The organism is Geomonas ferrireducens, from assembly GCF_004917065.1.
Lineage (GTDB): Bacteria > Desulfobacterota > Desulfuromonadia > Geobacterales > Geobacteraceae > Geomonas > Geomonas ferrireducens.
In genome coordinates this window covers 299,169-356,589 of sequence record NZ_SSYA01000001.1, presented here as the reverse complement: position 1 = coordinate 356,589, position 57,421 = coordinate 299,169, and the positions used below count along the sequence as shown (strand labels likewise).

Annotated in this window: 51 protein-coding genes (2 of these 51 only partly in view); 32 read left to right on the top strand and 19 right to left on the bottom strand. The window is 60.5% G+C overall.

The genetic code is table 11. The features are described from left to right. Positions 1-57: the 5' portion of a metallophosphoesterase gene (locus E8L22_RS01635; RefSeq protein WP_162604759.1), read on the bottom strand. Its footprint begins 702 nt before the window's first position; the window shows 57 of its 759 coding nt (coding positions 1-57); the start codon lies at positions 55-57; the stop codon falls past the left edge of the window. Positions 58-297: 240 nt separating this feature from the next. Between E8L22_RS01635 and E8L22_RS01630 the strand changes: the two genes are divergently transcribed. Further along, entirely contained in the window at positions 298-615 is a 318-nt protein-coding gene (locus E8L22_RS01630; protein ID WP_162604758.1) for a helix-turn-helix domain-containing protein, read from the top strand. A 96-nt stretch (positions 616-711) separates the two neighbouring features. Here E8L22_RS01630 and E8L22_RS01625 read toward each other — a convergent pair whose 3' ends face one another. After that, positions 712-1,353, bottom strand: coding sequence for a hypothetical protein (locus tag E8L22_RS01625; protein WP_136523546.1), 642 nt, complete (start codon positions 1,351-1,353; stop codon positions 712-714). Between the two features lie 671 nt (positions 1,354-2,024). Between E8L22_RS01625 and E8L22_RS01620 the strand changes: the two genes are divergently transcribed. From E8L22_RS01620 to E8L22_RS01605, 4 genes are all read left to right on the top strand, one after another. Beyond that, positions 2,025-3,257 (top strand): site-specific integrase, encoded by a 1,233-nt coding sequence (locus tag E8L22_RS01620; RefSeq protein WP_136523545.1) that lies wholly within the window; start codon positions 2,025-2,027, stop codon positions 3,255-3,257. Positions 3,258-3,426: 169 nt separating this feature from the next. Beyond that, positions 3,427-4,995, top strand: coding sequence for a hypothetical protein (locus E8L22_RS01615; protein ID WP_136523544.1), 1,569 nt, complete (start codon positions 3,427-3,429; stop codon positions 4,993-4,995). Further along, complete coding sequence (locus tag E8L22_RS01610) at positions 4,979-5,866, top strand: hypothetical protein (protein ID WP_136523543.1); 888 nt, start codon at positions 4,979-4,981, stop codon at positions 5,864-5,866. The genes E8L22_RS01615 and E8L22_RS01610 overlap by 17 nt, the downstream gene beginning before the upstream one ends. Further along, positions 5,866-6,273 (top strand): hypothetical protein, encoded by a 408-nt coding sequence (locus tag E8L22_RS01605; protein WP_136523542.1) that lies wholly within the window; start codon positions 5,866-5,868, stop codon positions 6,271-6,273. Before E8L22_RS01610 ends, E8L22_RS01605 begins: the two co-directional genes overlap by 1 nt. A 258-nt stretch (positions 6,274-6,531) precedes the next feature. Here the strand turns inward: E8L22_RS01605 and E8L22_RS01600 are convergent, their stop codons facing one another. The 4 genes from E8L22_RS01600 to E8L22_RS01585 all read right to left on the bottom strand — a co-directional run bounded on the left by E8L22_RS01600 (position 6,532) and on the right by E8L22_RS01585 (position 9,010). Beyond that, the gene (locus E8L22_RS01600; protein WP_246044509.1) at positions 6,532-6,825 is read right to left on the bottom strand and encodes an HNH endonuclease family protein; all 294 of its coding nucleotides are present in this window, start codon (positions 6,823-6,825) and stop codon (positions 6,532-6,534) included. Between the two features lie 35 nt (positions 6,826-6,860). Next, positions 6,861-7,436 carry an HDIG domain-containing metalloprotein gene (locus tag E8L22_RS01595; protein ID WP_136523541.1) on the bottom strand — a complete coding sequence of 192 codons (576 nt, stop codon included), beginning with the start codon at positions 7,434-7,436 and terminating at the stop codon, positions 6,861-6,863. Between the two features lie 69 nt (positions 7,437-7,505). Further along, positions 7,506-8,006, bottom strand: a complete 501-nt coding sequence (locus E8L22_RS01590) for a MaoC family dehydratase (protein WP_136523540.1) — start codon at positions 8,004-8,006, stop codon at positions 7,506-7,508. A 62-nt stretch (positions 8,007-8,068) separates the two neighbouring features. Next, positions 8,069-9,010: a DMT family transporter gene (locus E8L22_RS01585; RefSeq protein WP_136523539.1), complete on the bottom strand. Its 942-nt coding sequence runs from the start codon at positions 9,008-9,010 to the stop codon at positions 8,069-8,071. 229 nt (positions 9,011-9,239) lie between these two features. Here E8L22_RS01585 and bamD point away from each other — a divergent pair, with 229 nt between their 5' ends. The 3 genes from bamD (at position 9,240) to E8L22_RS01570 (ending at position 12,801) form a co-directional block, all read left to right on the top strand. After that, positions 9,240-11,582: an outer membrane protein assembly factor BamD gene (gene bamD, locus E8L22_RS01580; protein WP_407925347.1), complete on the top strand. Its 2,343-nt coding sequence runs from the start codon at positions 9,240-9,242 to the stop codon at positions 11,580-11,582. A gap of 1 nt (position 11,583) precedes the next feature. Further along, on the top strand, positions 11,584-12,153 hold the full coding sequence (locus tag E8L22_RS01575; RefSeq protein ID WP_136523537.1) for a LysM peptidoglycan-binding domain-containing protein: 570 nt from the start codon (positions 11,584-11,586) through the stop codon (positions 12,151-12,153). Between the two features lie 180 nt (positions 12,154-12,333). After that, positions 12,334-12,801, top strand: coding sequence for a rubrerythrin (locus tag E8L22_RS01570; RefSeq protein WP_136523536.1), 468 nt, complete (start codon positions 12,334-12,336; stop codon positions 12,799-12,801). Between the two features lie 24 nt (positions 12,802-12,825). Here E8L22_RS01570 and E8L22_RS01565 read toward each other — a convergent pair whose 3' ends face one another. The 5 genes from E8L22_RS01565 to E8L22_RS01545 all read right to left on the bottom strand — a co-directional run bounded on the left by E8L22_RS01565 (position 12,826) and on the right by E8L22_RS01545 (position 17,729). Then, a complete protein-coding gene (locus tag E8L22_RS01565) occupies positions 12,826-14,358 on the bottom strand; it encodes a LysM peptidoglycan-binding domain-containing protein (RefSeq protein WP_136523535.1) in 1,533 nt (510 codons plus the stop codon). 80 nt (positions 14,359-14,438) lie between these two features. Beyond that, on the bottom strand, positions 14,439-15,635 hold the full coding sequence (locus E8L22_RS01560; RefSeq protein WP_136523534.1) for a chromosomal replication initiator protein DnaA: 1,197 nt from the start codon (positions 15,633-15,635) through the stop codon (positions 14,439-14,441). Positions 15,636-15,947: 312 nt separating this feature from the next. Further along, positions 15,948-16,724 (bottom strand): amidohydrolase family protein, encoded by a 777-nt coding sequence (locus tag E8L22_RS01555; protein WP_136523533.1) that lies wholly within the window; start codon positions 16,722-16,724, stop codon positions 15,948-15,950. Between the two features lie 36 nt (positions 16,725-16,760). Further along, positions 16,761-17,216, bottom strand: a complete 456-nt coding sequence (locus tag E8L22_RS01550) for a DUF2721 domain-containing protein (protein WP_136523532.1) — start codon at positions 17,214-17,216, stop codon at positions 16,761-16,763. 24 nt (positions 17,217-17,240) lie between these two features. After that, positions 17,241-17,729, bottom strand: coding sequence for a hypothetical protein (locus tag E8L22_RS01545; RefSeq protein ID WP_136523531.1), 489 nt, complete (start codon positions 17,727-17,729; stop codon positions 17,241-17,243). A gap of 437 nt (positions 17,730-18,166) precedes the next feature. Between E8L22_RS01545 and E8L22_RS01540 the strand changes: the two genes are divergently transcribed. From E8L22_RS01540 to E8L22_RS01490, 11 genes are all read left to right on the top strand, one after another. Further along, entirely contained in the window at positions 18,167-20,950 is a 2,784-nt protein-coding gene (locus E8L22_RS01540) for an Rne/Rng family ribonuclease (RefSeq protein WP_136523530.1), read from the top strand. Positions 20,951-20,966: 16 nt separating this feature from the next. Continuing rightward, on the top strand, positions 20,967-21,752 hold the full coding sequence (locus tag E8L22_RS01535; RefSeq protein ID WP_246044507.1) for a hypothetical protein: 786 nt from the start codon (positions 20,967-20,969) through the stop codon (positions 21,750-21,752). Positions 21,753-21,768: 16 nt separating this feature from the next. Beyond that, a complete protein-coding gene (gene crcB, locus E8L22_RS01530) occupies positions 21,769-22,143 on the top strand; it encodes a fluoride efflux transporter CrcB (protein ID WP_136523529.1) in 375 nt (124 codons plus the stop codon). 71 nt (positions 22,144-22,214) lie between these two features. Further along, entirely contained in the window at positions 22,215-22,592 is a 378-nt protein-coding gene (locus E8L22_RS01525; RefSeq protein ID WP_136524793.1) for a DUF190 domain-containing protein, read from the top strand. Between the two features lie 52 nt (positions 22,593-22,644). Then, entirely contained in the window at positions 22,645-25,338 is a 2,694-nt protein-coding gene (locus E8L22_RS01520) for a 2-oxoglutarate dehydrogenase E1 component (protein WP_136523528.1), read from the top strand. Between the two features lie 179 nt (positions 25,339-25,517). Further along, on the top strand, positions 25,518-26,786 hold the full coding sequence (odhB, locus tag E8L22_RS01515) for a 2-oxoglutarate dehydrogenase complex dihydrolipoyllysine-residue succinyltransferase (RefSeq protein WP_136523527.1): 1,269 nt from the start codon (positions 25,518-25,520) through the stop codon (positions 26,784-26,786). Between the two features lie 51 nt (positions 26,787-26,837). Beyond that, positions 26,838-28,244 (top strand): dihydrolipoyl dehydrogenase, encoded by a 1,407-nt coding sequence (gene lpdA, locus E8L22_RS01510; RefSeq protein WP_136523526.1) that lies wholly within the window; start codon positions 26,838-26,840, stop codon positions 28,242-28,244. Then, positions 28,244-28,861, top strand: a complete 618-nt coding sequence (gene lipB / locus E8L22_RS01505; protein ID WP_136523525.1) for a lipoyl(octanoyl) transferase LipB — start codon at positions 28,244-28,246, stop codon at positions 28,859-28,861. The genes lpdA and lipB overlap by 1 nt, the downstream gene beginning before the upstream one ends. Before the next feature lie 30 nt (positions 28,862-28,891). Next, the gene (locus E8L22_RS01500) at positions 28,892-31,348 is read left to right on the top strand and encodes a Lon protease family protein (protein WP_136523524.1); all 2,457 of its coding nucleotides are present in this window, start codon (positions 28,892-28,894) and stop codon (positions 31,346-31,348) included. Positions 31,349-31,440: 92 nt separating this feature from the next. Further along, positions 31,441-32,310, top strand: coding sequence for a diacylglycerol/lipid kinase family protein (locus E8L22_RS01495; RefSeq protein WP_136523523.1), 870 nt, complete (start codon positions 31,441-31,443; stop codon positions 32,308-32,310). A gap of 101 nt (positions 32,311-32,411) precedes the next feature. Beyond that, the gene (locus tag E8L22_RS01490; protein WP_246044505.1) at positions 32,412-33,116 is read left to right on the top strand and encodes a response regulator; all 705 of its coding nucleotides are present in this window, start codon (positions 32,412-32,414) and stop codon (positions 33,114-33,116) included. On the opposite strand, the gene E8L22_RS01485 is transcribed toward E8L22_RS01490, so the two are convergent. The 4 genes from E8L22_RS01485 to E8L22_RS01470 form a co-directional block, all read right to left on the bottom strand. After that, a complete protein-coding gene (locus E8L22_RS01485) occupies positions 33,113-34,153 on the bottom strand; it encodes a TIGR04283 family arsenosugar biosynthesis glycosyltransferase (protein ID WP_136523522.1) in 1,041 nt (346 codons plus the stop codon). The two genes, E8L22_RS01490 and E8L22_RS01485, sit on opposite strands and share 4 nt — an antisense overlap. After that, positions 34,143-35,084, bottom strand: coding sequence for a chemotaxis protein CheV (locus E8L22_RS01480; protein ID WP_136523521.1), 942 nt, complete (start codon positions 35,082-35,084; stop codon positions 34,143-34,145). Before E8L22_RS01480 ends, E8L22_RS01485 begins: the two co-directional genes overlap by 11 nt. Before the next feature lie 141 nt (positions 35,085-35,225). Beyond that, positions 35,226-37,232, bottom strand: a complete 2,007-nt coding sequence (locus tag E8L22_RS01475) for a molybdopterin oxidoreductase family protein (RefSeq protein ID WP_136523520.1) — start codon at positions 37,230-37,232, stop codon at positions 35,226-35,228. A 327-nt stretch (positions 37,233-37,559) separates the two neighbouring features. After that, complete coding sequence (locus E8L22_RS01470) at positions 37,560-37,868, bottom strand: cytochrome c3 family protein (protein WP_136523519.1); 309 nt, start codon at positions 37,866-37,868, stop codon at positions 37,560-37,562. 185 nt (positions 37,869-38,053) lie between these two features. Here E8L22_RS01470 and E8L22_RS01465 point away from each other — a divergent pair, with 185 nt between their 5' ends. The 5 genes from E8L22_RS01465 to E8L22_RS01445 all read left to right on the top strand — a co-directional run bounded on the left by E8L22_RS01465 (position 38,054) and on the right by E8L22_RS01445 (position 41,867). Next, a complete protein-coding gene (locus E8L22_RS01465; protein ID WP_136523518.1) occupies positions 38,054-39,064 on the top strand; it encodes a PilZ-like domain-containing protein in 1,011 nt (336 codons plus the stop codon). Between the two features lie 84 nt (positions 39,065-39,148). Then, complete coding sequence (locus tag E8L22_RS01460; RefSeq protein WP_136523517.1) at positions 39,149-39,622, top strand: GreA/GreB family elongation factor; 474 nt, start codon at positions 39,149-39,151, stop codon at positions 39,620-39,622. Positions 39,623-40,001: 379 nt separating this feature from the next. Beyond that, a complete protein-coding gene (locus E8L22_RS01455) occupies positions 40,002-40,664 on the top strand; it encodes a hypothetical protein (RefSeq protein ID WP_136523516.1) in 663 nt (220 codons plus the stop codon). Further along, a complete protein-coding gene (locus E8L22_RS01450; protein ID WP_136523515.1) occupies positions 40,661-41,197 on the top strand; it encodes a FlgO family outer membrane protein in 537 nt (178 codons plus the stop codon). The genes E8L22_RS01455 and E8L22_RS01450 overlap by 4 nt, the downstream gene beginning before the upstream one ends. Positions 41,198-41,228: 31 nt before the next feature. Next, positions 41,229-41,867: an outer membrane beta-barrel protein gene (locus E8L22_RS01445; RefSeq protein ID WP_136523514.1), complete on the top strand. Its 639-nt coding sequence runs from the start codon at positions 41,229-41,231 to the stop codon at positions 41,865-41,867. A 90-nt stretch (positions 41,868-41,957) separates the two neighbouring features. Here the strand turns inward: E8L22_RS01445 and E8L22_RS01440 are convergent, their stop codons facing one another. Together E8L22_RS01440 and E8L22_RS01435 are read right to left on the bottom strand one after the other, a co-directional pair. Next, entirely contained in the window at positions 41,958-43,133 is a 1,176-nt protein-coding gene (locus tag E8L22_RS01440; RefSeq protein WP_136523513.1) for a hypothetical protein, read from the bottom strand. A gap of 27 nt (positions 43,134-43,160) precedes the next feature. Next, a complete protein-coding gene (locus tag E8L22_RS01435) occupies positions 43,161-47,996 on the bottom strand; it encodes an Ig-like domain-containing protein (protein ID WP_136523512.1) in 4,836 nt (1,611 codons plus the stop codon). Positions 47,997-48,206: 210 nt separating this feature from the next. On the opposite strand from E8L22_RS01435, the gene E8L22_RS01430 reads away from it, so the two are divergent. After that, on the top strand, positions 48,207-48,890 hold the full coding sequence (locus E8L22_RS01430; protein ID WP_136523511.1) for a PilZ domain-containing protein: 684 nt from the start codon (positions 48,207-48,209) through the stop codon (positions 48,888-48,890). Positions 48,891-48,902: 12 nt separating this feature from the next. Next, on the top strand, positions 48,903-49,655 hold the full coding sequence (locus tag E8L22_RS01425) for an NRDE family protein (RefSeq protein ID WP_136523510.1): 753 nt from the start codon (positions 48,903-48,905) through the stop codon (positions 49,653-49,655). Between the two features lie 156 nt (positions 49,656-49,811). On the opposite strand, the gene E8L22_RS01420 is transcribed toward E8L22_RS01425, so the two are convergent. Next, positions 49,812-50,957, bottom strand: a complete 1,146-nt coding sequence (locus E8L22_RS01420; RefSeq protein ID WP_136524791.1) for a hypothetical protein — start codon at positions 50,955-50,957, stop codon at positions 49,812-49,814. A 476-nt stretch (positions 50,958-51,433) separates the two neighbouring features. On the opposite strand from E8L22_RS01420, the gene E8L22_RS01415 reads away from it, so the two are divergent. The 3 genes from E8L22_RS01415 (at position 51,434) to E8L22_RS01405 (ending at position 54,197) form a co-directional block, all read left to right on the top strand. Next, positions 51,434-52,429 (top strand): ABC transporter substrate-binding protein, encoded by a 996-nt coding sequence (locus E8L22_RS01415; protein ID WP_162604757.1) that lies wholly within the window; start codon positions 51,434-51,436, stop codon positions 52,427-52,429. A 74-nt stretch (positions 52,430-52,503) separates the two neighbouring features. Further along, positions 52,504-53,403, top strand: a complete 900-nt coding sequence (locus E8L22_RS01410) for an ABC transporter permease (RefSeq protein ID WP_136523509.1) — start codon at positions 52,504-52,506, stop codon at positions 53,401-53,403. Further along, positions 53,400-54,197: an ABC transporter ATP-binding protein gene (locus tag E8L22_RS01405; protein ID WP_136523508.1), complete on the top strand. Its 798-nt coding sequence runs from the start codon at positions 53,400-53,402 to the stop codon at positions 54,195-54,197. The genes E8L22_RS01410 and E8L22_RS01405 overlap by 4 nt, the downstream gene beginning before the upstream one ends. A gap of 102 nt (positions 54,198-54,299) precedes the next feature. Here E8L22_RS01405 and E8L22_RS01400 read toward each other — a convergent pair whose 3' ends face one another. Beyond that, on the bottom strand, positions 54,300-54,749 hold the full coding sequence (locus E8L22_RS01400) for a DUF2846 domain-containing protein (RefSeq protein ID WP_136523507.1): 450 nt from the start codon (positions 54,747-54,749) through the stop codon (positions 54,300-54,302). Positions 54,750-54,978: 229 nt separating this feature from the next. On the opposite strand from E8L22_RS01400, the gene hisI reads away from it, so the two are divergent. The 3 genes from hisI to E8L22_RS01385 all read left to right on the top strand — a co-directional run. Next, a complete protein-coding gene (gene hisI, locus E8L22_RS01395; RefSeq protein ID WP_135868296.1) occupies positions 54,979-55,356 on the top strand; it encodes a phosphoribosyl-AMP cyclohydrolase in 378 nt (125 codons plus the stop codon). 177 nt (positions 55,357-55,533) lie between these two features. Beyond that, entirely contained in the window at positions 55,534-56,409 is an 876-nt protein-coding gene (gene hisG, locus E8L22_RS01390; protein ID WP_129127146.1) for an ATP phosphoribosyltransferase, read from the top strand. A gap of 702 nt (positions 56,410-57,111) precedes the next feature. Continuing rightward, positions 57,112-57,421, top strand: partial view of a hypothetical protein gene (locus E8L22_RS01385; protein WP_136523506.1) — the beginning only. The gene runs 1,316 nt beyond the window's last position; only the first 310 of its 1,626 coding nucleotides appear in the window; the start codon lies at positions 57,112-57,114; the stop codon falls past the right edge of the window.

Here is a 57,421-nt window from a genome sequence, read left to right as displayed (position 1 = left end):
CAGGAAAGCCTGAACCTTTTCAAGATTACCATGAATGTCGCCTACGATGATTGCCATCTCCACCCTCGGCTCTAAGGATCGAAAATTATCCCGTAACCATCCCCCAAACCCCAGAAGGGGCGGCATCAGGATGTCATGAATGCAGGGGAAGCTTTAAGTTGCACGCCTCTTACGGAGGTTTTCAAAGACAAATCATACCTCACGGACATTATTTTGACAAGCATTAGGCCTGTGGGGTCGTTCTCTTGTGAGTAGAAAAGGATTACATTCCCCGAATATTTGTAATGGAGGGGGATGGTGAGTTCCGCTAAAGTGTTACTTGGGGCACGTATTAAGCAGATCCGAAGGGCTAAGGGATTATCCCAAGGAGAGCTTTCGGAACGTATTGAAATCACAGAGAACTACCTTAGTCGTATAGAGGTTGGCACTAGTTGCCCATCCTTGCCTACACTTGAAAAAGTGGCTGCCGCTCTAGATGTGTCACTGAAAGATCTCTTTGATTTTGAACCGTTTAGGGAAGAGACACGCGAGGTAGAGACCCTGCTCAAATCTGCGGGCACAGAAAAAAAGCGGCTCGTATTGAGCATTGCAAAGCTGATTCTGAGAGGGGAGTAGGTTTATGAGTATTTGACCTTCTGGCCAAGTCAGAATCTGCCACCCTTGCACACATCGCTCTCTTGCGTTTAGGGGGTGCCCAAAGTGAGATAGCTTTTAATGCCCTTCAATAATTTCAATCAATTTTTTAATCCGTTGCGGGGCGGTAGCAATGAATAATGCGTTCGTTGCCATCTCATTTCGAGGCTCATCCAGGTAAACGGTAGCGATTGTAACTTCATCATATTTGGGTTTCAATTTTTCCTTGAGCAAGGAAGTTGAAGTAGGAAAGGTGGGTGTCCCAACTATGTCATAATAGTTCCCTTTTGGGTCCAGCCTGATTTTCCAGTCGCTTGAGATAAGACCTAGCTCATTTTTTATTTGTGTAATAGTATCTTCTATCGTTTCCTCACGCCTTCTAGCTGCAGGTTCCATTAAGTGCGTCAGTAGGTTTATTATTTCTTGGTCTGCAATGTTGGCTGCAACGAGCCTGCCCAGGTGATTTAGAATCACTGGTGTTATAGCCTCAATGACAGTCTCCCCTAAGCCAGGCAAAATTCTCGTAAAAGCATTCAACAAATCATCCTTCGTCAAGCCAGCGAGCTGATTTAGTATATCATCTGTTTGCCCCTCATATTCCTCTTTGCCAGATGCTTGCAAGAGGAGAATTCTCCCCATTTCCGCAGCTGTCACACCAAGTTTTCTTTTCTGAGCATCAACCTCGGTTTTTTTCCCTGCAATATGTCGCAATACTGTCACGAGTCCCCCCTTGTACCAAATTTGGTATTACCCCGTATCGGCAAATGACTTAGATGTTTAAAAGTTATTTTACGGTTCTGTCAAATACGCAAGTTGGATGAAGTACTACAACGGCGGGCAAGGTAAAGGGGGGGAGCGCGGAATGCCAGATCTTCGGCACCTCGGTACGGACTGGGGCATTCTACATTGAATGCCGTACCGCTTACTGTTGAGCATGGGGGGGGGCTAGTGACGGCTGATCCAGCCTCAGGTCGTCTCCGTCGCAAATGTTATGTGGGAGGAAAACAAGGGGCGCGTGGCGAGGCGAGCGGTACCAAATTTGGTATATATTTCGACACGTTAGCCTTGTATAGCGCTTGATTTTCCATCTGCTGTTCGGTATAAGAATGGTAGATAGTACCCCCCCCCTTTCCCGAAGCGGGACTGGGCGCTTATTAAATATGTGGCCCCAGAAACTATCATGACATTAGGCTTCGGTGGTACCCCCGTACAGGACAAACGAGGTGCACTTAGGGGGTAGCGCCGAACGGTTCACAAGGTGTGGAGGTTGCGGAGGCGGGCCGTCATTTTTGAGGCTGGGAGCCATAGGTGAGTGGTTGCGTGTGCCATCGAGCGTTGGCTACGATGGGTGTTGCGCAGTAAATGTACCCCGAGATAGCAGGAAGTGCGATGTGGCGAAACTAATCTGGGCAGAAAAAGTTAGGTACGAATGTAAACCACAGATTGTAGACGGCAATGTCAAGTTCACGGGTGGGAGGTTGCTAAAAAATATCCCAGCTCTGTACGACAAAGATGACAACTATGTAGAGCCGGTAAATTTAAGGTTTATGGAGCTTGCCCCGGACCATAAAGATTTATCCAGTGATGCTAAAGCACTTTTAAGTTATTGGTCATATCTTGAAGAAAACGAACTGTCCTGGGATTATTTTAACATGCCCAAGAACTATAAACCCACATACAGGTGGAAAAACGAGCTATTACGTCGAGCGGATAAGGGTGAAATGACATATGGTACAGCTAATACTTACGTCGGCCGAGTAGTAGCGTTCTATAAGTCGGCAATGGTAAGTGGTAGACTTTTAATAGAAGACGAAAGGTTTGCTCCATTTAAAACAGTACAGATAGTGATACTAAGTGATTCTACGGGTGAAGGGAATGTGAGGCAAATAATTGTGGAAACAACTGATCTAAGGATTAGAGTTCCTAAAACCGCGAGATCGCTAAATCCATTAGAAAGAGAGGAAGTACGGGCGCTGGTGACCGTTATGAAAAGGCATGCGTCGAAAGAGTTCAGGTTGATGGTATCACTTGCCAGCCTCTCAGGTTTGAGGATAGATGAAGTTCTTACCTTTAATACAAACCTAGTGAGGCCACCAACTGAAAATGAAAAAAGAATTGAAGTAGAAGTTGGTCCACACGTCCAAGTTAATACCAAATATGGCAAAAAAAGAACAATTGAGATTCCAGCGAATTTGATGCGTGCATTATATAAATACTCTATCAGTGGCAGAAGGCTAACAAGATTGGAAAATGCGATTCAAACTGATAACACAACAGAAAATTTGTTGTTCATAACTCAAAGAGGAAACAGATACAACGTAAAAAGTGTGGAAAAGTTATGGAGTGACATCAGAAATATTATACGAGATACATTTGATATGAATTTCAAGCACCATTTCCATGATTTGCGGGTAAGTTACATAACGTATCGTTTGCAGTCGCTGCTTGATGCTGGGATAGCCCCATCAGAAGCACTTTCATTGCTGATGGCGTTGGCTGGGCACAAAGACGAAAAAACTACTTGGAAATACATAACATATTTGAAAGTTCACGAAGTAAAGAAAAATGCCATCACAATGCTAGATGCTATCATGGAAGATGTTTTGAATTCTGGCTATGAGTAAAACACATGACAATATGGCTCCTGTTTGGAGAGGGCCAGGCGGATCGCCTATTCGATGCGACTTCAACCGCTTTGATTATTATGGGGTTCCAAAAAAATATTCCCCAGGATCGACTACGTCCGCGGATTATAGATTGGGCTCACTATCAAAGTTGGTCTACGAAGTTTTTATGAACTCTGACTGGGCAGAGGCTACTAAAACTTACAGATTTTCTCACTTTGTGCGATATGTAAGCTTTTGTGACAACAACCGGATTGAACCAATTTCTGGAAATGGAGTCAATCGATGGATTGACCATAATGATCATATGCACCTTGAAGGGAAATGGAATGATGGCACGTGCCTGTCCCAGGTGAATACAGTTTTAAGCATTTTGAAAAATATGGATCTAAATGCCAACTTTTTGTGGGACGTAATAAACCCATTTGGCAGAACTGAAACGGAGTCGACTCAAGGTTATAGCGACTCTGATCTGAAAAAATTACTGCACTTATTGGTGAACCTTTTTTGCTCACTTTATGACCAATTTATTGTGAACCCGAAAAATTTTATGGTGTGCCCGAGATGGGCGGAATCATCTAGGTATTATGCTATGACCTTTAACTATAAAGGAGTTGATCACAAAATTTCATCCCCAATAAATAAGCTTAGTGCAGCTTCGTGTTATCTGCTTTCATATTACACTTGGGGGAATACGACTCAGTTACTGGAAATCAAACGTCCCATTATCGATGGAACTACGTTGTCAGAAAAATGGGCAGTAATGCCTGCCTTTAAAAGAAGGGCCAATAGATTCGTAAATATTGAACTTGGTGAAAATGACAGTCTGAATGTACCAAAACATGCTATGTGGATTTTATGTAAAATAATTAATATTTCAAAAAATTTAAGCCCAGAGCCAGGGAGTTTGATGCTGAATGGCGTTTACGGTGGGAGCTTAACGCCCATCACTGGCAATCATCTGGGAAGGTTTAATCGGTGGCTTAAAAGGACTTTTGACCTGCGAGATGATTTCGATGTTCCGCTGGTTCCATTAGTACGAAGAATGCGAGCGAGTGGTATATGTAGATTCCAGGTTTTTACTAATGATTCTATTAAGCCTGCAATAGTTGCCGGAAATGAGCCTAGGGTTGTTAAGCGACATTACAGTGAAGGAAATAAGTTTGAAAATGATATGCAGTTACAGGCTACATCATTGACGTTGGAAAATTTGGCACGAAGAAAATTGGGGGTAAAGGATGCTAAAGGGGTTACTGCTGCGCAGTTGAACGTTGAAGTACTACCTTATGAGGCAATGCTGAACCAACTAATTTTGCCCACTCGAAACGCTAATGGTAGTTATTGTAAAGATCCTTATGGAGATAGGTCGCAAAAACAAAATTTAAGAGCACAAGTCAGAAAAGTTATTAATAATAAAAGTCACCTCGCCTGTGCAGATCTTCTGTGGTGCTTTGAGTGTCCTTACCAGGTAATAGTGGAAACTGTTGATGATATTTGGTGCATTCTTTCCTTTAAAGAGTGTTTAGAGGAATCAGCATATATGCATTTAGATCGAAATCACTACGAAGGAAATTTTAGCAGAATATTGAGGCAAATAGATTGTCGTATTGTAGGTGTAAGCAAAAATGTTAGAGCTGATGCGGAACGAAAATTATTTAAAATAGGGCGCCACCCTGCATGGTTGGATTTGGATAACCTTTCTATTAGCGCGGTAAAAATCGATGAATCTTCAAGCTAAATTTGCCATTGATATCCCCGCAGATATAAAAAAGGCAATTGATCTACAGGGCAGTCGTAACATAATCGAAATTCCAACAGCGGAACTAGGTAAAATGAGGTCATCGTTAAACGATTTTATTAAGATCTTGGGGTGTCGGATTACTGATGAAGATATTGCAGAATTTCAAAGGTTAAATAGATCGGTTGGCGTGGCCGATTTGCCGAAAGTGGGAAGTATATGGCCATTTCATCCACAGCAGATGCGAAGAACATTCGCAATGTTCGGCGCTAGGCATAGTCTGGCTGGTTTTTCAGCGATTAAACAACAGTTTAAGCACCTTATTGTCAGAATCTCTGAGTATTACGGTCACGGGGCTGCATCGGCCAGGGCCGAAGATGTCCGTTTGGACCACGAATTAATCTACCTGTTAAAGGAATCAAGAATCGATTTCGAGGCCACTATGTTGTACGAATTTTACAATTCAGATCAACCTTTAGCTGGTAAAAAAGGATTGCAAATAGTTGAAGAAAGACAGGATGCCCCAATCATATATAAATCCTGGGAGATGGTGCGCAAGTTAGTAAAAGAAAATAAAATTTCCTATCACACTACTCTAGTAAATGGATGCGTAAACGGCCACAAATGTGATATGTACGGAATTATTAACCCCGCATATTGTATTGAGTGCGATGGGGCTATTATTACAGTAGAACATGGTAACAATTGGTATAAAAAACACTTTTCTTTGGTTACCTACGTTAGCAGTTTGAAAAATATGTCTGAAGGTGAATTTAGCCATTATATACCGCAAATACGATGTGCAGAGAAAGTGATGGATGGCCTAGGTATTAAATACGTTGGTTACACCTGTGATAGGGAGGATCCGTAATGAAAAAAAGTGAGGAAACCCGTGCTGCCTTGGAAAGTGCCTTAGATCGAATATTGGCTGGAAGTGCTAAACGGAATGTAAGTGTAAGTGCCGTTGAAAAAGAAGCAGGTCTTGGCAATGGTAGCGCTTATTACTATAAGGACTTTGTAGATAAAGTAAAAATGCATAAAAAACAGATTTTCAGGGTGGATGCGTTAACGCGTGGAAAACCCGGTAAAAATTCTGATCGTAGGATTAAGGAAAAGTACAGGGATGAACTTGTCAAGTTGCGAAAAATGATGTCTAAAATGGCTCAGACGCACCATGAAATGCACACGGCTTTGGTTATTGCCCTCAACGATGTTGCTGATCTCAAGGACAAGCTTGCGAAAGCAAGGCGAAGCGAGATTGCGGTCATAAAAGATTGAGCATCACGAACTTGGCTCACCGTCTTGTTTGAAAGCTCCAGGCCATTGGGGTGCGGCTTAAGTTCAAATTTGCGGAGTTAGTTACCATGTGAGCAGGGAGCTGTGAAGCTAAACAACCGCGGTATACCCGTAAGTGCCCCCCTCTGAACCCGTCCCCTCAAAATAGAAAAAAACACCTCAGTTTTCGGAAAAAAGTTAGATGTTTAGCTATAAAAAATCCTTCCAATTTATTTTTTCTGGAAATAATGTGCCGTCCTATTAAGCCCAAGCCAGTATTGGTTTCCCAAAATACGGAAAAGCTAAGAGTTGGAGGTAAAATTTGTTGTAGTTGTGGTTGCCGTCCTTGTGGTGCACGGTGAGCAAGTGCAGGTTGGAGAGTTCGAATTCGCGGCCACACTTGGCGCAGATCCAGCCGTGCAGCTTCAGCGATTTCTCCCGGTAGTTTTCCGGGCGTTGCTGCTCGCCTCTCAGCTTGCGCACCAGTTCGTCGATTTCCTCGGCACTCTTGGGAGCTACGTTCTTCGGGCCGCGCGGGCGAAACGATGGGGACATGGATGATCCTCCTGTTTGGGAAGGGGGCGATGCGGTTAGAGGTTCCCTTTGAGCCCGATTGCCTCGGCGGCGGGCTTCATCCCCTCGATGGTGTCCGCGATCAGTTCGTTCAGCTCGACTCCCATCATGGCGGCGCCCTTCTCGATGACGGAACGGTCCGCACCGGCGGCAAACGCCTTGTCCTTCCACTTCTTGGTGACGCTCTTAACCGGCAGGTCGAGGATGCTCTTCGAGGGACGCACGAGCGCGCTCGCAGAGACGAGGCCGGTCAGTTCGTCGATGGTGAACAGGGTCTTTTCCAGCTGCGTGACCGGTTCCACATCGCTGCAGATCCCCCAGCCGTGCGATACCACGGCTCGGATGTAATCATCGGGCCAGCCGGCGCTGCGCAGGATCTCGGGCGCCTTGTGGCAGTGCTCTTCGGGGTGGCGCTCATAGTCGATGTCGTGGGCAAGGCCTATGATGCCCCACATCTCCTCGTCTTCGCCGTACTTGCGCGCCATGTGGCGCATCACCGCTTCCACAGCGAGGGAGTGCCTTCTCATCTGGTCGCTCGGCAGGTATTCCTCGATCAGTTTCCAGGTCGCTTCCCTGGTCGGTGCGCTGCTCATAAAAAAATGCCTCCCTCTTGTTTTTGTCAGGCATGGATCGTAGCCAAAAACGCTAACGATGTCAATTGGCTAAGCCTTCGGCTCCAGGCGGGCGATCTTCGGTTCGTGCCCCTTTTTGTACACCATCAGGGTCCTCTTGAAGTTGATCACGATGTCGCCGTTTTGGGTGAAGCCGGTGGTCTTTACCGTCACGATGCCGAGGTTCGGGCGCGACTTCGATTCACGCTTTGCGAGCACCTCGGACTGTGAGTAGAGCGTGTCCCCCTCGAAGAGCGGGTTCGGGAGAGTGACCTCGTCCCATCCCAGATTGGCGAAGACGTTCTGCGAGATGTCGGTGACGCTCTGCCCGGTGACGATGGCGAGGGTGAGGGTCGAGTCGACCAGCGGTTTGCCGAACTCGGTCTGGGCGGAGTAGTGCGCGTCGAAGTGGACCGGCGCCGTGTTCTGGGTGAGGAGGGTGAACCAGATGTTGTCGGTCTTCGTTATGGTGCGTCCCAGCGGGTGGGGGTAGACGTCGCCTACCTCGAAATCCTCGAAGAACCTGCCGCGCCAGCCTTCCTTGATTGCCATGTCGACCTCCGGTTTCTTTGGTGGGGCGGCGCCGGGCCGCACATATATATCTATTCACTGATTCACTGCGCGAGGGTCTGTGACCTCACGTAGAGTACGAGCCCTAGCAGCGAGAGCACGATGCCGATACCTCCCGCCGCACCGGGCCAGGCACCCCCAAGGAAGGCGATTTCGCCGAGCAGGGAGAAGACTACCTCCATGGACTGCGTGGCGTCAACGGCCGAGAGCTCAAACGGCGTCTTCGCCAGGTGGCGCGCCTTGTAAAAGAGGGTGGTGGCGAGAACTCCCGAGAAAACCGCCACCATCGCGGTGTTGACGAGCTGTCCCGCGGACGGGGCGGGCGGGTGCACGAAGAGGATCAGCACGGCCCAAAGCGGGAGCGAGCCGAGCACCATGATGAGTACGCGTGCCGCGCTGTCGTCGAGCACCGCGGTGCTTGCCTCGGGAAGCCTGACGATCTTGCCGTGACGCGCCTCCCAGATCAACTGGTTGCCGAGTGGGTACGCGAAAGCCGCAACGAGAACGGGGAGTATGCCCAGCACCGTTTCCCGCAGCGAGGCCGCCGCGGCTTGTTCCAGGGTGACCAGGACGATGCCGATGAAGATGAGGAGGGTGTAGAAGACGCCGCGCATCGGCACGCGTTTGCCGAAGAGAAGGAGCACAAGCGGCGTGGCGAGGATGGTCGACTGCCACGTGGTCGCCACGACCCAGCCGGGTGCGAAGGAAGAACTGAAGGTGAGCAGAGCGTAGAAGACGCCGAAGCCGGTGCTTCCGGCCACGGTCCAGAAACACCAGTTGCTGCGAAAGGCCGTGAAGACGTCCTTCAGGAGGCGCGACTTGCCGGTCAGGGCGAGCCAAAGCCCCAGCATGAAGAACATATAGAAGTAGCGCAGGCTCGCGGTCCAGATCCAGTGCCCCCCCTGCAGGCTCATGGCGCGGTTGAGGACGAAGGTGCTGCTGAAGAAAAGGGCGGAGCATGTGCCGAGGAGAATCAGACGTGTCATTGCTACCTTCTGCGTGATGGATGTGCCTGTCGCGACGGCTAAACCTCTGTAACTGAAAAGTCATTTGAGGTAAAGCGAAAACGGAGCTTTCGTCACTGGAGACGTCACATTAAGGCACTCGGTTGACTGCCGGCTTGGGAGGGGGCAGGACAGGGTGGAAAGGCGCGCAAACACAGGGCTCGCGACTCATCCATATAACCCCATTCTGCGTTGACAATAGTTGTCTATAGTGATACTTTCCGACAGGTTCAACGCCTTATACCCTAAGCCCGGAAAGGTTCATCACGTGCATCTTTATAAGATTTTCCGTGCCTCATTCTTGAAAATCCTGACAGTCTTGCTCCTTGTTGCGCTTCTAGTTCCCGCGCCTGCCTTCTCTCTCGATTCCGAAGATTCGCAGATCTTTATTTCCGGGTTCAATTCCTACCAGAAAAAAGATTATCCTGCCGCGGTTGAGAGCATGTCCACACTTCTCAAAAAGTACCCGGACACTCCTTTGAAAGACATGGCCATTTTCTGGCTGGCGCGGGCCAACTACAAGGTCGGCAACAACCAGGAGGCGGGCAAATACATGGCGCAGTTCCTCCGGGACTACCCGGAGAGCCCGCTCAAGGCGACGGTAGAGGACGAACTCATCCAGCTCGCCGAGCGCTACGAGAAGGGTGAGACCATTCCGGCCGCGCCGAAGACCGCAGCACAGCCCGCTCCAGGCGTGGCCGCCGCTGAAAAGGCAGCCGCAGAGCGCGCAGCCGCCGAAAGGGCCGCCGCAGTCAAGGCTTCCGCCGAAAAGGCCGCAGCTGAGAAAGCTGCCGCTGACAAGGCTGCCCTCGATGCCGCTGCGGAAAGGGCTGTTGCCGCACAGAAAGCCGCTGCGGAGAAGGCCGCTGCCGAGAAGGCCGCTGCACCCCGGGAAGTGAAAGAGAAAAAGGTCAGCGTCGCCAAGCATGTCAAGGAAAAGGGGAAATCCTCCGCGCTGCGTAAAAAGGCGATCGCCGGTTACAAGGACGTGATCGACCGCTACCCCGGCACTCCCGCCGCCGCCAACGCCTCTGCTAAGCTCCTGCAGTTGGGGATCGAATATCCGGTCGTCAAGAAGGGTGGGGCGGCCGCGCCGCAGGGGGAAGTGACCCAGGTCTTCAACATCGAGGTGGCCCAGTACGCCGACCTCGATGTCAGGCTCGGGGCCGCCGGCGAGAACCAGGAAGCAGGGAAACGTTTCGTGATCCCGATGGACATCGTCAACTCCGGCAACGGCAGCGACAGCTTCCTGCTCGAATCGGGCTTCCCGCCTGAGTACGACTTCCATTTCGCCGCGGCCGACACCCCGGACGTCGCCATCAAGAGCACCCCGACCCTCCAGGTTGGGGAGAAATTCAGGGGCTTGGCCGTCGGGACCATTCCGCGCGGCAACATAGACGGTCAAAAGAGCAGCTATCCCGTCAAGGTGGTCTCCGCTTTTGCCAGGGAGGCTTCCCAGACCAAAGAGATCGCACTGCGCACCTCGGCGCCGCTTTTGAGGGCGGTGGTGAAGAGCGACAAGACGAAGCTTCTCCCGGGCGAGAAGGTCTCCTACCGCGTTTCCCTGCTCAACATCGGCAGCGCGTCGGCCCGGGACGTCACCCTCAGGGTCAGCTACCCGCCCCAGTACGAGCCGTCCGGCACGCCTGCCGGCTTCAAGAAGGAGAACGGTGCCCTCGTGCTCGACGGTATGCGGCTTAAGTCCGGCGAGAGCCAGGACCACAACCTCACCTTCCGCCTGAAGGACGAAGCGCTTGCCGACCAGGAGCTCATCGTCAGGGCCGACATCGTCAACGGCGCGCTGGGCAAGAAGGAGTCCTTCGTCTCCGCCACGAGTTTCGTGCAGCGGGTGAGTGGCGTCACGGCGCGCTCCGGCGCGGGGAAACTCGTCGCGATCCCGGGGCAGACCGTTTCCGTGCCGCTCGTCATCACCAACACCGGCAACGTGCGCGAGGTGTTCGCTATCAAGGCCAGCGTCCCGGCCCATGCAACATACACCTTCTACGACGACGTGAACCGTGACGGCAAACGCCAGAACAGCGAGCCGATCATCAACCACGTCGGTCCTCTCTCCCCCAAGGAAGAGGCGTACGTGATCATGGAAATGGAAACGCCCGCCAGCGCCCTCGACGGTGCCGTTGCCGCCGCATCGGTGCGCTTCGAGCCCGAGGCCGCGGACCGCGCCGCCGCAGTCAATCTACAGCTCACCTACTCCCGCCCCATTGTGGAACTCACCCTGGCGGCAAGGGGGGGCAAGCTGAAGCCCGGCGAGGTCTCCTCGCTTGATCTCAACTGCGTGAACCGCGGCTCCAGTCTGGCGAAGCAGGTGATCCTGCAGAGCGCCCTGCCGGCCCAGCTCGAACTGGTAGCGGCGGAACCCGCCTTCAGCAGGTACGATAACGGCGTCTACCTCTGGCGTCTCGACGAACTCGGCGCCGGCGAGAAACGCAGCATCAAGGTAACCTATCGAGTGAAGCCGGGCGTGGCCGTCGGCACCAGCATGCAGATGAAGAACTCGCTCAACTACCAGGATCTCCTCGGCAACAGGTACTGAGATGGCAAAACGGACCCTAGTCACCATCGGCAGTCTCATCCTGCTCGGCGCCGGCATCACCGCAGGCCATGCCGAGGAGATGCTTCTGTACACCCCAAAGCCGGAGACCTCGGGCGTGGCGCCTGCCTCACCAAGAGACGGGGTCCTCGTACGCACCGTCACCGTCAAGCGGGGGGACACGCTCTCCAAACTGTCGAAGAAACACATCGGGGTGGCCGACTACTTCCCGCAGATGCTTGTCTTCAACAGCATAAGAAACCCTGACCTGATCCATCCCGGCGACAAGCTGCTGGTTCCGGTGCGTCCTGGAAAGAGCGTCAAGAGCAGCGCCTCCCGGCGTCCGGCTCCCGCCGCCGCGAAGACGAAGACGTCTGCACCCGCATCCGTGGGACAGGTCAAACCCGGCGAGCGCGAGCTCTTCCAGCGCGCCGAGCGCTCCTATCTGGCGCACGATTACCGCGAGGCGCTGGCCGGATTCACGAAGTTTTTACGCACCTTCCCCCGTTCCTCGTTCGCCGCGGATGCCTCCCTATACCGCGCGGACTGCTACCTGCACCTGTCCGGGGAGTAACCAGCCGCATTTTCCACCCGCCACAGCCGCAATGAGACAGTCGCCGGATCGCACCTGCTACAGGGACGAAGCCTGCCGTCACCGTTGCGGCTTGGACGGATGAGAAGTTTTCAAATGTTAAATAGGGGAAGAGGCACCTGCGGAGCCCGTCCCCTGAGAAGTCTGCTGATGGAGGAGAAAATGGCGTACAAGATGGATATCGCGGTGGCTCAGGTCCTGACCGTCTGTGAGAAAACGGAGTTTGCGTGCGCCGATATCTACCACTACTTTGCGAACCTGTTCAAGGAGGAGCGCGAGATCTTCTACATCTGGCTGAAGAGCGCCCTCGAGCGGGAAAACCGCGCCAGGCTTTTCGCCCTGGTGGGAAAACTAAGGCTGGACGATGTGATCGAGGCGGCGCTCCTCGACTTGGGCCAGGCCGAGGCGATCCTTAAGCAGGTGCGGGAGTTGGAGGCGAAGGTAAAAGAAGAGCCCCCCACGGTGCGGGAGGCTCTCGAATTGGCGATGGAGCTTGAGCGCATGCTCGATGTCATCCTGATGGAGAAGGTGGTCCAGTTCACCGAGTCTTACCAGAAGTGGTTCCTCGCCATCATGAACCGGGACCAGATGGAACTGCTCCAGAACGCCTACCAGCAGCTCGGCAAATAAACCTTTCAAAACGTTCCTGAACGGTTACCGGACCTCTTGCCGGTAGCCGTTCAGCTTCGCCAGTTCCTGCACCAGCGGATCGACCTTGCGATCCGTGATGAAGATCCTTCCCCCACGCGGGTCGTTGATCATGACGCCCGGCATCCTCACCCCGTACCCCTGCTCCCATACCGACCACAGGTCCTGTTCGCCGTAGCGGCCGGAGATGTCAAGCCGGTTCAAAAGCTTGTCGGAGAGGCTTTCCAGATCATCCTGATCCTGCACCTGGATCACCCGGTATCCCTTTGCCTCCAGCAGGTTGGTCAGCGAGTCCCCCAGCGGGTCCCCCTGGAAACGCGCCAGCACGTAACGGTTGCCGTTCATCTCGAAGTAGCGGTACGCCGGGACCTCCAGGCGGACGCCGTTGTTGTCGCCGGCGTATAGGTCGATGTTCTTGTCGGCCTGGTACCTGATGCCGAGGGCGCCAAGAAGCGCATCGGCGATGGTTCTCGGGTCCTTCTCCGGGATCTGGTAGAGCACGTTGCCGTCGGGCCTTCCCGTGATGATCGGGGCGCTGGAGGGGGTCTCCACCAGCTTGAAGCCGTTGGCTGCCAGGAGGCGAACCAGCGCCTGCGGCGTGGCGGGGCGTTTCCCCGGGATCTTCAAAAGGGTGATGTCCTGGTGCAGCAGGCTGTCCTGGCTCTTCTCGATCTTGAAGTCCGCCTGCACCGTCACCTTGCATTCGGCGCCGAAGTCGACCAGGAAGTCCTCTTCGAAGGAGTAGAAGCGCGCCGCCCCCAAAAGGGCACGATAGAAGGCGCGCGGGTTGTCGGCGCGCTCGGAGACGATGGAGAGTTGCGGGTTCTTCTCGTGCAGCAGGTTTTTTACCAGCGGGGGGAGCGTTCCGTCGGCGTCGACGAGGATGGCGCCGCCGTCTTGGGTCGCCAGTATCGGGTACTTCTCCGGATCGAGCGAGAGGGAGAAGGCGCCGGATAGGTAGTCGAGTTGTGCCTTCACCGAAGGTGCATTGGGAATCAACTGCGGCCAGACGTGCGACGCTTGCTGGACCGCCTCGGCGCCCGCCAGCGACGCGCGTGACGGTGCCTGTTGCCCTGCCGGAGCCTGCAGGACCATCATCGTGTTCGCGCCGCCGCGCGACGTTTTGGTCGCCGCCACCTTGGCGGCGCGGCGGGACCTGACCTTCGCCGTGCCTTGGGCTGTGGGGTCAATAGGGATCACGAGGGTAGAGCCTACCTTCAGCCTCTTGATGTCGGAGAGGTGGTTGGCGCTTTTCACCCTGCGCGCGACCGCAACGGCGCGGTCACCGGTGAGCCCGTACTCCCGGGCCAGCACCTTGTAGATGAAGTCGCCGCGCTTGACCTTGTAGGTCTGCGTTCCCGTCGCCTTCTGCGGCGCGGGCTGTTTTGCCTTGGGGGCCGGGGCGGGCATCGGGTATTTCCGGGCAAGGGTGGCAGGTTCCAACTCGAACTTCTTTTCGATGCTGTAAGAGGTCAACGGGAAGGCGGCTAGGAACATAAGGGCTAGGCCCAGGTGCTTCGTTTCGAGTTGAACCGGCATGCAAACTCCCTGAAAATGATTGGCTGCTGCGCTACGCGAAGGCTGACTGCTGTTGCGGGGCGCCACCCCTTGATTGCCGTCTATTTTTGCCGCGGGGCGGCGAGCTGAAGCACCACACCCAGGATGCGGCTTTGCGGGCTGCGGTAGATGGCGACCTCGGCGCCGCCGGGGGCGCGCCTTGTTTCGACCTTGACGCCGTTAGCCTCTTTGACCTTCCCCTTTGCGGGCATCTCGGCACCCACCGCTTCCCGGAACCAGGCCGGCACCTGGCGTTCGCCGATCTCGGCGTAACCCATGGGAAGTGCCTGGATCGCCATGATCCGCCCCCCTTCGCGGAAGACCCGGAACTCAACCTTCTCATTCTCGTAACGCTCCCAACCGGGATGGGCCGCGGCATAGGCCGCGTCGGCGGGTACCCTCTGGATGAACAGCGGCAACGCCTGCTGCTCACCGGGCGCTGCCGGCGTTTGTAGAGGTTGAGCGACAGTCTTGCCGGACGGAGCCGCCGGAACCGCTTCAGGTTTCTGCGTCACCTGCGGCTCCGGCTGGTGTGCAAAAAAGCGCCAGAAGAGCAAGCCTGCGAGGAGCAGGGCTGCGGCGGCGATGGAAAGCGGGCGTGTCAGACGCCTCGGTTCCGGTCCCTCGGACGCCGCCGGTTCGTCCCCTTCCTCCGGCACGCCGCACAGCTCCGGGGGCTTGCGGTAGATCTGGTCCGGGCTTGGGTACAAGGACTTCGGCTGGGTGCCATGTCCCTTTTCCTTGCGCTGGGGCGTGGTTTTCTGCACCGCGGCCTGCAACGCAGGTTCGGCCGGCTCTTCCGTTGGCTCCTGCTGCGGGGGCGGGGCGGCGACGAAAAAGACGATCTCGTCGGAGCCCGCGATCTCCGGTGCTTTTTCTACCGGTGGCTCTTGCAACGCTTCCGCGTCGAAAACCAGCGGTTCGGGAGGTTCGGACGGCCACTGGGGTGCCGGGTGCGGCTCTACGATGCTGTCAAAGCTGGGGATTTCAAAATCCGGGAGATCGTCGAGGATCAATGCGGACGGCGCTGCGGTGGTCTGGGCAATATCTTCGGAAAGGAGCTGCAGCACGTCGGACGTCAATTGCGCAGTAGGTAGGGTGAGGTTGAGTGAAGCGGCGAAGCCTGGCGGCGGGAAGCCGGGGGGCGCGTCGTCATTACCAAGCAGGATGATCTGCAGGGCCGCGTTGTCCACGAGCATCCTGGCCTGTGTGGCTATCTCGTCGCACGGAATACCATCCAGGCTGGACTGGATGAACACGAACCGCGGATTCTCTTTGTGAAGTCTCTTCACTGCGCTAGCCAAGTCAGTCTCGAAAGTAAGACTTTTGGGCGACTGAATGCGCAGGCTCTCCACAAGATCGAGTGCTCGTTCGTCACTGGCTATGAAGAAGATCTCTGCCATCTTACCCGCTTTCGTAAGAATAGTCTCAGGGACTATTGTAAGTAAAAATCCTGAGAAAAAACTATACCTGTTCGCAGAAGTGACCTATGTTTTTAATATAAAATGGAATAAAGTCAAATTATTTTAAAATAATTAACCTTGGTTTCTTGCATTGAGCAAACTCTTTGACTATGCAGCCATTGGACGATAGAAGTTGAGCGCGTTTTGATAGAGAACCTTCTGAGATAACTCGGGGGGGAGTGTGTCTACGACGAGCCGCAGGTCGTCGTCGCGGTAGGGGCGCGGGGCGCGTGTGGAAGGGAGGTCGGTGCCGAACATGAGGGCGTCGGGGTTGGCGCTGCATAAGTCGCGCAGGGCGGCCGGCACGTCGAAATCGACGCGTCCGAAGCCGGTTGCTTTTACCCGTACCCCGCGCTCGGCGAGCGCAAGGAGTGTCGGCAGACCCTCGCGGGAAAGCCCCAGGTGGTCAATGCTGACCGCGGGGAGCCGGAGGAGGGTGCTCTTGAGGGGGCTAAGCTCGCGGGAGTCGACGTAGAGCTCCACGTGCCACCCGGCCAGGCCATGAACCCGGCGGGCCATCGCTTCCAGGTGTTCCACGTTTTCGGAGCCGCCGCGCTTTATGTTGAAGCGTACGGCGCGCACGCCGAGCCGGTCGAGGCGCAAGACCTCCTCGTCGCTGACCGAGGCGGGGAGCTGCGTCACCCCCACGAAGCGCGGCCCCAGGGTGGCGAGTGCATCCTCCAGGTAGGACTGGTCCAGGGCCTGGAACGATCCGGAGACGATGGCGCCACCGGCCAGGTTCATGGCGGCGCACCGCTCGAGGTAATCGCGGCAGGTGAAATCGTCAGGGAGAAAACCCTGGTTTTCAACGAGGGGGAAGCGGCGATCGATGATGTGGAAATGGCTGTCGAAGACGGGGACGAGGGCAAGATCGCGGACATTCATGGCGTGCCTCCTGCGGGCCCCGTTCGGGGCGCCGGATCATTTGACTACCGTGTTCGGGCCGATTTGCAGGCTTTCCTTGGCGATGAAGATCTCGCGCAGGAAGTTGATGAGTCCCGCCACCATGAGCAGCATGGCGACGATGAAGAGCACCGCGACCGGGACCGAGACGTCGTAGCGCAGGTAATCGCCGATGAAGAGGAGCGCGATTACGGTGCAGACCAGAACCGCGGTAGCCGTGCACAGGAAGATGGCGTGACCGATAAGGTCGGCGCGGCGTTTGAGTGTGGCGAGCGCGCCGTGCAGTTTCGGCAGCCCGTCGGGGGAGACGGTCTCGAGCCTCCCCTCGTGGTAGCGGGCGCGGTCGATGATGCGTCCGAGCCGGTTGATCATGACGCTCAGCATGGTTCCGATGGCGGTCAAAAGGAAGACGGGGGCGACCGAGAGCTGTATGACGTGGGCCATGGTGCCTATGGTTTGGGAATCTCGCAGCATGCAGCTTTTCTCCTTGGGTCCTCTTCAGGACTCGAATCTTTCTTCCAGCTCCGTCTTGAACTGTTCCAGGTCGATCCCTTTCAGGCGCACCAGATCCTTCATGACCGAATCGAGCACCGCGTTTGCGGTGTTCAGCGTCGCCCTCTTGGAGCGAACCTCACGCAGTGCCTTCTCGCGCCCCTCGCCGGTCAACAGCAGGTCTGAACGCTCGTTGTAGAAGCGGTGGATCAGGAAGTTCCTCGCCTTAAGTGCCAGGCGCAGCGCGTGCACCGCCTGGTCGTTGAAGCCGACCTTCTCCTTGATCTCCTCCATCAGCCGTCCCATGGTCTGGGAACCGAGGATCTCCATCGACCCGCTGAACTCCTCTTCGGTGAGCGCTCCGTCGGAGAGTTCGATAAGGAGCGTCACGATGAACGAGATGTAAAGCTCGATCCTTTGGCAGTCCTGGACCGCCGCCCCCATTTCCAGATAGATCGGGTTAAGCGGCGTGGTGTCTTTTTTGATACCGGGCATGGCGCACCTTCGGGCGTGGTTTGACGAAATCCAATAGCATACTTCCGGGGCGTCATAAATAGCTAATTTAATGGCAGGGGGCGCCGGGGGCAGGCTTGCATGGGTGCTCCTGGTAAACTGCTGAATTTGCAGCCATATTCATGTGGATCTCATCCTGCCGTCCCTCATGTGGAGCATCCCCGGCGATGCAAGCGCTGCTTTGAAGGCCTTAATGCCGCGTGGTCACTCCGTTTTTTTATAGTGCGTGAGAAAGAAACTCTGCTATAATCACTCGGTTTTCATTAATCTTGTCCGCCCCGAATCTTCATTCGGGGCTGCATATACGAGAAGAAATCGGCCGGTACTACCGGCGAGACAACAAACCTGGGCGCGAGAGGCACCGGCCGGCACTGCCGCCGGGAGCCCGCGGCCCCAAAAGGAAAGGGAACAAGCAATCTATGGCAAAAAAAATGCTGATCAATGCGCTGCACTCGGAAGAGGCGCGCGTGGCAATCGTGGAGGATGGACGTCTGGTGGATCTCGATGTTGAGATCGCCGGCAACGAGCAGACGCGCGGCAACATCTACAAGGGGGTCGTGGTCCGCGTCGAACAGGGGCTGCAGGCCGCCTTTGTCGACATCGGGCTCAAGAAGCTAGGCTTTCTGCAGATGGGTGAGCTGCACCCCGAGAACTGGAAGTGGCGTGACGATATCCCCGAGGACCAGCGCCACCGTCGTCCCCGCATCCAGGAGGTGCTGAGAAGGGGGCAGGAGCTGATCGTCCAGGTGGAGAAGGGGGAGCGCGACAACAAGGGGGCCGCCCTCACCACGTACGTTTCGCTGCCGGGCCGCTACATGGTGGTGATGCCGGGTAGCGATTCCGCCGGGATCTCCCGCAAGGTGGAGAGCGAGGGGGAGCGCAAGAAGCTCAAGGAGATGATCTCCGAGATGACCATCCCCGAGGGGTACGGCTACATCATCCGTACCGAGGCGATGGGGCGCACCCGCGAGGAGCTGCAGAAGGACTTCGACAGTCTGGTGGCGCTGTACCAGGGGATCCGCGAAAAAGGGATGTCCATGAAAGGGGCGGGGATGATCTACCAGGAGTCCGCCCTGATCATTAGGACCATCCGGGATTACTTCTCCGCCGACATAGACGAGGTGCTCGTCGACAGCAAGGACGTCTACCAGGACGTGCGCGAGGCGCTCAAGGAGATCGATCCCGCCTTCGAGAAGCTCGTCAAGATGCACCAGGAGAAGCGTCCCCTCTTCTCGCGCTACCAGCTCGAGGAGCAGATCGACCTTATCTACGAGAAGAAGGTGCCGCTCAAATCGGGTGGCTCCATCTTCATCGAGCCGACCGAGGCGCTCGTCTCCATCGACGTCAACTCCGGCAAGTCCACCGGCGAGAAGGGGGTCGAGGACACCGCGTTCAAGACCAACATGGAGGCTGCCGAAGAGGCGGCGCGCCAGCTGAGGCTGCGCGACCTGGGCGGGCTGATCGTCATCGACTTCATCGACATGCGTGACAGAAAACACAACGCCGAGGTCGAGAAGACCCTGAAAAGCGCACTCAAGGCGGACAAGGCGCGCGTGAACGTCGCCCGCATCTCCGAGTTCGGCCTTTTGGAGATGTCCCGGCAGCGCATCCGCCAGACCCTGAACCAGGCGAGCACCCTCGAGTGTCCTCACTGTGACGGGCGCGGCAAGGTTAAGTCTGTCGAGGCGATGGCGCTCTCCTTCCTGAGGAAGGTGCATGCGGCGGCCGCCAAGGGGACCATCGGCGAGGTGGTGGGAAGCCTGCCCCTCGAGATCGCCTACTACCTTCTGAACCGCAAGCGTCACGAGCTCTCCCGTATCGAGAACGACTACGACATAGAGGTGACCGTAAAGGGGAAACCCTCTTATCTCTTGAACCAGATGGACCTGGAGCTCGTCAAGCGGGAGAAGGTCGAGGAGCTGCCCCAGGAGAAGGTGCAGCCGGCGCGTCCCGTAGCCAAGGAGGAGGCGCCCGCAGAGGCCGCCGCCGATGGGCGCAAGAAGAAGAAAAAAGGGAAGAAGGCCGCCGAGCCCGAGGTGCATGCCGAGGCGGTGCCGATCGCTGTGGTCGAGGAGCCGACTGGTGCGGAGCTCGTGGTGACCGTAGAGGGCGAGCAGGAGGAGCACAAGAAGAAGCGGCGCAGAAAGCGCAAGCGGGGCAAGGGGGGAGGCGCCGATGCGGCCGCCCACCCGGCCGAGGCCGAAGTCGAGTTGCCCGGCGACGCCGGGGAGCTTGCCGCAGGTGGCGCCGTTTCCGAGCCGGCCGAGGAGGCCGGGGCCGAGCAGTCGGCATCGGGCGAGCCTGTTGAAGAGGTCAAGAAGAAACGTCGCCGGAAAAGACGGCGCGGCAAGGGCGGTCACGAGGCCGTCGCAGCAGGTGAAGGGCAGCAGGTAGCCGACGGGGAGTCCGAAACCGCCCTGCCGGTGGCCCTTGCCGCCGAAGCGGCGCCCGTTGTCGAGGCCGCTGCCTCGGGTGAGGCGCCCGCGGAGAAGAAGCCGGCACGCAAGAAGAGAAGCCGCGGCAAGGGCGGAGCAGTCGAGGCCGTCCTTGAGGCCGTGGTAGCCGGTGTGGCTGTCCCCGTGGCCGAGTCCGGTGCACCTGCCCCGGCAGCCGAGCCCGCCGCCGTCCCGGAGAAACCGGCCAAGAAGGCGCGCCCTGCGCGCAAGCCGAAGGCTGCTGCCGTTGCCGTCGAGGCAGCCGCACCTGCAGTACAGAGCCAGGCCTCGGCACCGGCCCCCGCGTCGCAAAGCGGAGCGGCGGAGTCGGCGGCAGCACCCGCTGCCGAAGCCGGCAAGGCCGAGGTTGCCGCAAAGAAAAAGCCGGCCCGCCCCAGGAAGGCAACGGTTGCCGAGCCCGCCGCCGTGGCCCCGGCAGCCACCGCCGTACCTGCTGCGGTCGAGCAAGCAAAACCCGCAAAGCCTGCAAAAGCCGCGAAGGCCAAGAAGGCGGTCGCCCCGTCGGACCAGTCTGAGACGAAGTCCGAAAAGTCCGAGAAGGCTGCAAAGCCCGCCAAGGCAGCCAAGGCCGCCAAGCCTGCGAAGCCTGCCAAGGCCGAGCCTGCCCCCGAAAAGGCGCCCGCCGCAAAGACCAAAGCCCCCACGAAGCGTGGTGGCGCAAAGGACGCGGAGCCCGCTGCAGCGTCCGAGGAGAAACCGAAGAAGCCTCGCGCGCCGCGTAAGAAAAAAGAAGATACGGCCGTCTGACGGCTCGGGGGATGAGATGATGAAATACCTCGCGGTCGCAGCCTTATTACTTGGCTGCGCCGCTCCCTCGGCTGCGGCAGGCCTGGAAGAGCTCACCCCGTACTTCGGCCCTCAGTACTTCACCTGGAAGGAGCGTAATGGTGGCAAGACCCTGCTCAAGGAGCACGGCCCGCTTTTCTGCGCCGGTGTGCGCCTTGGCTCGGTAACTTCCTCCTCGATTGCCGTCCGCGCCAGGGCCGAACTGTTCGGCGGCGAAGTCTCCTACGAGGGGCAAACCCAGGCGCCCGAATCGGTGCCGGTCGACACCCGCGTAAGCTACTTCGGTGGAAAAGGGGAGTTGGACCTGGGCTACCGGCTTGAGACCGGCCCCGCGCGTCTGGAGCCATTTGCCGGCGTCGGGTATCAGGGATGGTTCCGGGACCTGCAGGACTCGACCGCTTCCGACGGGACCAGCGTCTCCGGCTACACCGAGGGATGGCAGGTCGGTTACGCGCGGCTCGGTGCACGCGCTGACGCTCCGCTGGGGCGCGTGAGGGTCTCAGCCGAGGCGGGTGCCAAGTACCCCTTCTACGTGGGGAACACCATCGACTTCAGCGGCAGCGGCAAGACCACCTTCCACCCCAAGGGACGGATGAGCGGCTTCGCCGAACTGGGCGCCGGATACGGCAACTTCCGGGCGTCGCTCGTCTTCGATGCCCTGCGTTTCGCCCGGTCCGACCTCAAGTCGGTCCAGGGAACCTACTACTTCCAGCCCGACTCCTCTTCCGACAGCTTCGGCCTGAGGCTCGGCTGGAACTTCTAAAACGGCTGGTTTTTACATGGAGCAGATTTTTCTCATAGCCCTTCTCGGGGCGGCCGGTTGTCTGACCCGGTATTTCCTTTCCGGCTTCGTGTACCGGATCTGCGGTACCGGCTTTCCCTACGGCACGCTTGCGGTCAACATCATCGGGGCGTTTCTCATCGGCCTCGTCATGGAGTTCTCCATCAGGAGCGCGCTCATCCCGCCTACCCTGCGCTTTGCCATCACCATCGGCTTTCTGGGGGGACTCACCACCTTTTCCACCTTCAGCCTGGAAACTTTCCGCCTCATCGAGGAGGGAGCGCTGCTCCTTGCCTTTACCAATATCTTGATCAGCGTAATCGCCTGCCTTGCCTGCACCTGGCTCGGGATACAGACGGCCCGCTGGATGTAGCCCCGCGCCTGCCGTCATCGGCGGCCTGCGCCTTTGCATATATTTAAATACACATGGAGGGAAGCGTGCCTATGAAGGTGAGGGACATGAGCCTGGAAACTGACAGGCAGGGGATGCTCGGCGAGCAGGTTCTCCTGAGGATCTACATCGGGGAGCGCGACAAGTACAAGCACATCCCGCTCTACGAGGCGCTCGTCGAACTGTTCCGCAAGGATGGATTCGCCGGTGCCACGGTGCTGCGCGGGGTGGCCGGCTTCGGCGCGCACAGCATGTACCACACCGACAGGCTGCTGCGTCTGTCCACCGACCTCCCCATGGTGATCGAGGTGGTCGACGAGCGGGTACGCGTCGAGGCGATTCTTCCCGCCGTGGAAGAGATGATGGACGGCGGCATGATCACCCTTGAAAAAGTTCAGGTTTGGCGGTACGCGAAGAAACGCTCCGCTTGAAACGAGACCCTCATCTGCTACACTCTCCGTGTTCATGAAAAGGAGCAGATCGATGGGTATATTAGACAACCTGACCCCCCAGTGGATTGAGAACCAGTACGAACTTTGGAAACGTGAGCCCGAGCAGCTTTCCGAGGAATGGCGGGCATTCTTCACCGGATTTGACCTGGGGGCTGCCGCTCCGGCGCCGGGCACCCCCCCGGCGCCGGGATCCGAGGAGGCTCTGAAACAGTCCTCGGTACAGTCCCTCATCTACCGCTACCGCGACATAGGTCACCTGCTGGCATGCACCGACCCCCTTTCACCATGTAAGATAGAGCATCCCCTCCTCTCGCTTTCGACCTTCGGTTTGGACCCGTCCGACCTTAACAAGACCTTCCACACCAGGCGCTTCATGAAAAAGAGCGCCACCCTGAAGGATATCCTGCAGGTGCTGCGCAGCACCTACTGCGGGTCGGTCGGCGTCGAGTTCATGCACCTTCAGGACCCGGACGAGCGGCAGTGGCTCATCGACCGGATGGAACCGGTGGGTAACCGCGGCGAGTTCACCAGGGAGAAACGGCTCCTTTTGCTGAAAAAGCTCAAGGAGGCCGCCCTCTTCGAGCGCGAGCTGCACAAGAGGTTCCCCGGCCAGACACGCTTCTCCCTCGAAGGGGGAGACGTCCTCATCCCTATGCTGGATGCCGCCGTCGCCAAGGCGGCCTCCACGGGCGTAACCGACGTCGTCTTCGGCATGCCGCACCGCGGCCGCTTGAACGTGCTGTGCAACATCTTCGGCATGCCCTACGAGAACATGTTCGCCGAGTTCTCCGACAACTCCGAGTACGGCGTGGTCGGTGAGGGGGACGTGAAATACCACAAAGGGTTCTCGGTGGACGTCCCGGGTGCCGACGGCGGTACCGTCCACCTGACCCTTACCTCCAACCCGAGCCACCTCGAGGCGATCGACCCGGTGGTGCAGGGGAAATGCCGCGCGCGTCAGGATCGCATCGGCAGCGACGGGGAAACCCGCGTGCTCCCGCTTCTGATCCACGGCGACGCCGCCTTCTCCGGCCAGGGGGTGGTGGCCGAGACCCTGAACCTCTCCCAGCTTGCCGGCTACCGGACCGGCGGCACTCTCCACATCGTCCTCAACAACCAGATCGGCTTCACGACGAGCGCCGTAGATGCACGCTCCAGCCATTACGCGACCGACGTCGCGAAGATGGTGCAGGCCCCGGTGTTCCACGTCTACGGCGACGACGCCGAGGCCGTGGTGCACGTGACCGAGCTCGCCGTAGCCTATCGCGACCGCTACCGCAAGGACGTGGTGGTGGAGGTGATCTGCTACAGAAGGCATGGCCACAACGAGGGTGACGAGCCCTACTTCACCCAGCCGCTCATGTACCAGCAGATCAAGCTCCGCCCTCAGTTGCACTCGCTTTACGAGATGGAGCTTTTGGCCGAGGGGTTCGAGGAGGATGTGCTTAAAGAGATCGAGAACGAGGTGGTGCAGCGGCTGGCCCAGGCCGGCGAGCGCCAGGCGGCCTCGGTGGAATCCGCCTTCCTCGCCCACTGGAGCGGGATGAAGCCGGGCGTTGCCAAGGTAGCCGTGCCGACCTCGGTTCCCTCCGCCACGCTCCTCGAGCTTTCCGAGCGGCTCGCGCGCATCCCCGACGGCTTCACCCCCCATCCCAAGGTAGCCGCGGTGCTGCAAAAGCGCAGGGATGCCGTGGTGAAGGGGGGACCGCTCGACTGGGGCAATGTCGAGACCCTCGCCTATGCCTCGCTCCTCTCCTCGGGTGTCTCCGTGCGCCTCTCGGGGCAGGACGTGCGGCGCGGCACCTTCAGCCACCGCCACAGCACCCTCTTCGATCAGGAAAGCGGCGCCACCTACATGCCGCTCTGCGCGGTGGTACCGGAGAGGACCCACTTCTGCGCCTTTGACAGCATGCTGGCCGAATTCTCGGTACTTGGCTTCGAGTACGGTTATTCCCTCGAGGCTCCCGAGGCCCTAACCATCTGGGAGGCCCAGTACGGCGACTTCTCCAACGGCGCCCAGGTGATCATCGACCAGTTCCTGGTGAGCGGTGAGGCAAAATGGGAGCGCTCCAGCGGTCTCGTCCTCATGCTGCCGCACGGTTATGAGGGGCAGGGGGCGGAGCATTCCAGCGCCCGCATCGAGCGCTTCCTGGAGCTTGCCGCCGCCGGCAACATCCAGGCGGTCTATCCCACCACACCGGCCCAGCTTTTCCACGTCCTGCGCCGGCAGATGCTGCAGCCCTTCAGAAAGCCGCTCATCCTCTTCACCCCGAAGAGTCTTCTGCGCCACCCGGACTGCGTTTCGAGGCTCGAGGAGTTGAGCTCCGGCGGTTTCCGCGAGGTGATTGCCGAGCCCGCGGCCGGCGCATCGGTCTGCCAGGTGATCATCTGCAGCGGCAAGATCTACTACGATCTTTTGGGACGCATCAGGAAAGAGCAGTTGCAGGGAAGCGCCCTTCTGCGCATCGAGCAGCTCTATCCGCTCCCCATAGAGCAGTTGCGCGACGAGCTGCAGCGTTTCCCCGCCGGCGTACGTTATACCTGGGTTCAGGAAGAGCCGCGTAACATGGGAGCCTGGCGCTTCATCCACGAGCCGCTGAGCGAGCTTTTGGGAAGCGTTCCCAGGTACGTAGGGCGCCCCGACGCGGCCGCCCCCGCCTCCGGCTCGCACCGGCTGGACCGTGTCGAGCAGGAGCGCATCGTTGACGAAGCTTTAAAAATCTAAAGAACGTTCAAGGTTCAACGTTCAACGTTCGCGCGGCATGGCGGCTCCGACCGGGTTCACCGGTACGGCGACCTATTTGTCGTAACAAGTCAGGAGCACGCTGAGCCGTGAGAAAATGTCATCGAACGTTGAACGCTGAACGCTGAACGTGTTTTAGAAATTGGGTTAAGGAGATGCACATGGATATCAAGGTTCCGGCAGTCGGCGAGTCGGTTTATGAGGCGGTCATCGCCAGGTGGCTCAAGAAGACGGGCGACGTGGTGGCCAAGGACGAGCCGCTGTGCGAGATCGAGACTGACAAGGTGACCCTGGAGGTGACCAGCGAAGCTGACGGCGTACTGACCGTGCTCTCCGGAGAAGGGGAGACGGTGAAAATCGGCGCGGTGATCGCGACGATCGACGCACGCGGCGCGGAGGCTAAGGAGGCTCCTAAACCCGCAGCCCCGCAGGCGCCGAAAAAACCTGCAGCACAAGGCGCCGCCCCCCCGATGTCCCCCTCGGGCCGCAAGCTCGCCCGTGAGCTCGGCGTAGAGCCGGGCGAGGTCCAGGGAAGCGGCCGGGGCGGCCGGGTCACCAACGACGACCTGATGAAGGCACAGGCGGCCAAGGGCGAGGCGGCTCAGCCGGCCGCGGTTAAGCCTGCGCCGGTCGAGCCGGAACCGGCTACCACCAGTCAGCCCGTTACGCCCCCCCCCGCGGCACCCGCACCCCCGCAGCCGAAAACCGCCCCCAAGGAGGCGGCCGAAGAGGGGCGCATCGTGCGCAAGCCGATGACCCAGATCAGGAAGCGCATCGCCGAACGCCTGGTCTCCGTGCGCCAGAACACCGCCATGCTCACCACCTTCAACGAGGCGGACATGACCGAAGTGATCAGGCTGCGCAAGAAACACGGTGAGCACTTCCAGAAGCGCCACGGTGTGAAGCTCGGTTTCATGTCGCTCTTCGTGCGTGCCTGCTGCGCCGCGCTTGCAGAGTTCCCGGACGTGAACGCGAACATCGAGGGTGACGACATCATCTACCATAACTTCTGCGACATCGGCGTCGCGGTCGGTGGCGAACGTGGCCTGGTGGTGCCGGTCTTGAGGGACGCGGAGAAGATGGGACTCGCCGAGATCGAGCTCGCCATCGCCGAGTTCGCCGAAAAGGTGCGCACCAACCGCATCGCCCTTTCCGACCTCGAGGGTGGGACCTTCACCATCTCCAACGGCGGCATCTACGGCTCCATGCTCTCCACGCCGATCCTGAACCCGCCCCAGTCCGGTGTTCTCGGGATGCACAACATCCAGGAGCGCGCCGTGGTGGTGGACGGGCAGATCGTCGTGCGTCCCATGATGTACCTGGCACTCTCCTACGACCACAGGATCGTGGACGGCAAGGGGGCGGTCGGCTTCCTGAAGCTGGTCAAGGAGTACATCGAGGACCCGGAGGAGATGCTGCTCGAGTGCTAGGAGAAAGCGAGTCAACCTGGAACTGAAATCGATGCAAGCAGGAGGGAAACCATGTCCGAAGAAACCTTCGATCTCATAGTAATCGGCGCCGGCCCTGGCGGGTACGTCGCCGCCATCAGGGGCGCCCAGCTCGGCATGAAGGTCGCCGTCGTAGAAAAGCGCGGCTCCCTGGGGGGCGTCTGCCTGAACGAGGGGTGCATCCCGAGCAAGGCGCTCCTCGACTCGAGCGAACTCTACCATCTGGCGCTGCACCGCTTCGCCGGCCACGGCATCGAGGTGCAGCCTCCCACCCTCAACCTTTCCCGCATGATGGCGCGCAAGGAAGATGTCGTGAAGAAACTCACCGACGGCATCGCCTATCTCTTCAAGAAAAACGGCATCACGAGCTTTCTCGGCACGGCGACCATGCTCGCGCCGGAAAACGGCACGCACCGGGTCGAGGTTAAGGGGGAGCAGAACACCATCATCTCCGGCAAGAAGGTGATCATCGCCACAGGCAGCGACGCGGTGCAACTCCCGTCGCTCCCCTTTGACGGCGAAGGTGTCGTCTCCGCCCGGGAGGCGCTCAGCTTCACCTCGGTCCCCGAGCACCTGCTCGTCGTGGGCGGTGGGTACATCGGCCTCGAGCTCGGCTCGGTGTGGCTTAGGCTCGGTGCCAAGGTAACCGTCGTTGAGCTGTTGCCGCGCCTCGTCGCGGGGAGCGACGGCCAGGTGGCCGAGGCGCTCCTGCGCTCGCTCAAGAAGCAGGGGATGCAGTTCATGCTGGGGGCCAAGGTGGCCGGCGTCGAGAAGAAGGACGGACGCCTCGCCGCGCGCATAGAGGGGGAGGGAGAGGCGCAGGAGATCCTTTGCGACAAGGTCCTCGTAGCGGTCGGGCGCAGGCCGCTTACCGGCGGGCTGAACCTGGAAGGGCTCGGCGTCGCCATGGACGGCAGCCGTATCAAGGTCGACGCCGACTACGCGACGAACGTCGCCGGGATCTACGCCATCGGCGACCTGATCGCCGGTCCCATGCTCGCCCACAAGGCGATGGAGGAAGGTGCGGTCTGCGTCGAGCGGATGCAAGGCGAGCCGAGCCAAGTCGATTACGGCTGCATCCCCGGTGTCTGCTACACCTGGCCCGAGGCGGCCTCGGTCGGCAAGACCGAGGAGGCCCTCAAGGAAGAGGGAATCGCCTACAAGGTGGGCAAATTCAACTTCATGGCCAACGGCCGCGCCAAGTGCATGGACGAGACCGAAGGGTTCGTGAAGCTCCTCACCGAGGAGAAGGGGGGGAGGCTTCTAGGCGTGCACATCCTGGGTCCCCGCGCCTCGGACATGATCGCAGAGGCGGTCACCGTGATGAGTTTCGGCGGCAGCGGCGAGGACATCGCCCTCACCGTGCACGGCCATCCCACCCTCTCCGAGGCGATGAAGGAGGCGGCGCTCGACCTCGACAAGCGCGCCATCCACGGCTGATGGTCATTCACGACGCGGCGGTGATCGGTTACCCGGAGGCGCTCGCCTTGCAGGAGCGCCTGGTAGGCGAGGTGCAGCAGGGGGGGGAGGAGGCGCTCATCCTTCTCGAACACACCCCCGTCTATACCATCGGTGCAGGAGGCGACAGCGGAAACCTGCTCGATCCCGCGATAACGGCGCACCGGGTCAACCGGGGAGGAGACGTCACCTACCACGGCCCCGGCCAACTGGTAGGTTACCCCATCCTGGATCTCGGGCGACGCGGGCGCGACCTGCACCGCTACCTCCGCTTCCTGGAGCTCTTTCTCATCGAGATGTGCGGCAGCATGGGCGTCGCCGGGTTCACCGTCCCGGGGAAGACCGGGGTCTGGACCCCGGGGGGGAAAATCGCCGCCATCGGCGTCGGCGTACGGCGCTGGGTTTCCATGCACGGCTTCTGCCTGAACGTCGCCCCCGACATCTCGCCCTTTCAAAGCATCAACCCCTGCGGCATGCGCGACTGCCGCATCACCTCCATATCCCTCGAACGCGGGGAAACTGTGGCGGTAGGGGAGCTTAAGAAACTCGCGGCCGCCCGTTTCGAGACGCTTTTGAACACGCACCTGCCGTCCCGGTAAACCTTCACGACCGCTTGCAAGGAGGCTCAAATGTCCGAAACCGCTAACAGAGTCCCCGTTGAGAAGCTGCGGTGGGTATGCGACCCCGCCCTTTTCAATTTCAAGACCACCGAAGAAATCGCGAACATCGAACGCAACATCAGCCAGGACCGCGCCATTGCCGCCATCGAGTTCGGCCTGGGCATGCCCAGCAACGGCTTCAACATCTTCTTAGCCGGCGAGCCCGGCACGGGACGGACCTCCACCATCCGGCAGATGCTGAAGAAGTTCGTCAAGGACACCTGCCCCCCGAGCGACTGGTGCTACGTTAACAACTTCCACACCCCTGACGCGCCCATAGCCATCGCCCTTCCGGCGGGCATGGGACGTGGCTTTGCCGCCGATATGCGCGAACTCCTCGACTACATGCGCGCAAACGTCCCGACCGCGCTCGAGAGCAAGGAGTACGAGACCAACCGGGTCGGTATCATCGAGCAGTTCCAGGAGCGAAACGGCGAGATCTTCTCGGAGCTCGAGGCGGAGGCGGGCGAGCGCGGCTTCGCCCTGCAGCGCACCGTGTCCGGGCTCGTCATCGTGCCGCAAAAAGAGGGGCGCAACTTCACCCAGGAGGAGTACGAGGCGCTCGAGAAGGACGAGCGGGAGAAGCTCGACACGGTGGGGCGCGAGCTGACCGAGAAGCTGAACGACGCCCTGCGCCAGGTGCGCGAGAACGAGAAGGCGCTGCGCGACGCGCTGGCGCTTTTGGACCGCGAGCTCGGGTTAGCCGCGGTCGGGCACCACCTGAACCCGCTCAAGGAGAAATACCAGGGGTTCGCCAAGGTTCAGGAGTACCTGGAGAGCGTGCAGGAGGACCTCCTTTTGAACCTGGAGGATTTCAAGCCCCAGGCGGCGCCGCCGCAGATACCGGGCCTTAAGCTCCCCAAACAGGAGCCGACCTTCGAGCGCTACGAGGTGAACGTCCTCGTCGAGAACAACCCGGACATCGGCGCCCCCGTGGTCTTCGAGTCGAACCCGACCTACAACAACCTCTTCGGGCGCATCGAGAACGTCATGCAGATGGGGGGGGTGGCGACCACCAACTTCACCCTCATAAAGCCGGGCGCCCTGCACTGCGCCAACGGCGGCTACCTCGTCCTCGACGCACGTGAAGTGCTCATCAACCCCTTCGCCTGGGAGTCGCTCAAGCGATGCATCAGGAACATGGAGATAAAGATCGAGGACGTCCTCGAGCAGTACCGCTTCATGACCGTGGTGTCCCTGAAACCCGAGCCGATCCCGTTGGACGCGAAGATCATCATGATCGGGTCGCTCTGGATCTACTACCTCCTCTTCTACCTCGAGCCGGACTACCGGAAGTTCTTCAAGGTGAAGGCCGATTTCGACAGCCGCATCAGCCGCACCCCGGACGTCATGCAGGACTACGCCCTCTTCGTCGCGGCTCACTGCTGCAATGAGGGGCTCCTTCCCTTCGACCCGACCGGCGTCGCCGCCCTCCTGGAGCACGCCTCGCGCATGGTCGAGGACCAGACGCGCCTTTCCTCCCACTTCATGGAGCTCTCCGACCTGATCCGGGAGTCGAGCTACTGGGCCAAGCGCGACGGCGCGCAGGTGGTGGACCGCAGTTGGGTGAAGCGGGCGATCCAGGAGAGCACCTACCGCTCGAACCGTATCGAGGAGCGCATCCAGGAGCTCCTAGCCCAAGGGGTGATCCTGTGCGACACGAAGGGTAGCGTGGTCGGGCAGGTGAACGGCCTCTCCGTGATCACCATGGGGGACTACACCTTCGGGCGTCCCTCGCGCCTCACCATACGCGTCTCCCAGGGGCGTGCCGGGATGGTGAACATCGAGCGCGAGGTGAAACTTTCCGGCCCGATCCACGACAAGGGGGTGCTGATCCTCACCGGCTACCTGGCCGGGAAGTTCGGGCAGGAACAGCCGCTCTCCTTCTCGGCGCACATCTGCTTCGAGCAGTCCTACGAGGGGATCGAGGGGGACAGTGCCTCCTCGGCCGAGCTCTACGGCCTTCTTTCCGCCTTCTCGGGGCTGCCGGTCAAGCAGGGGATCGCGGTGACCGGGAGCGTCAACCAGCACGGGCAGATCCAGCCCATCGGCGGGGTGAACTACAAGATCGAGGGGTTCTTCAACGTCTGCAAGGCGAAGGGGCTGACCGGCGAGCAGGGGGTCGTCATACCGAAGATCAACGAGCAGAACCTGATGCTGAGCGACGAGGTGGTGCAGGCGGTGGCCGACGGCATGTTCCACGTCTGGAGCGTCTCCGAGGTGGAGGAGGGGATCGAGATCCTCACCGGCGTTCCGGCCGGGAAACCCGCCGAGGACGGCAGCTACCCCGAGGGGAGCGTCAACTTCCTGGTCCAGAAGAGGCTTAAGATCATGCTCGAGAACATGCGCAAGTTCCAGCAGCCCGAAAGGGAGAAGGACGAGCCGGCGCGACTTCCCGAACAGGTGAAAGAGCCGGAGCATTCCTGATGGGATGCACCTGCAAACCCCTTGTAATCAGACACTGTTTTTGCTACCTTCCGGGGGCCGCTACTGCGGCCCCTTTTCCGTGGAGGTGCTCCTTGTCCAGACGCTGTTTCCTCATCGTAAATCCCACCTCTGGGACCTTTTCGCAGCAAAAGGTCGACCTGATCATGGCCGGGCTCAAGGGGCGCGGGCTCGACCCGCAGCTCATGCCGACGCAAAGCGCCGCCGACCCGGCCCTCTTCGCCTCCCGCATCTGTGCCGAGGAGAGCGAACCGCTCATCGTGGTGGCAGGGGGGGACGGCACCATCAACGGCGTCCTGAACGGGCTCGTCCCGGGGACGGCGACCCTCGGCGTGATCCCGCTCGGCACCTCGAACGTGCTCGCGCGCGAACTCGACATCTCCTCCATCGACGACGCCCTCGATCGCCTGGGTCGCGGCGAGTCGCGCCCCATCTCCGTGGGAGAAGTGGAGCGCGACGGCGAAAAGAGGCGGTTCGTGCTCATGGCGGGCGCCGGTTTCGACGGCGCCGTGGTACGCGACGTGCGCCTCTCCGAGAAACGCGCCGTCGGCAAGGGGGCCTACCTCCTCTCCGCCCTGCGCAACTTGAGAGACTGGGACGCCTCGCAGCTCACCGTCACAGGGGGAGGGAAAAGCGTCACCTGCCACGGCGTCATCGTCTGCAACGCCGCCAAGTACGGCGGGGACTTTCTCCTCGCCCCCGAGGCGGACCTCTTCACCCCCGGCTTCCAGGTGCTCTGCATCAGCGGGGGGCGTCTCGCCTACCTCGGGCTCGCCATGGGGCTTTTAAACGGCACGGCCGTCTACAGCCGGAACGTCACCTCTTTCAGCGCGGCGCAGCTCGAACTCTCCGGGGCGAAGGCGGTACAGTTGGACGGCGATTATGTCTGCCCGACACCGCTTACCATCCGGACCATTCCCGAACTCGTGCGCCTCGTGGTCTGATAACTGTTGTCACCTTGACAAACCCGCCATGATATTGATTAATGAACGGGTGGCCGGCTGCACCGGTTTCCCGCTGATATGACTGACCGGGAGGAATAGGCGTGAGTACCAAAGCGAAGATCATGCTGGTTGACGACACGAAGCTGATCCTGGAGCTGGAGAAGAGCTTCCTAAAGTGTTCCCACGTGGAGGTCGTCACGGCCGGCAACGGCCTGGAAGCGCTCGAGTTGATCCGCAAGGATCCCCCCGACCTGGTCTTCATGGACTTCAACATGCCGGTCATGGACGGCATCTCCTGCTGTGCCCTTCTTAAGGCCGATCCCTTCCTCTGCGGCATCCCCGTCGTCATGCTGACCACCGCGGGCAACGAGCAGGACCGGGCGCGCGCCGCCCAAGCCGGTTGCGACGACTTCCTCACCAAGCCGGTCGACCGCCGCCTCTTCCTGGATATGGCCCACAAGTACACCGCCGGCGTCGAGCGACGCGAGCAGAGGGTGCCCTGCCAGGTCCCGCTCCTTTTCCTCCTGGACGGCGCCCCGGTCGGCGCCCACGCCCTCGACATCGGCGACGGCGGACTCTTCGTGGCGAGCCGAGAAACTGTGCTTTTGCATCAGAAACTGCGCCTCGCCTTCTACCTGGAGACGGAGAAGCTCCCCCTCTTCGAGGTGCAGGGACGGGTGGCATGGGTGAACGAGGAGGGGAGCCGGGTGCACAAGGGGCTTCCTGCGGGGTTCGGCGTGGAACTGCTCGAACTGGAGCCGTGGCAGGCCGACGAGCTGAAGGGATTTGTTGAGGGGATGCGCTAGGGTAGGGCAGCGAGGGTGAGCCTTAGCCAGAGCCTGGTGAGGAGCTCCGCACCCAGGTCCCCTGCGCGGTTGGCGATGAGCCGCGCCACGAAGCGGTCGTAAAGAAGCAGAAACCTTCCCCCCTTGCCCGCCTCTACGTCACCGGTCACAACGTCCATGAAAAGGGCGATCTGCCAGGCGTTCCCCCTCACGTAGGCACCCGTCTCGCGCCACAGGCGGCGCCTCTCTTCACGCGGCAGCGCGCGGATCGCCTCGGCGAGCGGCGCGAGAAACGGTCTGAGCCTGAGCTTCCCCGTCGCATCCTGGCTTCGGTAACTTTTCTGCAGGTCGTGGATCAGCGGCAGATGTCCGGTGTGGGCGAGGTTCATCAGGACCGCGTTCAGCGATTGGCGGGGGAGGAGCCCCTCGGCTAAGAAGCGGCGCGGCGAGGTGCTGATGCGGGGCGGCAAGAGAAGCCAGCGCCCCATCTTTCGCACGCGCTCGGCGAAAAAGGTGTCTTCCATGAGCGGCAGGCCAGCGTCGAAGGGACCCGCCTCCTCGAAGAAGACGCGGCCGATAAGAAAACCCTGGTCGCCGTGGGTGCATCCCGGGCGGTCCAGGGTCGCTTTTTGTCCGTAGAAACGGTATGGGAGCGGGGTCGCTCCGGCAAAGTCGAAGCTGAGGGCGAAGCGGCCGGCCACCCGCGCCGCTCCCGTTGCAGCTATCGCATCGAGCCCCTTGCGCAGGGCGAGCGGGTCCTCGAAGTAAGAATCGATGTGCAGGAAGAGGAACGTCGTTCCCCTTGCCGCGAGGGCGCCGCGGTTCAACTGTCCCGCGCGCCCCTTCTCCCCTTCGATCACCCTGACCGGAAAGGGGAGCTTGCTAGATAACCGTTCCGCCTCATCCCTGCCCAGGTCGCTGGAGGCGCCGTCCGAAAGGATCACCTCCAGGTGTACCCCCTGCTGCCGGGAGAGCGCCGTGAGGAAGGGAACCACGTTCCCCGCCTCATTGTAAAACGGCACGATGATCGACAGCTCGGGGCATGGCTCAAAGGACAAGGGTGTCCGCCTTTTGCACCAGGTTCGGCAGGTCCGGCTTGGTAAGGATGTCGCTCGCGCCCAGGTTGCGCCATTTCATCTTGTTGTCCTCGCTGGCAAGCGAAGAGAAGATGACCACGGGCAGATACTCAAGGTCCGCCTCCTTGCGGATCAGCGCCGTCAGGTGCAGACCGTCCATGCGGGGCATCTCGATGTCCGTGATGACGAGGCTCAGCTGGTTGCCGTAGGGCTCCCCGCTCGCCTTGCATTTCTCGCGTACCGCCTGCACGTGCTCCCACGCCTCCTCGCCGTTTTCCGCTTCCACCACCCGGTAACCCGCCTCCCTGAGTGAACCGCACATGGTTCTCCTGATGAAAGCCGAGTCGTCGGCGACCAGGATGGTCTTCGTGCCGCGGTTCGCGGTCGAATGCGCGAGCATCAGGTCCTCTCCCGGCGCGGCGAGCGCCATGGTCGAGGAGAGCTCCCCTATGATCTTTTCGAAGTCGAGGATCAGGATGATGCGGTCCTCCATCTTGACGACGCCGGTTATGTTCGCGTCGTGGATCGCCTTTACCGGGGGCTCCACGTTTTCCCACGAGATGCGGTAGATACGGGAGACCGAATGCACCTGGATCCCCACTACGATCCGGTTGAACTCAAGGACGATGACCCGGTCCGCCGGGATCCCCTCGGTATTCTTGTTGAGCGCGCGGGAGAGGTCGATCAGGGTGATCACCTGGTCGCGCAGCTTGATCATGCCGCTTACCGAGGCGTTCGCGTTTACCACCTTGCGGATCTCCGGGAGGCGGATGATCTCGCGTACCTTCGCCACGTTGACGCCGAAGTAGCAGGGAACGACGTTCCCCTTGGCGTCCATTTCATCGATCCTGAACTCGACTATTTCCAGCTCGTTGGTGCCGCTTTCCAGAAGTATCTTGCTGTTCGGTTCCATACGCCCCCCGCTTATTTCGTGCCGCTTTTCCTGATTACATCGGCAGCACGCGCCAAAGCATGAGGCAAATCTGCACTATCCGCTCGGCAATCCCCGCGCGAGACGTTGGGCCTTCCGTTGTCAATCGTCAATCATCAATTGTCAATTGCCTCTGCGCACATCGACGCGGTTGTCGTAGAAGGTGCTCCCCCCACCCTGATCGGTGAGGCGCTGCGAGGTGAGTGCGTTCACCGAACGGCTTCCCGGCGCGAAGGCGAGCCAGAAGACACCCTCGGCGACCACGACCCCGGACGGCACCTTCGGCGTCACCTCAAGTGTGAAGGTGACCTCCCCGAGCTCGTTCCATGCGACGACCTGCTCCCCGTCGGCGAGCCCCTTGCCTGTCGCGTCCTGAGGGTTCATCTTGAGGCGCATCCCCCCCTGCTTCTCGCGCAACCCCTCCTGCTCGTAGAAGCTTGCGTTCAGCGCGTACGGCGTCGGTGCGGTCATGAGCCGGAAGGGGAGCTTCCCCGCTTCCTCGTGCGTCGGCAGGTAGCGCGGCAGCTTCTCCTCTAACTGGTCGTTCAGGATCTCGATCCTCCCGGACGGGGTGAGGAACCCGTCCTTCCGCGCGGCGAGGGTCACCGGGCGCCCCTGGGCGAGCGCCTCTGCGTCGATCCCCTCCCTGAGCGGTCTCGGGACGGCGAGGAGCCGGTCGATCATCTCGTCGGCGCTCAGGGTGAAGATCTCGTCGGTGAAGCCCATACCCTTCGCGAGCAGGGAGAACACCTCCCAGTTCGACTTGCTTTCCCCCACCGGGGCGACCGCCGCCTGCGCCCGCTGGATGCAGTAGGTGCCGTAGGAGCGGTAGATGTCGCTGTGCTCGAGCGACGAGGTCGCCGGGAGGACGATGTCGGCGTAGCGCGCCGTGTCGGTCATGAAGCGCTCGTGCACCACGGTGAAGAGGTCCTCGCGGGAGAGCCCCTTAAGCACCTGGTTCTGGTCCGGCGTGACGGCGGCCGGGTTCGAGTGGTACACGTAGAGCCCCATGATGCGGGGAGCGTCGAGCTCGTTCAGGGCGTGCCCGAGCCGGTTCATGTTGACTAGTCGCGTCGTCCCAGGGATCAGGTCCTCGCGGGTCAGGAGCTCCATCGGGAAGGCGGCACCGGTGGAGGTGTCCGGGAAGCATCCGCCCCCCTCCTTGCCGTAGGCCCCGACGAGTGCGGGGAGGCAGCAGACGCAGCGCACCGTCATGGCACCGTTGCCGTAGCGCGAAAGGGCGCTCCCGAGCCTTATGAAGGGGGCTTTCGCTTTCGAGTAGCGTTGCGCCATGGCGACGATCTCTTCGGCGGGGAGCCCGGTGAGTGCCGCAGCGCGCTCCGGGGTGAAATCGGGAAGTACCTGGGCCGCGAGCTCCTCGAAACCGAGCACGTGCTCCGCGATGAAGGAGGCGTCGGTGAGCCCGTCGCGGGCGATCACGTGCATCATGCCGAGGGCGAGCGCCCCGTCGCTTCCGGGGCGGACCAGGAAGGTGCGGTCGGCGGCCGAGGCGGTGGGGGTCTCGTAGGTGTCGATGAGCCAGACCTCGCCGCCGTTTCGGCGCACTTCGCCCGCCTGGTTCAGGAAGTGGATGCTGGTCGCCGCGGCGTTGATCCCCCAGAGGATGAGGAGATCGCTCTTGCCCGCGCTCTCCGGCGGCGGCGTCGCCGTCTGTCCCATGACCGCCTTCCATCCCTCCCCCTTCGCGGGAGAGCAGATGGTGCGGTCGAGGCGGGAGGCCCCCATGCGGTGGAAGAAGGGGTGCCCGGAGTTTCGCTGCACGATCCCCATGGTCCCGGCGTAGGAGTAGGGGAGGATCGCCTCCGCCCCGTGCTCCGCGATGATCCCTTGCCAGCGCGCGGTCACCTCCGCGATCGCCTCTTCCCAGGAGATGGGGGCGAAGCTGCCGCTTCCCTTCGCGCCGGTGCGTTTGAGCGGCGTGGTGAGCCTGAGCGGCGAGTGGACCGTCTTTTCGTAGTGGCGCATCTTCGGGCAGAGGGTGCCGCGGCTGAAGGGATGTTCCGGGTCCCCCTGCACCGCGACCGCGCGGCCGTTTTCCACCTGCACCAGCATGCCGCAGGTGTCAGGACAGTCGAAGGGGCAGACCGATCTCTTGGTGACAACGCTCATCTCTTTTCTCCTGGGGGTGAAACGGCTTCGGAAACTGGCTGTTCCTTTTTATGTTTTTTGCGGCTGCAGATCAACACAAAAGCTGTTCATGTGCATCACTCGGGGCCTAGCTCCGTAGGTATCGGTCCCCTTCTGTCTCCGCGAACTTGGATGGTTGGATGGTTGTGGCAACTATGGTCAACGTGCCATGAAGCGCAGCATGGGGCCTAACGTTCCCCCTTCGCCAAGGCTACGGGGGACCGGGGGGATTTGCCTTGAGTCAGTTCTAAGAGAGGGATAAAGCGGGTGCGCGCCCCGGTAAACCGGGGACGCGCAGAGTGGGAAGGGTTACTTCTTGTGACATTTTGCGCAGTTGCCGGCCGGTTTGAATGCCTTCTTGCCGTTGTGGCACTCGCCGCAGTACTTGCCCGCGTTGATGTCCGCCATCTTCATATGGGCGGCACCCTTCTTCATCTTGAAGATCTTGCTGTGGCACTCGTTGCACTTGAGCCCCTTGCCGGCATGGTCGTCACCCTTGAAGGTCACTTTCCCCATCGCCGTGTTCCACTCCACGCTCTTGCCCGCCGGTACTGCCATCGCCTGTGCCGCCGCCATGACAACCACCAGGGCTGCCGCCATCATCGTTATCTTTTTCATAGTTCTCCCTTCGTTCATTAGTAAAAAAAGCCTTTAAGTTGATAACACACAGCACTGCGATGTCAAGACGGCCACTGTTCCCGATAGGTTGCAAACGCAAGGTGTGGCCGGTTGTCCTCTTGCATTTTGGCGTAGTTGCAGTTTAATGTGATGGACTACTTTTTTTCTTATTAAAAAGGGTGATCATGAACGACGAATACGCCGAATACCGGGACGCGCTCGCGTCCGGCATGCGCATCGAGATCGGCATCCCGCTCTCCGGCGGAGGCGTTTTCCGGGACTGGGGCGTCATCAGCGAGTCCGGCGGGGACATGCTCCTCGTGCAGATCTCCCGCGATGTTCTGCCGTCCAACGTGCGGGTCGACATCGGTTTCATCCTCGACGTTTGCGTCTGGCGCGGCAAGGACAGCTATACCTGTAACGGCATCGTCACCGACAAGCTTGGCGCGAGGGTGCTGCAGATCCGGCTCTTCGGCAGCTTCACCCTGCGCGAGCGGCGCCAGTTTTTCAGGACCGATATGGCGCTCAGGGTGCGCTATGACATCGCAGACGAGTCGAGCCGCAAGGAAGTGGAGCGGGACTGGGAGGTGCGCAAGGAACGGGAGCAGATGAAGTTCCAGGGGTACGACGAATTCGTCATCGCCGCCCACATGGCGCGCTTCGCGCCGGCGAAGCCCATCAACTGGTGCGACCTGCTCCGGGCCCAGCTGAACCTGGGAGGCGGGGGAATCTGCCTGCGCATGCCGGTGACGGCGCGTCCCGACCAGCTTTTGAACCTGGAACTGCACCTCCCCCTCGATCCGCCCCGGCTCGTGCATGCCGTGGGACAGGTGGTCCACGTGAAGCCCCCCATGACCCTGCGCGACGGCTCCTCCCGCTACGACGTCGGCATGCAGTTCCTCTTTCTGGACGAGCGCGATCGCGACCTCATCTTCAAGCAGATCTCCTCCGTCCAGATCGCCCATATGCGCAAGGTCGCCGACAAACGGGAGATGGACGAAATCCCCGATACACCGCGCGCCCCACTCAGCAGGCGCCAGATCATTGCCCGGTGCGGCTGGACGCTTCTTTTCCTCATCCTCATCTGGGCCGCGGCCCGCTACCTCATCGCCTACAGCAAGGCTCCCTCCGATAACCAGATCGAGAAGACCTACGAACAGTCGATCCGGAAGTACCGCCACCTCGACAACCCCTGAAACCTCCGGTACCGTATTGCCTTGGGGCGGAAAGTCTATTATGATGCCCCCCTTTGCCAACTGCCGTTCAACGAGGGGATCAGCATGACCAACATGATCAGCGCCGAAGGGCGCAAGAGACTTCAGGAACGTTACGATTTCCTCTGGGAGACCGAGCGCCCGCGCATGGTGAAGAACATGGCGGACGCGGCCGCCGAGGGGGACCGCTCCGAGAACGCGGAATACATCTACTCGAAGAAAAGGCTGCGCGAGATCGACCGCGAGCTCAGGCACCTGGGGGACCGTCTCAAGGTGCTGAAGGTGGTCTACCCCCCTTTGAACCCCACCTTGGTCAGCTTCGGCTGCTGGGTGACCTACGAGGACGAGGAGGGGGAGGAGCGCAGCTACCAGCTCGTGGGACCGGACGAGTTCGACGTGAGCCTGGGAAAGATCAGTGTGGATTCCCCCGTGGGTAAGGCGCTGCTCGGCAAGAAGGTCGACGACGAGGTGCTGATCAGGCGCCCGGCCGGAGACCTCACCGTGACGATAACCGCCATCGCCTCGAAAAGGCCGCAGTAGTCCGCGACGCGGCGCTCCCTGATGCGGAGCGCCGCTGCTTTTCCCCCCTTGGTTTTCCCTTTCCTTTCTTTCCTTGCCATCCACCGCGACGCACCGGCACCCCGGCGGCTGCCGTGACCGTTTTTCTCCCACACAGTTCCGTAAAGGCTCAAGAAGAGGGGCCCCGCGCCGAAGAGTGAAAATATCGACCGATCTTTCTTTTGGCCGAAACATTGCAAAATGAAGCGGTGTAAACCGGGCATGGAACCCGCGGCGCCGGTGCGGTCTGTAACCGGCCGATATCACGTGGCGCGGTGCGGTGCGACGGTCCGCAAAGCCGGTCGGAATTTTGACACTCAAGCCGCGTCCGGCGCCTAATTTGACATGGAGGTCTTCAGATATGTTGCGAGTGGTGTTGTTGTTAACCGTGGTGCTCATGGCAGGCTGCGCCTCGCGGGTCCCCGTCGCGGTCAACCATCCGCTGACCACCCAGAAAAAGGCCAAGGCCGCCCATCACTGGGATGTCCTCGCCGACGACATCGCGCGCCAGACCCAGGCCGCCGTCTCCCGCCCCGGAAGCGCTCTGAAGGACCAGGAGCTCTACATCCAGCCCGGTGGGAAGACCGCCTTCGACCATGCCTTCAGAAACTTCCTCATCACCCGGCTCGTGAACCGGGGCGTCGCGGTCACCTCCGACACGGCCAAGGGGAAAGGGGTGAGCTACGAGACCCAGCTGGTGCGGCACGAAAGCAGCCGGTATACCCACGTCCCCGGAACCCTGACCGCGCTCACCGCCGGGATCTGGGTGGTTCGGGACATCGCCGGAGACGCCTCCTCGGCCATTCCCGCCACCATAGGGATCGCCGGGCTTGCCGACTACGCCCTCGGGCTCTACGCGGGGGAGGCCACGCATACCGAGCTGGTGGTCACCACGACCATCATGGACCAGTCCAGGTACTTCTTCCGGAAGACGGATATCTACTACATCGAGGACGATGACGTGGACCTGTTCGCCGAGGTTTCCGAGGGACCGCTCAAGCAACTGGGGGTGGTGGGACGATGACAAGACTCTTTCTCTTTTGCTTGGCGCTTCTTTGCGCCGGTTGCGCCCTCTTCCAGACACGCGTGGAAGACTTCACCGATCCCATCGTGCGCTCCAATTACCGGGCCGTCGACCGGATGCTGCAGGCGCCCGCCGTGGGCCAGACGCTCAACAAGCGCAGGCCGATCGTGGTCGCCTCGCTGGTGAACATAGACGACCTGAACAGCTCCCGCCTCGGCAGGATGCTTTCCGAACAGCTCGCCACCCGCCTGACCCAGAACGGCTACCAGGTGGTGGAACTCAAGATGCGCGACAGCATCTTCGTCAAGCAGTCGCAGGGGGAGCTGCTCCTCTCCCGCGAGATCAAGGACATCACCCTGACGCACCAGGCCCAGGCGGTCCTCGTCGGGACCTACGCGATCGCCAACGGGCGGGTTTACATCACGGTGAAGTTGGTGGGGATGAAGGACAACACGGCCATCGCCGCCGAGGACTACGTCCTGCCGATGGACAGCAACGTGAGGTCCCTCCTCTGGGTCACCTCGAATCGATAGTCGGTACAACTCAAAAAGAAACGGAGAAACTATGCGAAGTGCTGGAATGCGCATGGCCCTGTCGGGGGTGATCACCCTGCTGGCGGTATCGACCGCCGCTGCCGACAGCGCCTATTTTTCGGTCAAAGGGGGGGCGTTTCTGCCCAGCGGCAAGGAGCGCGGCACCACCAACAGTCTGAAGAGTTTCGACACCGGGTACGCGGCGGAGGTCGCCTTCGGCTACCGTCCCGAGTCGTACGCGGCGCTCGAGCTCGGCACCGGGGTCTACAGCGCATCGGGTACGGTGACCGACGCCGTGGCCCGCAGCGAGAAGACCCTCTACGGCGTCCCGATCACCCTCACCGCCAAGGCGATCCTCGAGCTGGAAAAGCTGGAGCTCTTCGCCGGCGCCGGTGCCGGGTACTACTTCACCTTCATCGACCAGAAGCTCTCCTTCGCCAACGGCGGCATCGCGCCGGTGGACGAGAGCAGCCACGGCAGCGCCCTGGGCTACCACTTGGTGGCGGGGGGGGATCTGAAGCTCAGCGAGAACTTCCGGCTCGGGGCAGATTTCAAATGGTTCTCGGTGAAACCGGACCTTGAGCTCACCGATGCCCAGAACGTGAAGAAAAGCTCGAGCTGGGACCTCGGCGGGACCACGGTGAGTCTGGGCTTCAAGTACCTGTACTGAGCGGAAGCCGGATCGGATAAAAAAGAAGAGGGGATGCGCCTTGGCGCATCCCCTCTTTGCGTTTTACTGGGCCTTTTCCCGGGAGTGGCGCTAGTGGAGCAGCGGCACCACCAACAGCGGGAGCTCGAAGTCGCTCGTCCCGTCAAAGCCGGTCACCCTGCTGTACGGAACGGTGAAGCTGGAGGCGACCGGGATCACGCCGGGCTCGGCCACGTAGGTGACGGCGGCGAACTCTCCCACCGCGAAGCCGGGTGAGCTAACGATGGCGAGGATCAGGGTGTCCGGTGCGGTGTAGTTGATCCCCGGCGCGGCCGCCTGTCCAGCGACCCCGTAGAGCGAGACGAGCGCTTCGCCGTCGCTTCCCGTCTTCAGCGTCACGCCCGCGGGAAGCTTGAGCGTCATCTGGATCGAGGTGACCGGCGCCGAGGCGGTCCCCGTCGTGGCGAGGTAGAGGGTGCCGGTGTAGTACCCGACCGCGGCGATCCCCGCCGAGATGGTGGTCACCCCGGTCCGGTTGTGGGTGCCGTCGGCGAGAAAAGCGCCTGCCGCCGTCTCGAAGTTGGCGACCGTCGCGGCGGAGAGCCGGCCGTTCAGGGTGAGGTCAGCGGCAAAGGAGTTGAGGACGGCCGCGAGCGAGGAGGCCGCCGAGAGCTTGGAGAGGGCGGCGAGCGCGATGGTGTAGTCCCGCTGCTGCTGCGTCGCGCCGCTCATCGCGATCACGGTCGGCGCCACCGGGCGGGTGGCGAGGATGTCGAACGGGAAGAGGTTCGAGAGCAGGGCGTTCGCCGAGGTGATGGCGGTCTCGGTGAGGACGCTGCCGCTTCCGGCCGCCAAGGCCTTCCTGGTGGCGAGCTCGGTGAGCGGGGTGACGCTCACCTGCACCGTGTCGCCCGCGGTGGCGATCACCGCTACGGCGCGCAGCGGCGCCGAGGTGCCGATGGCGAGCGTCGCGCCGGTCGCTTCGTCGGTGTAGCTGCCGGTGGCCTCGATCATGACGATCCCCTTGTAGGAGCCGAGGTTCGCCGTGTAGTAGCCGGTGCTGTCGGTTAAGGCACTGCTGAGGAAGACCTTGGTTGCCGTGTCCCCGTTCGCACCCGGGGCGTAAAGCTTCACCTCTCCATGGAGGGGCCCCTTGGAGACCACGCCGGACACGGTGGTATGGGGAGGGCCGCTCGGGCCTGTCCCGGAGGTGCTTCCCCCTCCGCCGCATCCTGCGATGAGGGCGAAGAGGGTGAAGATTTTGGCAAGTAGGAGAGTTGTACGCATGTCCGTTCCCTTATGAAAGTTTGATGGTTACCATGTCACCGCCCCGACCACCCTGGCGAGGATGATCAGTGCGTCGCTTGCGTCGATGCTCCCGTCGGGGAGCGGCTTGCCGTTTCTGAAGGGGGCTAGGTCGGCATGGCGCAACTGCTGTGCCGTAGGGGTGATCTTGCCGACCGCAGCCTTCAGGCAGAGCAGGGCGTCGGAGAGGTCGACCGTGCCGTCCAGGTTCATGTCGCCGTCCGGATCGGTGGCGAAGCTCCAGGTGTAGTTCTGCAGCAGGTGGTTCCCCGCCGGGTCCGTGATGGCGCCGGTCAGGGTCGCCGTGTAGGTGGTGGCGTAGGCAAGCGGGGCGCTGAGGGTGAGGGTGGCGGTGCGGGTCGCCTGGTCGTAGCTGACCGTCCCGGGAGCCGCCGGGGCCAAGTAGAAGGTGTTGCCGTTCACCGTGGCCGGATCGACGTCCTTGCTGAAAACTACGCTCACCGTGTGGGTGGCGACCGAGAGCCGCACGGTGCCGTCTGCGGGTGTGGTGGCGCTTACCACGGGGGGGACCAGGTCGACGGTCCAGGAGTACCCCTTGGCCGGTGTCTCAACGTTGCCTGCGACGTCCTTTGCCGACACCGCGAAGGTGTGCTGCGTCGTCGAAAGTGCGCTGTAGCTCACCGTACAGGAGGTTGTCGTCGACGCGCTGCAGTTGCAGGGGGCGGAGACCCCGTCCAGGCTGCAGATGAAAGTGGCGGGCTCGTTGGCGCTGAAGCTGAAGGTCGCACTGGAGAGGTTCGACAGCAGCGACGGCTTCGCCGTTATGGTGGTTACCGGCGCGACGTTGTCGATCACCACGTTTACCGAGGCGGGGGGCGACTGCTGGTTCCCGGCGTTGTCGGTCACCGTCGCCTGCACCGTGTAGCTGCCGTCGGGGAGGGCGCCGCTTGTGTAGCTCCAGCTCTTGTTGCCGCTGTTGTAGAAGGGGGTGCCGGTCACCGACTGGCCGAGGGCGTTCACGATGGCGATGGTGATCTGCTTCACGCCGGTTCCCGGGGCCGGGTCGTCGGCGGTGCCGCTCACCGTGATCTGCTGCCCGGTCAGGTAGGGGGTCACAAGCGGCGTGATGGTCGAGGTGGGTGGGGTGGTGTCTATGGTCACGCTCCGGCTGACCACCTGGGACGGGTTGCCGGTGACGGCGCCGGCCAGGTTCGGGGCCACGTCGAGGGCGCGCGCCTGGATGGTGTAGTTCCCGTCCGCCGGGAACTGCCAGTTGTAGCTCCAGGCGGTGGAGCCGGCGGCATCCTGCCAGGAGACGGTTGCGGGAGGTGTCGCGCTCGGGAAGATGGCCACCTGGACCTTTTGCAGCGGAAGCCCGCCGGTTGCGGCCTGCGCCGTGCCGGTGATGAGATGCGGGGAGCCGCTCCCGAGGAGCGCGCCGTCGGTAGGTCCCCCGAGGGCGACTTCGGGAAGCGGGTTGTTGACGATTAAGCTGCTCCCGGTCGTCGCGGCCTGCACGTTGCCTGCGTTGTCCACCGCCTGGGCCTGCACCGTATAGGTGCCGTTCACCGGCAGGGTCCAGAGGTACCCCCAGCTCGACCAGGGAGCAGCCGGTGCGACACTCGTGTCGGTGGCCGCGTTCGCGCCGCCGCCGTTCACGGAGATGTTCACGCCGCTCACGCCCGAGACGGTGTCGGCCGCGCTCCCGGTGATCTGGTAGCTGATCCCGGAGAGCGGGGCGAGCGGGACGTTCACGCTGGAGGTCGGCTTGTTGTTCGCGTCCACGATCCAGCCGTAGCTCCTCGTGGTCGGAGCGCCGGTGCTGGTGTTGCCGGCGAGGTCGGTCCCCTGGACCGTGAAGAGGTGGGGGCCGTCGGCAAGTCCCGTGTAGCTTTTGGGGCTGGTGCAGGAGGTGGTCACCCCGTCCAGGCTGCAGGCGAAGGTCGACGTTTCGTTGGCCGAGAAGGCGAAGCTCGCCGAGGTCAGCTGGGTGTAGGCCGCGGGCGCCGTCGTGATGGTGGTCGCGGGCGGGGTCGTGTCTATGGTCCAGGTGTAGGTCTTGGCGGTGGTCTCCACGTTCCCCACCGTGTCGGTGGAGAGGACGCTGAAGGTGTGGCTGCCGTCGGGAAGCGCCGCGAAGGAGAAGGGGGAGCTGCAGGCGTTGCTGATCCCGCTGTCGATTCGGCAGACCGAGGTGGAGCCCGCCTTGTCGACGGTGAAGCCGAAGGAGCCCGACGCGGTGTCGTCCAGAAGCGGCGGGAAGGTCGTGATGGTGGTGACCGGCGGCGTGTTGTCCAGGGTCAGGTTGATGCTGGAGAGGGCGCTCTGCACGAAACCGTTCGTGTCGGTGGCGCGCGCCTTGATCACGTAGGGGCCGTTGGGCGGCAGCGGCGAGGCGGTCCAGCTGTAGCTCCACTGGGTCCACGAGTTGAGGGTCGGGCTCTTGGTGGCGCTCTGCCAGGTGGCGCCGCCGTCGGTGGAAACCTCCACCTTGGCGAGGGTGGCACCGGTGCCGGCGGAGCCGTCGCTTTGGTTACGGTCGATGGCGCTCCCCGCGATCAGCACCGGGCTCTTCTTCGTATCGCCGCTCACCGGTGAGGTGATGGTCGCCTGGGGGGGGTACCCCCCGGTGCCGATGAGGAACGTGGTCACCGGCTGGTTCACCGCGTCGGAATGCACGGTGAGCGAGGCGGTCTTGTTGCCGGGGGCGACCGGGAGAAAGCCGACGGTGACGGTGCAGTAGTCTCCCGCCTCCACGGTCAGGTTCGGGAGCAGGGCGAGGTTGCACTCGCGCGCGCCCCCCTGGGTAATGCCGTAGAGCGCGGCGTCGGTCCCGGCAAGCGAGAGCGACGAGATCTTAAGCTGCAGCGTTCCGGTGTTCTGCAGGGAGAAGATCACCTGTTTGGTGTCCCCTATGTTCACCTGGCCGAAGCTGTACGGGGCGGATGCAAGCGGCGCGGCGGGGGTGACCGCGGAGACCGCGCTCAGGTTCAGGTTGAAGACCCTGCCGGTCGCGGTGGCGGCGTACACCTTCTTCGTCGCCGCGTTCGCGCTCAGGGCGTTCACGTTCTTGTCGGTGAGGCCGGTGTTCATCGCGGTCCAGATATCGCCGCCGTTGGTCGAGAAGAAGACCCCGCCGCCGGCTGTCCCGGCGGTGATGAAGTTCGGCACCCCGCCGGAGAGGGCGATCGACTTCACCACGAGGTTGGTGAGGCCGCTGCTGCTCGCCACCCAGGTCGTCCCGTTGTCGCCGGACTTGAAAAGTCCCGCGCCGGTCCCGAGGTAGAGGCTTGCGCCGTCCGAGGCGAGCGCGTACACCACGGTGTTGGTGAGCCCGGAGTTCACCTGGGTCCAGCTCGTCCCGTCCGAGCGGAACACCCCGCCGCCGTTGGTCCCGGCGAAGAGGAAGCCCCCCTTGAAGGTGAGCGTGGTGACGTCGCTGTTGGAAGGCTGCCCGGCTCCGTAGGCGTTCCAGGTGTCGACGCCGTTCCAGACGAAGACCCCGAGCGAGGTGGCGGCGTGGAGCGTGGCACCCGCGTCGAGGGCGAGGGCGCGGACGTCGCTGGTCGGGAGGGTGGCACTGATGTCGGTCCAACTGGCGCCGTCGCTCGTGGACCTGAATACGCCGTTGCCGGACGCGGCGTAAAGCGCCGTCCCGGACGCGTCGTAGAGAAGCGCGGTGGCGAACATCCCCGCGGCCGCGTCGTCGATGGTCGCGCTCCAGCTGCTCCCGCTGTCGGTGGAGCGATAGATCCCTCCGCCGGCAAACCCCGCCACCACGACGGTCGGATCGGTCGGCTTCACGGTCACCGCCCGCCCCTGTCGCAGCCCCGAGGAGAGAGCGCTCCAGGTCGCACCGGTGTTTTTGAAGGCGCCCAGGGTGGTCGCCGCGTAGAGCGTGGTGCGGCTGGTCGGGATGTTGGCGAGCGCGCGCACCGTCGCACCCGGGGTGAGCCCGGAGACGAAGGCGCTCCAGTTCCCCCAGTTACCCGAGGTGTAGCTCTGGCGGTATATCCCGTTCGCGGTCCCGGCGTAGAGCACCGTCGGTGCCGAGGGGGTGTCGACGAGGATGCTGACCACCGCCTGGCTGCCGAGTGAAGCGGCGCCGTCCAGCGTCCAGGTCGCCGCGCCGTCGGTGGAGAGGTACATCCCGGTGGCCGTTCCCGCGAAGAGCGTGGCCGGGGTCGTAGCGGCATAGGCGAGGTAGAGGACGTCGGTGTCGGCTAGCGAGGTGTTAGCCGCGCTCCAGGTGGCGGCGCCGTCCGCGCTTTTGCAGACCCCGCCGGCGGTCGCCGCGTAGAGCACGCCGGGTGTCGACGGATCGACTAGGAGCGCGCGTACGTCCAGGCTCACAAGACCTGTGTTCGCGGTGCTCCATGACGACCCCCCCGTCGTGCTTTTGTACACGCCGGAGCCGGTTGCCGCGTAAACGGTTGCGGGGGAAAGGGGATCGATGGCGAGGGCGCGCACCGGCACCCCGGAAGCCCCCGTCGAGGAGTCGTTCCAGGAGAGGCCGCCGTCGGCGCTCTTGAAGATACCCTGTGCCGTGGCCGCGAAGATCACCTTCGGGTCGACCGGGTGCACCGCCAGTGCCGCCACACGCCGGTTGGTGAGACCTCCGTTCAGCGCCGACCAGCTGCTCCCCCCGTCGTTCATGCCGTACACCCCGCCTCCGTCGGCACCGACGTAGACGGTGGCCGGAGTCGTTGGAGCCACCGCGAGGGCGGTGAGCGTCCCTTTGTTGGGGATGGGGGCCGGCCCGTTGCTCGACCAGTTGTTGAAGACGACCGCGGCGTCGGCGCCTGCGCATGGCAACAGGGTCGCCGTCAGGGCCGTGAGCACGATGAGCCGGACGCGGCGCGCCAATGCAACTGCAAGTTTCATGAGGACCTCTCCAGTCTTGGTTTCTGCACGCCTGTGTACTTCGCAAGGAATCGACCGGCACACTTAGACATTTCGGGAGAAGCAGGAAAAACATGAGAGGAAAGAGTTGCAATTTACCCATCCCTGTTTTAACTTTTCCGACGCCGCGTCACATTGTGGCTTAAAGACCGCATGCTTCCTCATTGCTACTAAAAAGGAAAACACCGCCGGATGCACGATCCCAGAATACTCATAGTTGCCAATGACGCCGATGCAGGAAACGCGTACCTTGACGCCATTGCCAGAGCGGGGGCACAGGGAGAGCTCGCGCGCTCCTTTGAACAGATGTCCGAGATGGCCAAGGAGCGCTCTTACAACGGTTTCCTGATCGACATCCTCACCCTGGTGCGCTGCAGCAAGGAGGCGAAGGTCATCGCCTATGAGAGCATCAACCTCTTCCCCGTATTGCGGGTGAAGTGGGACCCGCGCGGAAAGAAGATAAAGCTGAGCCCGCTCGAACAGACTTTCTCACCCGACAGCGACGCCGCGCTGCGCTTTTTCATCGAAAGCCGCTGCAGGCTCTTCCCGGCCCGTTCGCTGCGCCGGCACACCCGCAAACCGATCCACCTGAACCTCTGGTACAGTAGCGATCCCTCCTTCCCCGAAGGCGCGACGCACCGCTCCTTCGCGGTTAATATCAGCATGGGCGGCCTCTTTCTCCACACCATGGAGGAGCTTACGGTTGGTGCGACGCTCTGGCTGCGCCTGCTCGATACCGACCCGACTCCCATCGCCGCAACCGTGCGTTGGACACAGCGCTGGGGAGAGGGGCGCTGCGTCCCGGGAGCTGGGCTGCAGTTCGAGACGCTCACCGAGATGCAGCAGACCGAGCTTAGCCGCATCATCACCCCCTGACCGGAACTCCACATGTGCACGCTGCTACTTGCCTACCGGGCCCACCCGGAGTACCGTCTCGTCATCGCCGCGAACCGTGACGAATACTACCGTCGTCCCACCGCGCCTGCGCAATTCTGGGAGGACGCACCGCACATCTATGCCGGCCGCGACCTCGTGCATGGCGGCACCTGGCTCGGCGTCACCACCACCGGGCGCATCGCAGCGCTCACCAACTACCGCGATCCTAGCGATCTGCACCGCCACGGTCCCTCCCGCGGCAGGCTCGTGAGCGGCTTTCTCGAGAAGGATGCCGCGGCCGAAGCCTACGTGGCCAGCCTGCGCGCCTCCAGCGTCGCCTACGGCGGTTACAACCTGCTCTTGGGTGACGGTGAAGACCTCCTCTGTTATTCCAACAAAAGCGACCAGACGATCCGCATCGAGCCCGGCATCCACGGGCTTTCCAACCATCTCTTGGACACCCCATGGCCCAAGGTGCGCTGCGGCAAGGACGGGCTTGCCCGGATCCTCGCCGAGAAAAGCTTCGTTCCCGAGGACCTTTTCGCGCTGCTAGCCGACGAGACCCATCCTCCCGACGAAGAGCTTCCCGACACCGGCGTCGGGATCGACCTCGAGCGGCTTCTATCGCCGGTCTTCATCAAGAGTGCGGAGTACGGCACGCGCTGTTCGACCGTTTTACTGGTGGATCAAGCGGGAAAGGCGACCTTCATCGAGAGGAGTTTCGAGGGTGGGGTGCAGGAGAGACGGGCGGAATTCAACTGGTGAGAGGGCGTTTCCGTGGAAGGCTGAAGTATAGTTCCCCATGAAATGCTTCATGAGGCCTTAGGTTCCCCCCTTTGCGAAGGGGGGACAGGGGGGATTTGCTTTAACAGCCCCCCCTCCTCGAAGGGGGAGAGGGGGGCTTTAGGATTGAGACAGAACCTACTGGTACTGGATGTAGAGCGGTTTCGGGTGCAGCATGAGCACCTCTTTCGGGGTGAGCAGGGCGTCCCCCTTCTTGGTGTCGTTGTGGTAGAAGAGCTTGAACCCGGTGAACTGCACCGGCTCAGCCACGACGTAATCCTTGTAGGAGTCGCGTTTGAGCCAAGGGGCGCCCCAGCCGTCCATGTTCATCACGATCTGCACCTCCGGGCGCAGCTGGATGTTCTTCGCGTTGGTCACGCCGTTTCTGGTGAAGCGGTGCACGATGAACACCTTCGGGGGGATGTTGTACTTCTTCACCAGCTCCTTAAGGTACCCCGAGGCGTAGTTTATGTCCGCCGCGTCGTAGGTGCCGATCTTGGTCCCAGGCTTCTTGCCGCTCTTGATCAGGTTGAACTCCGGGTCGATGCCCAGGTGCACGTCGGGGTTCTTGAGGATCCACTCGAAGCGCGGCAGCACGTTGCGGATGTTGTCATGGCCGGTCTGGATGTCGATGAACATGATGGCGTTGATCGACTTGGCCCAGCCGTAGACGTCATTGATGATCTTGTCCGGCATGATCATGCGGTAAAGCCCCGCCTTGCCCGGGTCCCCCTGGGCGACTACGGCGATCAGGTGCAGCGCCGGTTGTACCGGGTGCGACGGGTCGGCCGCCTGCCACTTGGCCACCTCGCGCTTAAGCCGCTGCAGCATGTCGTCCTTCTGGTATTCACCCAGCGCCCCCATCCTCTTGGAAAGCGGGTTGCCGTAGTAGGCGACGATCCTCTTCTGCGGCAGGATCGAGCCGGGAAGCGGCGCCGGATACTTGACCGGCCACCCCTTGGCAGCGGCGAAGTCCGGATCCTCACCGGCGCGGTAAGTCGTCTTCGGAGCGGCAGTCGCCTTTCCCTTTGCTCCCTTGGCTTTCTTGGCGCTTGAGTGCGCATCGAAGGCGGGAGACGGGGTCTGCGCGGCGGCAGCGGGCGCTTCGGTGGTCTGTGTCGGAGCCGGTGCGGCCTTTGCCGAGGAAGGCTGTCCCTGCGGTACCGTCTGGGCAGCAGCCGTGGTGGCCGTCGGCTTGTTGTCCTTACATCCCGCCAGTGCCAGCGGCAGCGCCAGCAGGGCGATCATCAAAAGGGCGGGGCGGTTGGTGCAGTAGAGGTGCATACGTCGAATCTTCTCCTTTATGTTGGTCCAGCCGGACATGGCAAAGCCCTGCCGGGATGGGATCTTTTAAGCTGTGATCATCGGAGTCTGGTTCTGGCGGCTGCTGGGGAGGTATGCGGGCGGGCTTTGATGCCTGGCACCTATGACAAAACCGACAAGCTGCCGTACTTTACCCTTTTTGCGTTTGTGGTGTCAACAACGATGGGTGTTTTTGAGTAGATAAATTTAATTTTTCTCCTCCGGAGCCGGTACGGGGACGGTTTTTTGGCATTTTCGCGGTGAAGTCGGCAGGTTTAGGCCACTATGGCGTTGACGATGGCTCTTTCCGAATGGTATGCTCGGCGACCGGAAAAAGGTCCGACCTCTTCGCAGGTACCGCCTTCCGGTGTTCCGATCGTAGATGCAGCTCCATAGTCCCAGTTTCCCCCTGAAGCAGTCGCAGGTGAAATCTATTTCAATGTAACTGGAGGTGTCTGGTGAGCAAGAAGATCAGTATTCTGTTGGTTCTCGCGGTAACACTTATGTGTGCGGCAACCGCCTTCGCGGCGGCCCCTGCCAAGCAGGTTACGATCGGTATCTCCAAGATCGTTTCCCACCCGGCACTGGATGCGGTTGTCAAAGGCATCCAGGACGAGTTGAACGCCTCGAAGATGAAGGTCACCTTTGACGTCCAAAACGCCAACGGCGACATCAACACCGCGGCCTCGATCGCCAACAAGTTCCAGAGCGAGAAGGTGAACCTCGCCGTAGGCGTCGCCACCCCGACCGCCCAGGCCCTGGTCAACACCCTCAAAGGGATCCCGATCGTCTACTCCGCAGTCACCGACCCGGTCAAGGCGGGCCTCGTTCCTTCCCTCACCAAGGGGGGCAAGAACGTAACCGGCGTATCCGACATGACCCCGGTGAAGCAGCAGATCGAGATGCTCCTCAAGATCAAGCCGAAAACCAAGCGCATCGGCCACATCTACACGAGCTCCGAGGAGAACGCAGTGGTGCTTGCCGGCATGGTCAAGCAGGTCTGCAAGGAGAAGCACCTCGAGTTCGTAGAGACCACCGTCACCAAGTCCGCCGAGGTCAAGCAGGCCGCCCAGACCATCGCCAACCGCGTCGACGCCATCTACATCTCCACCGACAACACGGTCGTCTCCGCCATGAGCGCCGTGGCCGACGTCGCCGCCAAGGCGAAGATCCCGGTCATGTCCGCCGACCCGAGCTCCTCCGAGACCTACGACGTCCTCGCCGCCTGGGGCTTCGACTACTACAAGATGGGTCGCGCCACCGGCAAGATGATCATCGAGATCCTCAAAGGGAAGAAGCCGGAGCAGATGCCCACCCGCTTCATGACCAAGGCCTCCGACGTCGACCTCCTCATCAACCTCGACGTTGCGAAGAAGCTCGGCCTGACCGTCCCGGCCGACATCGTGAAGGCCGCGAAGACCGTGCGTCAGAACGGCAAGGTGATTAAGAAGTAACGGCAAACGCACTCCCCCCTTCGTACGAACGGAGGGGGGAGTTTTTAATCAAGCAGAAGGGTAAACGGTTCACTATGATCGAAGGTATTTTTGTCGAAGGGCTGATCTATGGCATCATGGTCCTGGGCGTGTTCATCTCGTTCAGGATTCTTGATTTTCCGGACCTGACGGTTGACGGGTCCTTTCCCCTTGGTGCGGCGCTCATGGTGCAGTGCCTCCTCCTCGGCATGAACGGGTGGCTCGCACTGCTCATCGCCTTCGCCGGCGGTGTCTTGGCCGGCGTCGTCACCGCGCTCATCCACAACCACCTCCGGGTGCCCAACCTGCTGGCCGGTATCCTCACCATGACCATGCTCTACTCGGTCAACATCCGGATCCTGGGCAACCGCGCCAACGTCCCCGTGCTGAACCAGCCGACCATCCTCACCCAGGTTACCGAGAAGTTCACCGGCGTGATCCCGGACGAGTACATACTGCTCGTCTTCTTCCTGATCGTCGCCCTCGTGGTGAAGGTGCTCCTCGACCTCTTCTTCCGCACCGACCTCGGCATGACCCTCGGCGCCATGGGGAACAACGAGCAGATGGTCATCTCGCAGGGCGTGAACCCTAAGACCCTGAAGACCATCGGTGTCGGCCTTTCCAACGGCCTCGTCGCGGTCTCCGGCGCCTTCGCGGCGCAGTACCTGGGCTTTGCCGACGTCGGCCTCGGCCAGGGGATCATCGTCTCCGGTCTCGCCTCCGTCATGATCGGTGAGTTCCTCGTGCTGAAGAGCAACAGGATCGGCGTCCTCACCCTCTGCGCACTCGCCGGTTCCGTCTGTTTCTACGCCGTCATGTACGTCGGGCGTTTCTACGGTTACCTGATCCACATGACCCCGAGCGACCTGAACCTCATCAAGGGCGTGCTGATCATCATCCTGCTGATCCTGACCCAGGCGAAGAAACTGAAGGTCCCGTTCAAGGTGGCAAAATGATAGAGCTCAAAAACGTTTCCATCGTATTCGGCCAGGGGACCGTCAACGAAAACAAGGCCCTTAACAACATCAATCTGAAGGTGAAAGAGGGCGACTTCATCACCATCATCGGCTCCAACGGCGCCGGCAAATCGACCCTGTTCAACACCATCGCCGGGACCTACACCCCCACCGACGGCCAGATCCTGGCGAACGGCAAGAACGTGACCAGGGATCCGGAGTACAAGAGGGCGAAGTACATCGGCAGGATCTTCCAGAACCCGCTGCTCGGCACCGCCGGGAACATGAGCCTGGAAGACAACATGACCATCACCCACAAAAAGGGGATGAAGTGGCTGCGCCGCAGTCTGAACAACAAGACCCGCGAGCTATTCAGGCAGGAACTGGTGCAGCTGCGCATGGGCCTCGAGCACCGCATGAAAGAGAACCTGGTGATGTTCTCAGGCGGACAGCGTCAGGCGCTCACCCTGCTCATGATGGTCCTCTCCAAGCCGAGCCTGATCCTGCTCGACGAGCACACCGCGGCGCTCGACCCGAAGAACGCCGAGATCGTGCTCGAACTGACCAACAAGTTCATCAGCGATTACAAGCTCACCGCCATGATGATCACCCACAACATGAGCCACGCGATCGAATTCGGCAACCGCCTGCTCATGATGGACGGCGGCGAGATCATCTTCGACATCGAGGGGGAAGAGAAGAAGGCGCTCACCGTGGAGAAGCTGATCCAGAAGTTCCACGAGCTGCGTCACAAGACCTTCGAGAACGACAGAACCCTGCTCGCAGAAGACTAGAGACATCGCAACGGCAGCAAAAAATAAGGCCCGGCGGATATCGTTCCGCCGGGCCTTTAGCGTCCGGAGCAAGAGATGCTTTTCTTTTGCCCGCCGTACTACCTATTTCTGTTGTGCCAGGCCACATTCCATGATGGCTTTCTTGCCCTCCTCCTCAGTGACCATCTTCAGGTTCGAGCCACCGACGAAGACTCCCATCTTTATGTACTGCTCGACAAAGTAGTTCTTGGCAGGGTCAGCATCGAAAGAAAGAGTGTTGTCCCCGAATTCAGACTCGGTGGAAAGCACGTGTTTTCCCGGCTCGATGACCTTGTAAAAGAACACTTTGTTTGCCGTCTCGCCAAGAATCGCTCCGTCCAGCGAGATGTCCTTCTTGAGAGCTTGGCCAACAAAGCAGTTTCGGTACACGTACACTGCGGCCTTTCCATCCTTCGGCACTGCGAACTGTTTTGCGGCAGCATCGTCTTCTTTTGATGCCATCGGCACCGATGCACATCCCGATATGAGAACAGCGGACAAAAGTGCAGCACCTGCAACTAGCTTTTTGAACATGCACACCTCCTTCTGAAATAGTAATGGATGATCGCTTTCAGATAAAACCTCAGTCATGTTACAGCCATTTTGCAATGAAGCAAGGGCGTGGGTAGCTTCACAGCGCTGAATGCTGATTGCGCATCCATGTCATGTGTTGTGTCTACATACTTATTGACACATAGCACATTGGCGGTGTATTAAAAGACACTTTTTTATCCATTACGCAGTGCAAGGACTGAGAGAAGCCATGATAAAGATCGATTTCGAGAAGATGGGCGGCCTGATTCCTGCCGTCATTCAGGACAACGAAAGTGGCGAAGTGCTGATGGTGGCGTTCATGGACGAGAAGACCCTGAACCTGACCCTGGAGACCGGCAAGACCTGGTTCTTCAGCCGCACCAGGAACAAGTACTGGATGAAGGGCGAAGAGTCCGGCAACACCCAGGAAGTGATCGAGGTGCTCACCGACTGCGACGCCGACACCGTGGTGATCAAGGTGAAGCAGAACGGTCCCGCCGCCTGCCACACCGGGAACAGGAGCTGCTTTTACGTGAAGTACGAGAACGGGACCTGGGTCGAGCACTCCAACCCGCTCTTCGATCCCAACACGGTCTACAAGAAATAGAGAACTTTGAAGCCACCAAGTCCACGCTTGGTGGCTTTTTTTATGTCCACACGGGAGTTCCGGGGGGATGAGCCCATCTGCCCGGAGCGCTGCTCGAGACCTCGCGTCCCCCCCTTTGCGAAGGGGGGACAGGGGGGATTTTGTTTTATTCAATTTCATTTAAGGAGAGGATGATTCATGGAAAACCAGCTGAAGCTCGGCGTCCCCAAAGGGAGCCTGGAGAATGCCACCGTAGAGCTGTTCAAGAAAGCCGGCTGGCAGATATCGATCTCATCGCGCAGCTACTTCCCCGGCATCGACGACAAAGAGATAAAGTGCTCCCTGATCCGTCCGCAGGAGATGGGTAAATACGTCGAGCGCGGCACCATCGACGTTGGCATCGCCGGGCGCGACTGGATCCGCGAGAACGACTCCGACGTAGTGGAAGTCTGCGAGATGGTCTACTCCAAGGTCTCGCGCCGTCCCGCCCGCTGGGTGCTCGTCGTGAACGGCGACTCCAAGATCAAGGGCCCCGAGGACCTGCACGGCGCCACCATCTCCACCGAGCTCGTCGGCTTCACCAAGCGCTACTTCGCCGAGCGTAACATCCCCGTCAACGTCGAGTTCTCCTGGGGCGCCACCGAAGCCAAGGTAGTCGAGGGGCTGTGCGACGCCATCGTCGAAGTCACCGAGACCGGCTCCACCATCAAGGCCAACGGCCTGAGGATCGTCACCGAGCTGATGGAATCCGTCCCCGTCATGGTCGCCAACAAGGCATCCTGGGAAGATCCGTGGAAGCGCGAGAAGATCCAGCAGATCGCGACGCTGTTGCAGTCCGCGCTACGAGCCGAAGGGATGGTCGGTTTGAAGATGAACGCTCCCAAGGACAAAGTAGCCGCCATAACCGCAGTCATCCCGAGCCTCAAGAGTCCGACCGTCGCCAATCACTACAATTCCGACTGGGTATCCATCGAGAGCATCATGCCCGAGCAGGAAGTCCGCCGCATCGTCCCCGAGCTCATCAAGCTCGGTGCCGAAGGAATCGTGGAATACTCCCTCAACAAGATCATCTAACCCTCGACATCATTCTGTGCCTGTTTGGGGGGGGCGGAGTACCGCTCCCCCAACAGGCCGTATGCCCTCACAGACAGGCCTCCATCTGGGGTGCCTGTCTTATCCGCCACCGCGAAGGTCCTCCCAGGAGCGCTCCAGAACCGCCCCCTCCCTATTGCCCCCTCAACCGATAGAACGGCCCTTGAATATTAGTGTGGCGGAATTATCATTATAATTTTTGAATTTCGTTGTCCGGACCAGGTTTGTGTGTAGTCTTGGCTCTTGGCTCTTCGGAGTGCAGGGAGTGAACCCCCTTGGGCGGCTGCATGACAAGGAGCGGTAAATCCCTGACTGGTAGAGCAGCATAAGGGGTGGGTGTCTGCCGTAAAGCCGCGGCTGGGCTGAGGAGGTGATGCATGCATACGAGTGACGAATAGGTCGCAACTCAAGGAACGCGCGCAAAGCATGGGAGCTACACAACTGTCAATCGGTGCCAAGGAGGTACTGTTCAGCTCACGACGAAGAAAAGTATAAGACGCCTCACGCTTCAATTCTACTTCATGCACGTTGCTGGGCACATCTTACTATGCCAGCCACATCTCACATCTCTCTGCCCTGAGCTAAACAAGTCAATGGTAGCATAGCCATCGCCAGTATATGGCGGGTTAGAACTGCTGTGAAAGGCTGACGGGGTATTATCAGCTTCGTGCAAAGGAGAGCCCGATGAGAAATCTAAAAGACCTGATAGTGAACCTGGCATTTGTGGTAGTTCTTTGTGCAGCGCCGACGCAGGTTCATGCTGCTTTGACATGTGTAGAATCAAATCTGGTGGTCAATGGCAGCTTTGAACAGGGGACCTTCTCTCCTAGCAACTATCCTGATGCTTGGCTATGGAATGCATATACAACTGGTTCTGGATCACTTTGGGCCGATAACGTTTTCCAAATTGGCGACAAGAGTGTTGGCATTGTCTCGCAGACTCCTAACGACGTCTGCTGGATTCAAAATGTGCCAACCCAGAATAACACGCTCT

Bases quoted from the DNA above. Each gene is read 5' to 3' on its own strand.
- E8L22_RS01535 (WP_246044507.1), top strand. From the start codon at position 20,967: ATGATGAAATACCTCGCGGTCGCAGCCTTATTACTTGGCTGCGCCGCT.
- E8L22_RS01425 (WP_136523510.1), top strand. From the start codon at position 48,903: ATGTGCACGCTGCTACTTGCCTACCGGGCCCACCCGGAGTACCGTCTC.
- odhB (WP_136523527.1), top strand. From the start codon at position 25,518: ATGGATATCAAGGTTCCGGCAGTCGGCGAGTCGGTTTATGAGGCGGTC.
- E8L22_RS01410 (WP_136523509.1), top strand. From the start codon at position 52,504: ATGATCGAAGGTATTTTTGTCGAAGGGCTGATCTATGGCATCATGGTC.
- E8L22_RS01525 (WP_136524793.1), top strand. From the start codon at position 22,215: ATGAAGGTGAGGGACATGAGCCTGGAAACTGACAGGCAGGGGATGCTC.
- E8L22_RS01570 (WP_136523536.1), top strand. From the start codon at position 12,334: ATGGCGTACAAGATGGATATCGCGGTGGCTCAGGTCCTGACCGTCTGT.
- E8L22_RS01610 (WP_136523543.1), top strand. From the start codon at position 4,979: ATGAATCTTCAAGCTAAATTTGCCATTGATATCCCCGCAGATATAAAA.
- E8L22_RS01500 (WP_136523524.1), top strand. From the start codon at position 28,892: ATGTCCGAAACCGCTAACAGAGTCCCCGTTGAGAAGCTGCGGTGGGTA.
- E8L22_RS01540 (WP_136523530.1), top strand. From the start codon at position 18,167: ATGGCAAAAAAAATGCTGATCAATGCGCTGCACTCGGAAGAGGCGCGC.
- E8L22_RS01400 (WP_136523507.1), bottom strand. From the start codon at position 54,749: ATGTTCAAAAAGCTAGTTGCAGGTGCTGCACTTTTGTCCGCTGTTCTC.
- E8L22_RS01565 (WP_136523535.1), bottom strand. From the start codon at position 14,358: ATGCCGGTTCAACTCGAAACGAAGCACCTGGGCCTAGCCCTTATGTTC.
- E8L22_RS01420 (WP_136524791.1), bottom strand. From the start codon at position 50,957: ATGCACCTCTACTGCACCAACCGCCCCGCCCTTTTGATGATCGCCCTG.
- E8L22_RS01445 (WP_136523514.1), top strand. From the start codon at position 41,229: ATGCGAAGTGCTGGAATGCGCATGGCCCTGTCGGGGGTGATCACCCTG.
- E8L22_RS01405 (WP_136523508.1), top strand. From the start codon at position 53,400: ATGATAGAGCTCAAAAACGTTTCCATCGTATTCGGCCAGGGGACCGTC.
- E8L22_RS01455 (WP_136523516.1), top strand. From the start codon at position 40,002: ATGTTGCGAGTGGTGTTGTTGTTAACCGTGGTGCTCATGGCAGGCTGC.
- E8L22_RS01550 (WP_136523532.1), bottom strand. From the start codon at position 17,216: ATGCTGCGAGATTCCCAAACCATAGGCACCATGGCCCACGTCATACAG.
- crcB (WP_136523529.1), top strand. From the start codon at position 21,769: ATGGAGCAGATTTTTCTCATAGCCCTTCTCGGGGCGGCCGGTTGTCTG.
- hisI (WP_135868296.1), top strand. From the start codon at position 54,979: ATGATAAAGATCGATTTCGAGAAGATGGGCGGCCTGATTCCTGCCGTC.
- E8L22_RS01450 (WP_136523515.1), top strand. From the start codon at position 40,661: ATGACAAGACTCTTTCTCTTTTGCTTGGCGCTTCTTTGCGCCGGTTGC.
- E8L22_RS01590 (WP_136523540.1), bottom strand. From the start codon at position 8,006: ATGGCAATCAAGGAAGGCTGGCGCGGCAGGTTCTTCGAGGATTTCGAG.
- hisG (WP_129127146.1), top strand. From the start codon at position 55,534: ATGGAAAACCAGCTGAAGCTCGGCGTCCCCAAAGGGAGCCTGGAGAAT.
- E8L22_RS01465 (WP_136523518.1), top strand. From the start codon at position 38,054: ATGAACGACGAATACGCCGAATACCGGGACGCGCTCGCGTCCGGCATG.
- E8L22_RS01520 (WP_136523528.1), top strand. From the start codon at position 22,645: ATGGGTATATTAGACAACCTGACCCCCCAGTGGATTGAGAACCAGTAC.
- E8L22_RS01600 (WP_246044509.1), bottom strand. From the start codon at position 6,825: ATGTCCCCATCGTTTCGCCCGCGCGGCCCGAAGAACGTAGCTCCCAAG.
- E8L22_RS01585 (WP_136523539.1), bottom strand. From the start codon at position 9,010: ATGACACGTCTGATTCTCCTCGGCACATGCTCCGCCCTTTTCTTCAGC.
- E8L22_RS01480 (WP_136523521.1), bottom strand. From the start codon at position 35,084: ATGGAACCGAACAGCAAGATACTTCTGGAAAGCGGCACCAACGAGCTG.
- E8L22_RS01555 (WP_136523533.1), bottom strand. From the start codon at position 16,724: ATGAATGTCCGCGATCTTGCCCTCGTCCCCGTCTTCGACAGCCATTTC.
- E8L22_RS01440 (WP_136523513.1), bottom strand. From the start codon at position 43,133: ATGCGTACAACTCTCCTACTTGCCAAAATCTTCACCCTCTTCGCCCTC.
- E8L22_RS01460 (WP_136523517.1), top strand. From the start codon at position 39,149: ATGACCAACATGATCAGCGCCGAAGGGCGCAAGAGACTTCAGGAACGT.
- E8L22_RS01615 (WP_136523544.1), top strand. From the start codon at position 3,427: ATGAACTCTGACTGGGCAGAGGCTACTAAAACTTACAGATTTTCTCAC.
- E8L22_RS01435 (WP_136523512.1), bottom strand. From the start codon at position 47,996: ATGAAACTTGCAGTTGCATTGGCGCGCCGCGTCCGGCTCATCGTGCTC.
- E8L22_RS01430 (WP_136523511.1), top strand. From the start codon at position 48,207: ATGCACGATCCCAGAATACTCATAGTTGCCAATGACGCCGATGCAGGA.
- lpdA (WP_136523526.1), top strand. From the start codon at position 26,838: ATGTCCGAAGAAACCTTCGATCTCATAGTAATCGGCGCCGGCCCTGGC.
- lipB (WP_136523525.1), top strand. From the start codon at position 28,244: ATGGTCATTCACGACGCGGCGGTGATCGGTTACCCGGAGGCGCTCGCC.
- E8L22_RS01595 (WP_136523541.1), bottom strand. From the start codon at position 7,436: ATGAGCAGCGCACCGACCAGGGAAGCGACCTGGAAACTGATCGAGGAA.
- E8L22_RS01605 (WP_136523542.1), top strand. From the start codon at position 5,866: ATGAAAAAAAGTGAGGAAACCCGTGCTGCCTTGGAAAGTGCCTTAGAT.
- E8L22_RS01475 (WP_136523520.1), bottom strand. From the start codon at position 37,232: ATGAGCGTTGTCACCAAGAGATCGGTCTGCCCCTTCGACTGTCCTGAC.
- E8L22_RS01575 (WP_136523537.1), top strand. From the start codon at position 11,584: ATGGCAAAACGGACCCTAGTCACCATCGGCAGTCTCATCCTGCTCGGC.
- E8L22_RS01545 (WP_136523531.1), bottom strand. From the start codon at position 17,729: ATGCCCGGTATCAAAAAAGACACCACGCCGCTTAACCCGATCTATCTG.
- E8L22_RS01470 (WP_136523519.1), bottom strand. From the start codon at position 37,868: ATGAAAAAGATAACGATGATGGCGGCAGCCCTGGTGGTTGTCATGGCG.